The following is a 57,381-nucleotide window of genomic DNA, read 5'->3' as shown; positions in this document are numbered from 1 at the left end:
GACGAGGTATCGGTCGATAATGTTGAGAGAAAGCTCGGGTAAAATCGCCGAAACGATGACGATCTGGTTAATATTGGCGGCAATAGGTTTGACCCCGTCGTAGAAATCAGGACGGGTTAACACGGACGTGCGCTCATGGACCGCTTCAACGATACCTTTTACCGTAACGCCTTCTGCCGCCTCTTTACCCGGTCTCCAGACGACGCGATCGCCGGTTACCAGTGAACGGATAGTGCGACGGATATTGCAACGGTGAATATCACCGTCGGCGGATTCGACATCGGCATGCATACCGAAACGGCTGATGACTACGCCTTCTGTCGCTTCACCAAACAGGTTGTCGTCATAATCCGGCTTCTCCGAAGTGGTTTTAAGACGGCGCTGGTGGTTGGCGTTTACGCGGCGCTGCTGCCCTTTGGAGAGTTTATTTTTACTCAATCGCGCTGGCTCCTGGTCGCCCGTAAGGGGCAAAACCTCTATGATACACTCTAATTAATACTAGTTAACCTGCTACTGCCGGTTATGCGAGAAGGGTGGAAAATAACATGAGCGCGGATGAAAACAACCTGATTTGGATCGATCTCGAAATGACCGGGCTTGATCCCGAGCGCGATCGCATCATTGAAATTGCAACGCTGGTGACGGACGCTAACCTGAATATCCTGGCTGAAGGGCCAACGATTGCGGTGCATCAGTCCGACGACCAGCTGGCTTTGATGGATGAATGGAACGTGCGCACCCACACCGGCAGTGGCCTGGTGGAGCGCGTGAAGGCGAGCACATTCGGCGATCGCGAAGCGGAGCTGGCGACGCTTGAGTTCCTGAAACAGTGGGTTCCGGCAGGCAAATCGCCTATCTGTGGGAATAGTATCGGCCAGGATCGCCGTTTCCTGTTTAAGTACATGCCGGAGCTGGAGTCATATTTCCACTACCGCTATCTGGATGTCAGCACCCTGAAAGAGCTGGCGCGTCGCTGGAAGCCTGAAATCCTCGACGGCTTCAAAAAGCAGGGGACCCACCAGGCGATGGACGATATCCGTGAGTCCGTGGCGGAGCTTTCCTACTACCGCGAAAACTTTATCAAGCTGTGATTTTGCGATCCGGCGCCTTGCGTGGCCGGGTTTTTGTCGTTAAATTGTTCAGCTTGCCGATTTAATAAGCATTTGAACTTAATTTCGAAAAAATCGCTTTAGGGGGGGTTGCAGCTAAAAGGATTTCTCGTATAATGCGCCTCCCGTAACGACAGAGAATTACACGTTACGACAGCAACAAAAGCAGTGCAGATTTGCGGGAATAGCTCAGTTGGTAGAGCACGACCTTGCCAAGGTCGGGGTCGCGAGTTCGAGTCTCGTTTCCCGCTCCAAAATTTGAAAGTGCTTCTAAAGCACGGACCACCCAAGCGGGAATAGCTCAGTTGGTAGAGCACGACCTTGCCAAGGTCGGGGTCGCGAGTTCGAGTCTCGTTTCCCGCTCCAAAATTTGAAAGTGCTTCCAAAGCACGGACCACCCAAGCGGGAATAGCTCAGTTGGTAGAGCACGACCTTGCCAAGGTCGGGGTCGCGAGTTCGAGTCTCGTTTCCCGCTCCAAATTCTTCTTAATCTCTAAAGTATCCACAGCGAAAAGCATCGTTGGGGACGTTCTCTATTGTCTCTGAAATACTCTTGTGAACAGAGTTATCCACAGAAACTGCGCTTAAACGAAACAGGGTTAAAGCTTAGCAGGGTGAATAATATCTATGTAATTCACTGTATTTATTGAATAAATTTTCATTTCAAAATGTTATTGAGATCACTTGACCTCTTCTCCAGACCAGATGGCGCTTGAGTTTGTAATTTTATACACAGGCTGTGAATAGTTCAGGCATCCCGCGGAAGCCCTTTTTCAACCACCCTCACCAGACGCTGTTTCTTCGGTAGCTGCACCTCGATCGCGCAGGCATTGCGCTTCTCCATTTGCTGCGCAACAGCCCATTCTATGTGTTCATCAAGAAGTGGGTGCTCACCTCTACGGCTTTCAAGCGCCCGGATATTCGCTTCATCCCACGGGGCATTGCCCAGCGCGACGGCGACATTACGCAGCCAGCGCAGATGACCGATACGGCGAATGGCCGAACCTTCCGTCACTTTCAGGAACCAGGCTTCGGTCCAGGCGAACATCTCAATGAGCTGCGGGGCATGCAGCGCCTTACGCGGGCTGAAATCCTCTTCGTCCGTGAGCTGCGAATAGCGGTTCCACGGGCAGATCAGCTGGCAGTCGTCGCAGCCGTAGATGCGGTTGCCGATAAGCGGTCGAAATTCCTCTGGAATGGCGCCTTCCAGTTCGATAGTGAGGTAGGAGATGCAGCGGCGCGCATCCACGGTGTAAGGCTCGACGATGGCACCCGTCGGGCAGATGGTCATGCAGGCCACGCAGCGTCCGCAGCCTTCCTCTACCGGGCCGTCTACCGGCAGCGGTAAATCAATCAGCAGTTCACCCAGGAAGAAGAACGATCCGGCGTCGCGGCTAAGGATAAGTGAGTGCTTACCTGTCCAGCCAAGCCCGGCTTTTTCGGCGATCGGGCGCTCAAGAATAGGCGCAGAATCGACAAAGGGTCTAAAATTCAGCGAAACACAGTGCTGCTGAATAGTTTCCCCGAGTTTTTTTAAACGGTTACGCAAGAGCTTATGGTAATCACGTCCCAGGGCGTACCGGCTGACGTAACCCAAAGAGGGATTTTTTAGCGTGCGCGCAAAGGCCGCGTTGGCGGGCAGATAGTTCATGCGCACGCTGATGACGCGTAATGTGCCCGGCAAAAGCTCGTGAGGACGGGCGCGCATCATGCCATGACGCGCCATCCATTCCATTTCGCCGTGGTATTGTTTATCCAGCCAGGCCTGCAGTTTCGGCTCGCTGGCGGAAAGGTCGGTATCGGTAATGCCCACCTTCTGGAAGCCAAGCTCAGCACCCCACTGTTTTATTTTTTGCGCTAATTCATTGAGATCGAGGGGCTGTGACATGACGGACCATACGGTGAATAAAAACCCCGCAAGTATACCACACTCCATCTGGCATGCGGATGACCTCCGGCGCGCCGAAAAAGAGGCCGCAGACAGCCTCGGGATTACCCTTTATGAACTGATGCTGCGCGCAGGTGAGGCGGCGTTTAACGTTGCCCGCAGCGCGTACCCTCAGGCCGCCCACTGGCTGGTTCTGTGCGGTCACGGCAATAACGGCGGCGACGGCTACGTCGTCGCCCGTCTTGCGGTTGCGGCAGGTATCCGCGTGACGTTGCTGGCCCTGGAGAGTGATAAACCGCTGCCGGACGAGGCCAGCGCGGCGCGGGAGGCGTGGCTTAACGCAGGCGGTGTGATTCATGCGCCTGATATCGTCTGGCCGGAAGAGGTGGATCTGATTGTTGATGGTCTGCTGGGTACCGGGCTACGCAGTGCGCCTCGTGAGAACATTGCCGCGCTGATTGAACACGCTAACAGACATTCCGCGCCGGTAGTCGCCCTGGATATTCCCTCTGGCCTGATTGCACAAACCGGCGCGACGCCGGGGGCGGTCATTCAGGCTGCACATACGGTGACCTTCATCGCCCTCAAGCCGGGGCTACTGACCGGTAAAGCGCGGGATGTGGTCGGCATGTTGCACCACCATGCGCTGGGGCTGGAGAGCTGGCTGGCCGGGCAGGAAACGCACCTCGCGCGTTTTGATGCGTCGCAGCTTGCGGCGTGGCTCCCGCCGCGCCGGCCGACGTCCCATAAGGGCGATCACGGCAGGCTGGTGATTATTGGCGGCGATCATGGTACAGCAAGTGCGATTCGCATGACCGGCGAAGCGGCTCTGCGTAGCGGTGCCGGATTAGTGCGAGTACTCACTCGCATCGAGAATATTGCGCCGATCGTTACGGCCCGACCGGAGCTGATGGTGCACGAGCTAACGCCCCAGGCGCTTGAAGAGAGCCTTGAATGGGCGGATGTGGTGGTGATTGGCCCCGGGCTTGGGCAGCAGGCATGGGGTAAACAGGCCCTGCAAAAGGTCGAGAATTTTCGTAAACCGATGCTGTGGGATGCCGACGCGCTTAACCTTCTGGCAATAAACCCGGATAAGCGTCACAATCGCATTCTGACGCCACACCCCGGCGAAGCCGCGCGCCTGCTTAACTGCAGCGTGGCAGAAATTGAAAGCGATCGCTTACTTTCTGCTCAGCGTCTGGTAAAACGTTACGGAGGTGTTGCTGTTTTGAAAGGGGCAGGAACCGTTATCGCCAGTGACGAGACGCAGGGCATTATTGATGCCGGAAATGCGGGTATGGCGAGCGGCGGCATGGGCGATGTGCTTTCCGGCATCATTGGCGCATTGCTTGGACAGAAACTTCCCCTTTATGATGCAGCCTGCGCGGGCTGCGTGGCCCACGGTGTCGCGGCGGATAAACTGGCCGCGCGTTACGGTACACGCGGCATGCTGGCCACCGATCTTTTTTGCACGCTGCGGCGTGTTGTTAACCCGGATGTGATTGACGTAGAAAATGACTAATCGAGCGATTCCTTTACCTGATGAACAAGCCACTTTAGAACTCGGCAAGCGCGTGGCGCAGGCCTGTCAGGGGGCAACCGTCATTTATCTGTATGGTGATTTAGGTGCGGGTAAAACCACCTTCAGCCGGGGTTTTTTGCAGGCGTTAGGGCATAACGGGAATGTGAAAAGCCCAACCTACACGCTGGTTGAACCGTACACCCTTGAAAATCTCATGGTGTACCACTTCGATTTATACCGCCTTGCGGATCCTGAGGAGCTGGAATTTATGGGGATCCGTGATTATTTTGCCAACGACGCCATTTGCCTGGTGGAGTGGCCGCAACAAGGTGCGGGTGTGCTGCCTGACCCGGATGTCGAAATTCACTTAGATTACCAGGCACAAGGGCGTGAGGCACGCATCAGTGCTGTTTCCTCATCAGGCAGTTCCTTACTGGCGCGACTGGCCGGTTAAGCGTAGGGATGACGGGATGATAAATCGCGTTAAAGGTTGGTTGTTGGCTGCCACCGTGCTGCTGTGCGCGCAGGCCGGGGCGGCAAACCTCTCAGATATTCAGGTATCAAACGGCGAAAGCCAGGCCCGGATCACGTTCAGCTTTATGGGCGATCCTGAATATGCGTTTTCACAGCCAGACAGCCACAGCGTGGCGCTGGATATCAAACAGACAGGCGTGATCCAGGGGCTGCCGCTGCGGTTCAGCGGTAACAACCTGGTGAAAAGTATCCGTTCGGGAACGCCGCAGGATAGCCAGTCGTTACGTCTGGTGGTCGATTTGACCGAAAAGGGCAAAACGAAGGCGGTGAAGCAGCAAAACGGGGCGAACTATACGGTGGTTTTTACCATCAATGCCGACGCGCCGACACCGCCTCCACCGCCGCCGGTCGTAGCGAAGCGCGTGGAAGAACCGGTATATACGCCGCGTCCTTCTGAACCTGCGCGTAATCCGTTTAAATCGCAGAACGATCGCATTACTGCGGCAACCAGCAGCAATACGGTGACGCGTCCGGCAGCCAGCGCGCGACGCGCGACGGTCAGCGGTGACAAAGTGATTATCGCCATTGATGCGGGCCACGGCGGGGAAGATCCCGGGGCGATTGGTCCTGGCGGCACGCGAGAGAAAAACGTCACTATCGCTATCGCGCGGAAACTGCGTTCGCTACTCAATGACGACCCGATGTTTAAAGGCGTGTTGACCCGCGACGGGGATTACTTTATCTCCGTAATGGGGCGCTCGGACGTGGCGCGTAAGCAAAACGCGAACTTCCTGGTCTCCATTCATGCAGACGCCGCACCGAATCGTAGCGCGACCGGCGCCTCGGTTTGGGTGCTGTCGAACCGTCGTGCTAACAGCGAAATGGCCAACTGGCTTGAAGAGCATGAGAAGCAGTCTGAACTGCTAGGCGGTGCGGGCGACGTGCTGGCGAACAGCCAGTCAGATCCGTACCTCAGCCAGGCGGTGCTGGATTTACAGTTCGGTCATTCTCAGCGCGTCGGGTATGATGTTGCCACTAACGTATTGAACCAGCTGCAAAGCGTTGGCGTGCTGCATAAGCGTCGTCCGGAACATGCCAGCCTCGGCGTTCTGCGCTCGCCGGATATCCCGTCAATCCTTGTGGAGACGGGCTTCATCAGCAACAACGGTGAAGAGCGTCTGTTGGGAAGCGACAGCTATCAGCAGCAAATTGCCGAAGCGATTTATAAGGGTTTACGCAACTATTTTGAGGCGCATCCTCTGCAGTCTGCGCCGCAGAGCGGCTCAGCACAGACGGCCAGCGCAGCGCTGCCGGGTGAGATGACCGCGACCAACTAAGGAGCATTCATGCCGATTCAGGTTCTACCGCCGCAGCTCGCGAACCAAATCGCCGCCGGTGAGGTGGTGGAACGCCCTGCGTCGGTGGTGAAGGAGCTGGTGGAAAACAGCCTTGATGCGGGCGCCACCCGCATCGATATTGATATCGAACGCGGTGGCGCGAAGCTTATCCGCATTCGCGACAACGGCTGTGGCATTAAAAAAGAGGAGCTGGCGCTGGCGCTGGCTCGTCACGCCACCAGTAAAATTGCCTCTCTGGACGATCTGGAAGCGATTATTAGCCTCGGTTTTCGCGGCGAAGCGCTGGCCAGTATCAGCTCCGTTTCGCGCTTAACGCTGACCTCTCGTACCGCTGAACAGCAGGAAGCCTGGCAGGCTTACGCCGAAGGGCGCGATATGGATGTGACGGTCAAACCCGCGGCGCACCCTGTCGGCACGACGCTGGAAGTCCTGGATCTATTCTACAACACCCCCGCCCGACGCAAGTTTATGCGTACCGAGAAGACCGAGTTCGGCCATATCGACGAGATCATTCGCCGTATCGCGCTCGCCCGTTTCGATGTCGCCATCAACCTCAGCCATAACGGCAAGGTGATGCGCCAGTACCGTGCGGTGGCTGAAGGCGGACAGAAAGAGCGTCGTTTGGGGGCGATCTGCGGTACGCCGTTCCTGGAACAGGCTCTGGCCATTGAGTGGCAGCACGGCGATCTGGCTTTACGCGGCTGGGTTGCCGATCCAAACGCGAGCAGTGCTGCGTTCTCTGAAATTCAGTATTGCTACGTGAACGGCCGCATGATGCGCGACCGTCTCATCAATCACGCGATTCGCCAGGCATGCGAAGACAAACTCGGCGCCGATCAGCAACCTGCTTTCGTCCTTTATCTGGAGATCGACCCTCATCAGGTGGATGTGAACGTTCATCCTGCCAAGCATGAGGTGCGGTTCCACCAGTCGCGTCTGGTTCACGACTTCATTTATCAGGGCGTGGCCGCCGTGTTACAGCAGCAGGCAGCACCAACGCTGCCGCTGGAGAACGACGCCCCTGCACCGCGTCCGCTGCCGGAAAACCGTGTGGCGGCGGGCCGCAACCATTTTGCTGAGCCTGCCGTCGCGCGTGAACCGGAAGCTCCGCGTTTCTCCCTGGCCGGGAGCGCACCGCGTCCAACGGGCGCGAACTACCCGAACGCCCAGCCAGGCTATCAGAAGCAGCAGGGCGCGTTGTACCGCAAGCTGCTGGAAACGCCAGCCGTGGAGCGTAAAGAGCACATTCCGCCCGCTCAGCCTTCTCTGGACGGGCATAGCCAAAGTTTTGGCCGGGTGCTGACGATTATCGCGCCCGATATGGCGCTGCTTGAACGTGACGGCAAACTGATGCTTCTGGCCCTGCCGGTCGCCGAACGCTGGCTCAAGCAGGTGCAACTCACGCCAGGCGAAAATGCAGCCTGCGCGCAGCCGCTCTTAATTCCGGTTCGCCTGAAAATATCCCCTGATGAAACGAGGGTATTACAGCGCGCAGAGCCGCAGCTGGCGCAAATGGGTATTGAAACTGTGCTCGAACCACAACATGTGACAATTCGTGCAGTGCCTTTACCCTTACGCCAACAAAATTTACAAAACTTGATTCCTGAACTGATAGGCTACCTGGCGCAGCAAACATCGTTTGATGCCGCCAACACCGCGCAGTGGATCGCCCGCCATCTGGCAAGCGAACACGCGCCGTGGAGTATGGCGCAGGCCATTAGCGTGCTGGCGGAGGTGGAACGCCTCTGTCCGCATCTGGTGAAAACGCCGCCGGGTGGGTTATTACAACCTGTTGATTTACAAACGGCGATGAACGCCCTGAAACATGATTGACGCAAGTAAGGCGAGCCTGCCTAAGGCAATTTTTTTAATGGGCCCAACGGCCTCCGGCAAAACGGCGCTAGCCATTGAGTTGCGTAAAGTTTTGCCTGTAGAGTTGATTAGCGTCGACTCCGCCCTCATCTACCGGGGGATGGACATCGGCACGGCGAAGCCTGACGCAGAAGAGTTGCGTGCGGCACCGCACCGTTTGCTGGATATTCTCGACCCGGCTCACGCGTACTCGGCAGCGGATTTCCGCCGGGATGCCTTAGCCGAGATGGCCGAGATAACGGCGGCGGGACGTATACCGCTGTTGGTTGGCGGAACCATGCTCTATTTCAAGGCGTTATTGGAGGGGTTATCACCTCTGCCATCCGCGGATCCGGAAATAAGAGCGAAAATTGAGCAGCAGGCGGCAGAGCAGGGTTGGGACGTTTTGCATCAGCAACTGGCGGAGATTGACCCGGTTGCTGCAGCACGGATCCATCCAAATGATCCGCAAAGGCTTTCCCGGGCACTGGAAGTTTTTTTCATTTCGGGTAAAACTTTAACGGAACTGACGCAAACGTCAGGAGACGCTCTGCCGTATCAGGTGCATCAGTTCGCCATCGCCCCGGCGAGCCGTGAACTGCTCCATCAGCGAATTGAGCAGCGTTTTCATCAGATGTTAGCTTCAGATTTTGAAGCAGAAGTGCGGGCGCTATTTGCCCGTGGAGATTTGCATACGGACATGCCTTCCATTCGTTGTGTGGGATACCGCCAGATGTGGTCGTATCTTGAAGGTGAGATTTCATACGATGAAATGGTTTATAGAGGTGTTTGCGCCACGAGACAGTTAGCGAAGCGCCAGATCACCTGGTTGCGCGGTTGGGAGGGTGTTCACTGGTTAGACAGTGAAAAACCGCAACAGGCGTTAAACGAAGTGATTGAGGTTGTTGGTGATATCGCTCACTGAATGTGTACAATTGAGACGTATCGTGCGCAATTTTTCAGAATCGCAAGGTTCTAAGTACAAAACAAGCATATAAGGAAAAGATAGAATGGCTAAGGGGCAATCTTTACAAGATCCGTTCCTGAACGCATTGCGTCGGGAACGTGTTCCAGTTTCTATTTATTTGGTGAATGGTATTAAGCTGCAAGGTCAGATTGAGTCTTTCGATCAGTTTGTGATTCTGTTGAAAAACACGGTCAGTCAGATGGTCTACAAGCACGCTATTTCTACTGTTGTTCCGTCCCGTCCGGTATCTCATCACAGCAATAACGCTGGCGGCGGCACAGGTAGTAACTACCATCATGGCAGCAACGCGCAGGGTTCTTCAACGCCGGCGCAGGACAGCGACGAGACCGAATAAGGTTTCGCACTGTTATCCACACGGGGAGCCAGGGATCCTGCGTTCCCCGCTGATCTTTTTAGAGAGGTTTACGCTTGTTTGACCGTTATGATGCCGGTGAGCAGGCGGTGCTGGTACACATCTATTTTTCGCAAGACAAAGATATGGAAGACCTCCAGGAGTTTGAATCTCTGGTCTCTTCCGCCGGTGTCGAAGCAATGCAGGTGATTACCGGTAGCCGTAAAGCGCCGCACCCAAAGTATTTTGTTGGTGAAGGTAAAGCAGTCGAAATTGCGGATGCCGTAAAAGCAACTGGCGCGTCAGTCGTGTTGTTTGATCATGCGCTGTCTCCAGCCCAGGAGCGCAACCTGGAAGCCCTTTGCGAATGCCGTGTTATCGATCGCACGGGTTTGATTTTAGATATTTTTGCTCAGCGTGCACGTACCCACGAAGGGAAACTGCAGGTTGAGCTGGCGCAGCTGCGCCATCTGGCAACGCGTCTGGTGCGTGGCTGGACACACCTTGAAAGACAAAAAGGCGGGATTGGTTTGCGCGGCCCGGGTGAAACCCAGCTCGAAACCGACCGTCGTTTGCTGCGTGGCCGAATTACCCAGATCCTTTCACGTCTGGAACGTGTAGAGAAACAGCGCGAACAGGGGCGTCGGGCGCGAACCAAAGCCGATATCCCGACGGTGTCGCTGGTGGGCTATACCAACGCCGGTAAATCCACCCTGTTTAACCAGATAACCGAGGCCCAGGTGTATGCCGCAGACCAGCTGTTTGCGACCCTGGACCCTACGCTGCGCCGTATTGACGTTGCAGACGTCGGTGAAACGGTGCTGGCGGATACCGTAGGGTTTATCCGCCACCTGCCGCATGACCTGGTGGCGGCGTTTAAAGCCACCCTGCAGGAGACGCGACAGGCGACTCTGCTGCTGCACGTGATTGATGCGGCAGACGTGCGCGTGCAGGAGAACATCGACGCGGTGAACGTGGTGCTCGAAGAGATCGACGCCCACGAGATCCCCACGCTGTTGGTCATGAATAAGATCGATATGCTGGACGATTTCGAACCGCGTATCGACAGAGATGAAGAAAACAAACCGATTCGGGTCTGGCTTTCTGCCCAGACCGGTATTGGTGTGCCACTGCTTTTCCAGGCTTTGACAGAACGTCTTTCCGGTGAGGTAGCTCAGCACACGCTGCGACTGCCGCCACAGGAAGGCAGGCTGCGCAGCCGGTTTTATCAGCTTCAGGCGATAGAAAAAGAGTGGATGGAGGATGACGGCAGCGTGGGGATGCAGGTGCGTATGCCGATCGTTGACTGGCGTCGCCTCTGTAAACAAGAACCTGCGCTGGTCGACTATATCGTCTGATCAGAAAGGGGATGCCTGAATAATTCGCCCTTGCATAACAAATATGGAGCATATACATGGCGTGGAATCAGCCCGGTAATAACGGACAAGACCGCGACCCGTGGGGAAGCAGCAAACCTGGCGGCAACTCTGAGGGAAATGGCAATAAAGGTGGTCGCGAGCAGGGGCCGCCGGATCTGGATGATATCTTCCGCAAACTGAGCAAGAAGCTTGGTGGCCTTGGCGGAGGAAAAGGTTCTGGCTCGGGTGGCAATTCCACTCAGAGCTCGCGCCCGCCAATGGGTGGCCGCGTAGTGGGCATCGTGGCCGCTGCGGTAGTCATCATCTGGGCAGCCAGCGGGTTCTACACCATTAAAGAAGCAGAACGCGGCGTAGTCACCCGTTTCGGTAAGTTCAGCCATCTGGTTGAGCCGGGTCTGAACTGGAAGCCGACGTTCATTGATGACGTGACCGCGGTTAACGTGGAATCCGTCCGTGAACTGGCCGCCTCTGGCGTGATGCTGACCTCTGACGAAAACGTGGTGCGCGTTGAGATGAACGTGCAGTATCGCGTGACCGATCCTGAGCGTTATCTGTTTAGCGTGACCAGCGCCGATGACAGCCTGCGTCAGGCGACCGATAGCGCCCTGCGCGGTGTGATCGGTAAATACACCATGGACCGTATTCTGACCGAAGGTCGTACCGTTATTCGTAGCGATACCCAGCGCGAGCTGGAAGAGACCATTCGTCCGTACAACATGGGTATTACCCTGCTGGACGTCAACTTCCAGGCTGCGCGTCCGCCGGAAGAGGTGAAAGCCGCATTTGATGATGCGATTGCTGCCCGTGAAAACGAACAGCAGTACATCCGTGAAGCAGAAGCGTACACCAACGAAGTTCAGCCACGCGCTAACGGTCAGGCGCAGCGTATTCTGGAAGAAGCGCGCGCGTATAAGACCCAGACCATCCTGGAAGCTCAGGGTGAAGTGGCCCGCTTCGCGAAGATCCTGCCGGAATATAAAGCGGCACCGGAAATTACCCGTGAGCGTCTCTATATCGAGACCATGGAAAAAGTGCTGAGCCACACCCGCAAAGTGTTGGTTAACGACAGTAAAGGTGGAAACCTGATGGTTCTGCCGCTGGATCAGATGCTGAAAGGCGGTTCTGCACCAGCAGCGAAAGGCGACACCAGCGGAGCGAATAACCTGCTACGTCTGCCGCCAGCCTCAACGGGCAGCGCCAGCACGAACACAACGCCTTCTTCGAACGATGGTGACATTATGGACCAACGCCGTGCTAACGCGCAGCGTAACGACTACCAGCGTCAGGGGGAATAAGGATGCGTAAGTCAGTTATTGCGATCATCGTCATCGTACTGGTCGCGCTTTATACCTCGATCTTTGTGGTGAAAGAAGGCGAGCGTGGGATTAAGTTCCAGTTCAGCAGCGTCGTGCGTGATGGCGACAAACGCCCGGTGATTTACGAACCGGGTCTGCACTTCAAGGTGCCTTTCATTCAGTCCGTGAAAACGCTTGATGCGCGTATCCAGACCATGGATAACCAGGCCGACCGTTTCGTGACCAAAGAGAAGAAAGACCTGATCGTTGATTCCTACATCAAATGGCGCATCAGCGATTTCAGCCGTTACTTCCTGGCGACGGGCGGCGGTGACGTTTCTCAGGCAGAAGTGCTGCTGAAACGTAAGTTCTCTGACCGCCTGCGTTCCGAGATTGGTCGTCTTGATGTGAAAGACATCGTGACCGACTCCCGTGGTCGTCTGACCCTGGAAGTACGCGATGCGCTGAACTCCGGTACAGCGGGCACGGAAGATGAAGTTTCAACGCCGGCAGCAGATGATGCGATTGCCAAAGCGGCTGAACGCGTTCAGGCGGAGACCAACGGTAAAGTGCCGGTGATCAACCCGAACAGTATGGCTGCGCTGGGTATCGAAGTCGTTGACGTGCGTATTAAGCAGATCAACCTGCCGGTGGAAGTGTCCGAGGCGATTTACAACCGTATGCGCGCCGAGCGTGAAGCGGTAGCCCGTCGTCACCGTTCACAGGGCCAGGAAGAGGCTGAGAAGCTGCGTGCTGCAGCGGACTACGAAGTCACCAAGACGCTGGCGGAATCTGAGCGCCAGGGCCGTATCCTGCGCGGTGAAGGCGATGCCGAAGCGGCGAAGCTTTTCGCGGATGCCTTCAGCCAGGATCCTGACTTCTACGCCTTTATCCGTAGCCTGCGCGCTTACGAGAATAGCTTCCAGAGCAACCAGGATGTGATGGTGCTCAGCCCGGACAGCGATTTCTTCCGTTATATGAAGACGCCGACTAACGCAACGCGATAAACTCAGGCCCGTTTGAGTATTCAAACCACCGCTCTTAACGGAGCGGTGGTTTTCTTTTATAAGGAATAAAAATGAATTCAACGATCTGGCTCGCACTAGCCCTGGTCCTGGTGCTGGAAGGTCTTGGACCGATGCTTTATCCGCGCGCCTGGCGCCGGATGATCGCCACGATGAGCCAGCTGCCGGATAATATTTTACGTCGTTTTGGTGGCGGTCTTGTGGTTGCGGGCATTGTGATCTACTACATGTTGAGGAAAACGATTGGCTGATCAAAAAGTAGGCGCAATCGGCGTATTTTGAGGTCAAAAAGTGCTGTATATCTGAAAAAGCGATGGTAGAATCCATTTTTAAGCAAACGGTGATTTTGAAAAAAATGGGTAACAACGTCGTCGTACTGGGCACCCAATGGGGTGACGAAGGTAAAGGGAAGATTGTTGATCTTCTGACTGAACGGGCTAAATATGTTGTACGCTACCAGGGCGGTCACAACGCAGGCCATACTCTCGTAATCAACGGTGAAAAAACCGTCCTCCATCTTATTCCATCAGGCATTCTTCGTGATAACGTCACCAGCATCATCGGTAACGGCGTTGTGCTGTCTCCTGCTGCGCTGATGAAAGAGATGAAAGGTCTGGAAGACCGTGGTATCCCTGTTCGTGAGCGTCTGCTGCTCTCTGAAGCCTGCCCGCTGATCCTGGATTATCACGTGGCGCTGGACGTCGCGCGTGAGAAAGCGCGCGGCGCGAAAGCGATCGGTACCACCGGTCGTGGTATCGGCCCGGCTTACGAAGATAAAGTTGCACGTCGCGGTCTGCGCGTGGGCGACCTCTTCGACAAAGCAACCTTCGCTGAAAAACTGAAAGAAGTGATGGAATATCACAACTTCCAGCTGGTGAACTTCTACAAAGCTGACGCCGTTGACTACCAGAAAGTGCTGGATGACGTCATGGCGATCGCTGATATTCTGACCGGTATGGTTGTTGATGTGTCCGATCTGCTGGACCAGGCGCGCAAGCGTGGCGATTTCGTCATGTTCGAAGGTGCGCAGGGTACGCTGCTGGACATCGACCACGGTACCTATCCTTACGTAACGTCCTCTAACACCACTGCAGGTGGCGTGGCGACCGGCTCCGGCCTGGGTCCACGTTATGTGGATTACGTCCTGGGCATCATCAAAGCGTACTCCACTCGCGTGGGTGCGGGTCCATTCCCGACCGAACTGTTTGATGAAACCGGCGAGTTCCTGTGCAAGCAGGGTAACGAGTTTGGCGCGACCACCGGTCGTCGTCGTCGTACCGGCTGGCTGGATGCGGTTGCAGTGCGTCGTGCAGTGCAGATCAACTCCCTGTCTGGCTTCTGCCTGACCAAGCTGGACGTACTGGACGGCCTGAAAGAAGTGAAAATCTGCGTAGGCTACCGTATGCCAGATGGCCGCGAAGTGACCACCACTCCGCTGGCTGCTGACGACTGGGAAGGCATTGAGCCAATCTACGAAACCATGCCGGGCTGGTCTGAGACCACTTTCGGTGTGAAAGAGCGTAGCGGCCTGCCGCAGGCGGCGCTGGATTACATCAAGCGCATTGAAGAACTGACCGAAGTGCCGATCGATATTATTTCTACCGGCCCGGATCGTACTGAAACGATGATCCTGCGCGACCCGTTCGACGCATAATCTTCGTGACTGCTGGCCTGCGGGGAGACCCGCAGGCCGGATAAGCGTAGCGCCATCCGGCGACCGCTCCTGGATCTCCGCTTTTTCGCCCCGTCTGTCAAATAAATTAGCCGCTCACTATCTGGCTGGTTTATCATCATTAATGAATATCTCTGCGGTTTAACCGCGTTTTCCCTTTTTCCTGAGGTTGATGTGCAGTTAACAAGTTTCACCGATTACGGCTTACGTGCGCTGATTTACATGGCGTCGTTACCCGAGGGGAAGATGACCAGTATCTCTGAAGTGACAGAGGTCTACGGCGTATCCCGTAATCATATGGTCAAAATAATCAATCAACTTAGTCGTGCCGGATACGTTGCTGCCGTCCGAGGGAAGAATGGTGGGATCCGTCTCGGTAAACCGGCACAGAGTATTCGTGTTGGCGATGTGGTACGTGAACTGGAGCCGTTGTCTCTGGTGAACTGCAGCAGCGAGTTCTGCCACATCACGCCCGCTTGCCGCCTGAAAAAGGCGCTTTCAAAGGCCGTGCAAAGTTTTCTCATGGAACTGGATAACTACACGCTGGCCGATTTGGTTGAAGAGAATCAACCGCTTTATAAATTATTGCTGGTGGAATGAAGAAAATTTCCACCGGAGCTGACAACGGAGGAACCGACATGTCACATGATCCTTTCCAGGAACGCGAAGCCGAAAAATACGCGAATCCTATTCCCAGCCGCGAGTTCATCATTGAACACTTAACAAAACGCGAAAAACCCGCCAATCGTGAAGAACTTGCCGTTGAATTAAACATTGAAGGTGAAGAGCAAATTGAAGCCCTTCGCCGCCGCCTGCGCGCGATGGAGCGTGACGGGCAGTTGGTCTTTACCCGCCGCCAGTGCTACGCGCTGCCAGAACGCCTCGATCTGCTGAAAGGGACCGTCATTGGTCACCGCGATGGCTTCGGCTTCCTGCGCGTGGAAGGCCGTAAGGACGATCTGTACCTCTCATCTGAACAGATGAAAATGTGCATTCACGGCGACCAGATCCTGGCCCAGCCGCTGGGCGCGGACCGTAAAGGCCGCCGCGAAGCGCGCGTGGTACGCGTTCTGGTGCCAAAAACCAGCCAGATCGTCGGCCGCTACTTTACCGACGCGGGCGTGGGCTTCGTGGTGCCGGACGACAGCCGTCTGAGCTTCGACATTCTGATCCCACCTGAAGAGGTGATGGGCGCCCGCATGGGCTTTGTGGTGGTGGTGGAACTCACCCAGCGCCCAACCCGTCGCACTAAAGCGGTAGGTAAAATCGTCGAAGTACTTGGCGACAATATGGGCACTACCATGGCCGTTGATATGGCGCTGCGTACCCATGAAATTCCGTACATCTGGCCGAAAGCGGTTGAAGAGCAGATCGAAAGCCTGCGCGAAGAAGTGCCGGAAGAGTCCAAAGTGGGCCGCGTGGATCTGCGCTCCCTGCCGCTGGTTACGATCGACGGTGAAGACGCCCGCGACTTCGATGACGCCGTCTACTGCGAGAAAAAACGCGGCGGCGGCTGGCGCCTGTGGGTCGCTATTGCAGACGTAAGCTACTATGTTCGTCCGCACACCCCGCTGGATAATGAAGCCCGCAGCCGCGGTACCTCGGTCTACTTCCCGTCCCAGGTCGTGCCGATGCTGCCGGAAGTGCTGTCTAACGGCCTGTGCTCCCTGAACCCGCAGGTTGACCGCCTCTGTATGGTTTGCGAGATGACCATCTCCACCAAAGGGCGCTTAACCGGCTACAAGTTCTACGAAGCTGTGATGAGCTCGCACGCCCGTCTGACCTATACCAAGGTCTGGCATATGCTGCAGGGCGACCAGGATCTGCGCGAACAATACGCGCCGCTGGTCAAACACATCGAAGAGCTGCATAACCTCTACAAAACGCTGGATCAGGCGCGCGAAGAGCGCGGCGGGATCTCGTTTGAGAGCGAAGAAGCGAAATTCATTTTCAACGCAGAACGACGCATTGAGCGTATCGAGCAGACCCAGCGTAACGATGCGCACAAGCTGATCGAAGAGTGTATGATTCTGGCGAACATCTCGGCGGCACGATTCGTAGAGAAAGCCAAAGAGCCTGCGCTGTTCCGTATTCACGATAAGCCGACCACGGAAGCTATTACGTCGTTCCGCTCCGTGCTGGCTGAACTGGGTCTGGAACTGCCCGGAGGCAACAAGCCAGAGCCGCGCGATTACGCCGAGCTGCTTGAATCCATTAGCGACCGTCCTGACGCAGAAATGCTGCAGACGATGCTGCTGCGCTCTATGAAGCAGGCGATTTACGATCCGGAAAACCGCGGCCACTTCGGCCTGGCGCTGCAGTCTTACGCCCACTTTACGTCGCCGATCCGTCGTTATCCTGACCTCTCTCTGCACCGTGCGATCAAGTATCTGCTGGCGCAGGAGCAGGGCCATAAAGGGAACACCACCGAAACCGGCGGCTACCACTATTCGATGGAAGAGATGCTGCAGCTGGGTCAGCACTGCTCCATGGCCGAACGTCGTGCCGATGAAGCAACACGTGACGTGGCGGACTGGCTGAAGTGTGACTTTATGCTCGATCAGGTCGGTAACGTCTTCAAAGGCGTGATCGCCAGCGTGACCGGCTTTGGTTTCTTCGTTCGTCTGGACGAGCTGTTCATCGACGGTCTGGTGCACGTCTCCAGCCTGGATAACGACTACTACCGCTTCGACCAGGTCGGCCAGCGCCTGATTGGCGAATCTGGCGGCCAGACCTATCGTCTGGGCGACCGTGTGGAAGTGAAGGTCGAAGCAGTGAATATGGACGATCGTAAAATCGACTTCAGCCTGATCTCCAGCGAGCGCGCCCCGCGTAACGTCGGTAAAACCGAGCGTGAAAGGGCGAAAAAAACCGGTAAAGGTAAACCGGGCGGCGGTAAACGTCGTCAGGCGGGCAAGAAGGTAAACTTCGAGCCGGACAGCGCGTTCCGCGGCGAGAAGAAACAGAAGCCGAAGGCGGCGAAGAAAGAAGCCCGTTCAGCGAAAAAACCGTCCGCGAAAACGCAGAAAATCGCTGCCGCCACCAAAGCGAAGCGCGCGGCCAAGAAAAAGCAGGCGGAGTAAATTCTCCCCTCAACCTGACCCTCTCCCCAGCGGGGGGAGGGGAAATACTTATTACGAGAACCATCAATGAGTGAAATGATTTACGGCATCCACGCGGTGCAGGCCCTTCTCGAGCGCGCACCGGAGCGTTTTCAGGAAGTGTTTATTCTGAAAGGGCGTGAAGATAAGCGTCTGATGCCGCTGATCCACGCGCTGGAAGCGCAGGGCGTGGTGATCCAGCTGGCGAACCGCCAGTTCCTGGATGAGAAAAGCGAAGGCGCGGTTCACCAGGGGATCATTGCCCGCGTGAAGCCGGGTCGTCAGTATCAGGAAAACGATCTGCCGGATCTGATTGCCGGGCTGGATAACCCGTTCTTCCTGATCCTCGACGGCGTTACCGATCCGCACAACCTCGGCGCGTGCCTGCGCAGCGCCGATGCGGCGGGCGTGCACGCGGTGATCGTGCCGAAAGATCGCTCCGCGCAGCTGAACGCGACGGCGAAGAAGGTGGCCTGCGGCGCGGCGGAAAACGTTCCGCTGATCCGCGTGACTAACCTGGCGCGTACCATGCGTCTGCTGCAGGAAGAGAACGTCTGGATCGTCGGTACCGCCGGTGAAGCGGATCATACTCTGTACCAGAGCAAAATGACCGGCCGTCTGGCGCTGGTGATGGGTGCGGAAGGCGAAGGCATGCGTCGTCTCACCCGCGAGCACTGCGACGAGCTGATCAGCATCCCGATGGCGGGCAGCGTGTCGTCCCTGAACGTTTCCGTTGCGACGGGCATCTGCCTGTTTGAAGCGGTGCGTCAGCGCGGAGAATAAACAGCAAGGCCGTCCACAGGACGGCCTTTTGTGTTTTCTCCCTCTCCCGTTGGGAGAGGGGCGGAGTGAGGGCACCAGACGGTGACAACCTCACTCTTCTAACGACCGCAAATGGTCATCCTTCCTCAGCGTCATCAGCGCGAAAATACTCACTACCGCCGTCGCCATCACGTAATACGCCGGAATATCCAGGTTACCCGTCTGCTTAATCAGCCCGGTAATAATCAGCCCTGCGCATCCCGAGAAGATCGCGTTCGACAACGAGTAGGCCAGCCCCAGCCCCGTATAGCGCACGCGCGTCGGGAACATCTCAGAGAGCATCGCCGGGCCCGGCCCCGCCAGCATGCCCACCAGACCGCCCGCAATCAGTACCACACCAGCCTTCACCGCCAGCGTACTCGACTCCGCCTGCAGGATTTTCAGCAGCGGCAGGGCGAGGATCAGCAGCAGCGCGGCGGCGATAATCATCACCGTGCGGCGCCCGATCCGGTCGCTCAGGATCCCCGACGGAATGATGGTCAGCGCAAACCCAACGTTCGAAATCACCGCAATCAGCAGCGCCTGGTTAAACCCGGTGTGCAGCGCCGACTGCAGATAGGTCGGCATAATCACCAGGTAGGTGTACCCCGCCGCAGACCAGACCATCACGCGGCCAATCCCCATCACGATGGCCCGGAGCGTGGCGGCAGTATCCGCCTGAGCGACAGCCGGTTTGTCCTGCTGCTGCACAAAGCTGGGCGTCTCCTCCATGCTGACGCGAAGCCACAGCGCAACGACGCCCATGGGTAATGCCAGGAAGAAAGGAATACGCCAGCCCCACTCGTGCAGGGCTTCAGGCGTGAGGAGGGCGGAGAGTAGCGCCACGATGCCTGCACCCGCTAACAGCCCCAGCGCCACGGTAAAGGACTGCCACGCGCCATAAAGCCCACGCTTGCCGCGCGGGGCGAACTCGGTCATCAGCGAGACCGCACCGCCGTACTCGCCGCCCGCGAACAGCCCCTGCAGGATGCGCAGCAGCGTAATAATGAGCGGCGCGGCAATCCCGATGCTGGCATAGACCGGCACGACGCCGATGGCGGCGGTAGCGAGCGTCATCAATACCAGCACAATGATTAGCGTCGGCTTACGGCCAATCCGGTCGCCGATACGGCCAAACACCACTGCACCCAGCGGGCGGAAGAAGAAGGCGATGGCAAACGAGGCGTAGGTGAGGATCAGGCTGGTAAGCCCCGCTTCCCCTTCAAGCTGGAAGAAGTTCTTCGCAATGACGGTCGCCAGAAAACCGTAGACCGCAAACTCATACCACTCGATAAAGTTACCAATGGAGCCTGCAATTAATGCTCGCTTGTGCGCGTCCGGTTTCATAACGATCCTCACTGAAAAGGGTAAGAATAAATTATTCAACAAAAGCGAAGCCATGAAATAGTTTATTCTTATGTTCTGTGAGCTATTTCACGAATGATATCAGCGGGATCGTGAACGTGTGACTCCCCTCCCATGCAGCGCGAGCGCGGTCTGTCCATACTTATCGTCATTGCCACTGAAGGAGGGAGACAGCATGCACTGGCAGACCCATACTGTTTTCAATCAACCTGCACCACTCTCTAACAGCAACCTTTTTCTCTCGGACTGCGCGCTGCGTGACGCAGTCTCGCGTGAGGGTGCCGAATGGGATATCGAATTGCTCGCCAGCATCGGGCAGCAGTTAGGCACCGCAGAGTCGCTGGAGCTGGGCCGGTTGGCAAACGTCAACCCGCCCGAGCTGTTACGCTATGACGCCACCGGGGAGCGGCTGGATGACGTCCGCTTTCACCCGGCATGGCACCTGCTGATGCAGGGGCTTTGCGCCAACCGCGTGCATAACCTGGCGTGGGAAGAGGAGGCGCGTAAAGGGTCGTTTGTCGCTCGGGCCGCACGCTTTGTGCTTCATGCGCAGGTGGAGGCAGGCACGCTTTGCCCGGTCACCATGACGTTCGCCGCCACGCCGCTGCTGCAGCAGGCGCTCCCCAAAATATTTCACGACTGGCTGACGCCGCTACTCAGCGATCGCTACGATCCTCATCTTGCTCCCGGTGCGCAAAAGCGCGGCCTGCTGATCGGCATGGGCATGACGGAAAAGCAGGGCGGCTCGGACGTGCTTAGCAATACCACCAAAGCGGAAAAATGCAGCGACGGCAGCTACAGGCTGGTGGGGCATAAATGGTTTTTCTCCGTCCCGCAAAGCGATGCGCATCTGGTGCTGGCCCAGGCGAAAGGCGGGCTGTCCTGCTTTTTTGTGCCGCGCTTTTTGCCTGACGGACAGCGCAACGCCGTCCGGCTGGAGCGCCTCAAGGACAAGCTCGGAAACCGCTCCAACGCCAGCAGCGAGGTGGAGTTTCTTGACGCCTCCGGCTGGCTGCTGGGGGAAGAGGGCGAAGGGGTACGGCAGATCCTCAAAATGGGCGGTCTGACGCGATTTGACTGCGCGCTGGGCAGCCACGGACTGATGCGTCGGGCGCTCTCGGTGGCGCTGTACCATGCCCATCAGCGTCAGACCTTCGGCAAAAACCTCATCGATCAGCCTTTAATGCGCGAGGTATTAAGCCGGATGGCGCTGGTGCTGGAGGGGCAAACGGCGCTGCTGTTCCGCCTGGCCCGCGCGTGGGACAAGCGTGCCGATCCGCAAGAGGCCGCCTGGGCGCGGCTGTTTACCCCGGCGGCGAAATTTAGCGTCTGTAAAGCGGGCATCCCATTTGTCGCGGAGGCGATGGAGGTGCTGGGCGGGATCGGATATTGCGAAGAGAGCGAACTTCCCCGCCTGTACCGCGAGATGCCGGTGAACAGCATCTGGGAAGGGTCAGGTAATATCATGTGCCTGGACGTGCTGCGCGTGCTGGCGAAGCAGCCCGGCATTCACGATCTGCTTGCCGACGAGTTTGCGCAGGTGAAAGGGCAGGACAGACACTTCGACCGCAGCTGGCGACAGCTTCAGCAAAAACTGCGTAAACCGCAGGAGGCGCAGGGGCGGGAGATCGCGCAGCAGCTTTTCTTGCTCGGTACCGGGAGCCAGATGCTGCGGCACGCGTCGCCCCCGGTGGCACAGGCGTGGTGCCGCATGATGCTGGACACCCGTGGCGGTACGCTGATGAGCGAGCAGGTGCAAAGTGACCTGCTGCTGCGCGCCACGGGCAGAGTCGGCTAGCCTTTTAGCTGGAACAGGCTCACCAGCTGAGCCAGGTGTGAACCCTTCTCGCGCAGCGTTTGAGCGGTTTGCTCGCTGCGTGAGATGCGATCGGCATTGATATGCGACGCTTCGCCTATGTGGGTCATGGCGAGGTTCACCTGGCCGATACCGGCGGACTGCTCGCGTGAGGCATGGTTAATCTCGGTGACCAGCTGGCTGATGTTATCGATATGAATGATGATGTCATCCATCGCCAGGCGCGTCCTTTCAGACAGCGCATGACCCTCACTCACTTTTCTGAGCGTATCGCCAATCAGCTGTTCAATCTCCTTCACCGCGTTAGCGCTGCGTCCCGCCAGGGCGCGAACTTCCTGCGCGACTACCGCAAACCCTTTTCCGTGCTCGCCTGCGCGGGCCGCTTCCACTGCCGCATTCAGCGCCAGAATATTGGTCTGGAAAGCGATGGATTCGATCACTCGCGTGATGTCTTCGATGCGTTTTGACGCTTCGCGAATATCGTCCATGGTCGATACCGCGTGGGTGACCGTCTCACCGCCCTGATGGACCGCGAGCGAGGTTTCACCCACCAGCTGCTGCGTTTGCTCCATGTTGGCGGCATTTTGCTGCACGGTGGCGGCCAGCTGCTCCATGCTGGCAGATGTCTCTTCCACGCTGCTGGCCTGCTTGTTGATCTGCTCTGAAATCTCGCCAGTGTCGGCGGCCAGCGCGTTGGTGCCCAAATGGATCTCGCCTGCGGCCTCACGGACCTGCAGGACAATTTTTTGCAGGCCACCGCCGATGCCGTTGATAGCATCGATCAGCTGGCCAACTTCGTCCTGACGCGTAACCGGCAGGCTGGAACGGAGATCCCCTGCGGCATATTGACGGGCAAGATGGATCACATTGCGCAGCGGTCGGGTCAGCACGCGGCGAATAATGACCACGAACAGGCCAGCAAAAAGGATGGATAAGACCACGCCGGCCAGCAGGAAACGATCGCGCATGGCGTTGACGTTTGAGAGCAGCACCGATTTATCCACTTCGCCCACGATAGTCCAGTTCCAGCCTGGCAGCGGGGTATACGCCATTTTCAGCGTGCGGCCGTTGTCGCTTACGCGCTCCAGCGTGCCGGGTTTGTCACTCAGAAGCTGTTGTTGCGTCGCGCCGTCCCACTTCGGCAGCTGTCCCTCTTCGCTGGTATGGAACAGGTATTGCCCGCGCGTTTTGCCGTTGCTGCGATCCAGCACAAAGAAGTGACCGCTCTCGCCCAGGCGGCGGTTGAGGATTTTCTCGCGCATGACGTTCCAGGAGTGGGTGATGTCCACCCCGACAAAGACGATCGCAATGACCTGTCCTTCGGCGTTTTTAACCGGCTGGTACTGGGTGATGTAGCGTTTGCCAAACAGCAGCGCCAGGCCGCGGTAGACTTCACCTTTGTTGACGGCGGCAAAGGCCGGGCTGGCGTTATCCAGCACGGTTCCCATCGCCCGCTCGCCATTTTCTTTGCGCAGGGAGGTCGCTACGCGAACAAAGTCGTTTCCGCTGCGTACAAACAGCGTCGAAATGGCTCCCGTACGATTCAGGAACTCGTCCGAAAGCGTGTTATTTTCATGCAGCCCGGTGTCTCCGCCTTTCAGAAGCGGAACGCTAAGTCCGTTAATCGTCTGGAGTTGGGAAGTATCAATGTTCAGGGGCTGCGGTAAAAAGGTGGTAAACAGCCGGGTATAGCTCTCCACCTCTTCACTCAGGCTGGTGTTAAACATCTGCACCATGTCGACCATGCCGGTGGACTGATTATGCAGGTCTTCGACCGCAAGGGCTTCAAGCTGCTGGCTGGCTTTTTGGCTGAGCAGAAAAGTGAATAGCAGAAACAGCGTGGCGACACTGACGCCCGTCAGCAGCGAGAGTTTCGACCCCAGGCCCGCACGGTGGAAAAAATTGATCATAAATTGCTCATCATTGAAAAGTTATGGTTCTTCAACGGCAGAGCGGGGATTACGTTTACTGTTTTAATGTAACAAAATGTTATTTAATTGTTCTTTATTGGTTTTATATAAGATAAAAAATTTGCAAAAACGAAAAGCCACTAAAAATAAGTGGCTTTTATCAGAAGGGAGATTACACGTAGAGAATGGCCTGTACCCGCCAGCGATCGATATGGTTATCTTCCTGCATCTGGATGATGCGATACCATGAAGCACCCTGCTCATCGGCCTTTAATGCCACGACACGTTCAACGTCTTGCGGGCTCCCCGAGATATTATTCACGGAGATCTGGCCAATTTCATTCAGGCCAGTTACACAATCAGCACTGGCGAATTCTGCTGACTGCGCGGTGGTGCTCAGCAGGCCTGCTGAGAGCAACAGTGAGGTCAAAGCAAGAGTTCGTTTCATCGTCAGCTCCATTTCACATATATCCGGTATCCGCCGGGCAATCCTTCGCTAATAAACTCCCTTCCATTGACGCGGGCGTGGAGTTTATTGTGGACAGGAAAATGTCTATGGACGCAAAGCAGTGTAAATCTCGTTCAAAGGAAAACCATTATTTACGGTACAAAATGGCCTGTGAATACCACTGTCCCGTTATGATGGTTTCGTCGATCATAATGATGACGTAATAATCTGCTTTGGCGGCGACGGCCTGTGCTTTTATTGCCGATTCTGCGTCATCCGGAGAGCCGCGAACCAGCGCGGAGATGGTGCCCATTCGTTGTAATCCTTCCGTCTGGTTACGACGAATCTCCTGTGGATGATCGGCGACCGGTGGAGCGGGTTGCGGCGTTCCCTGCAGCGCGCTACAGCCACTAAGCAGAAACACCAGCAATAAAGCAGCAAACCTGCGCATAACCATATCTCGTTTCCTGATAGCCATAGTGTAGTTGTCTGTGAATTTAGTTTTGGGGGAATGTTCCCGAAGTGTTATCTGGGACGTATATTTCGAATGAAAATGACGCGAAAGCGTAACCCAGTTCTCAACATTATGAATCATAGATTCGCACAGGGTCGACAATGATTGAAATTGAAATACGCCACCTCGGCGACCATGAGATTTTACACGCGATGCCGGCGGGTAAACGTGATAAACCGCTGCCTGTTGTGGTTTTTTATCATGGGTTTACCTCATCGAAGCTGGTTTACAGTTATTTTGCGGTAGCGCTGGCGCAGGCGGGTTTTCGCGTGGTGATGCCAGATGCACCCGACCACGGCGCACGCTTTACGGGTAATGAGCAGGCGCGGCTGGGTCAGTTCTGGCAGATTCTGCACGGGAGTCTGACCGAATTTACCGGGCTGCGCGATGCGCTTTATGAGGCAGGGCTGGTGGCCGACCATCGTCTGGCGGTAGCCGGGGCATCAATGGGCGGTATGACGGCGCTGGGGATTATGACGCATCATCCTGAAGTGAAGTCGGTCGCCTGCCTGATGGGCTCGGGCTACTTTACATCGCTGGCGAAGACGCTTTTTCCCCCTCAGGATTTAACGGAAATGACCGCGACGCTGGCAGAGTGGGAAGTGACCCGGGCATTGCCGCGCGTGGCCGATCGCCCTCTGCTGCTGTGGCACGGTGACGCGGATGATGTGGTCCCGCCCGAGGGAACCTTCCGTCTGCAGCAGGCGTTAATCAATGAAGGGCTGGACGGTAATCTGACCTGCCTGTGGGAACCGGGCGTCCGCCACCGTATCACGCCAACGGCGCTGGACGCTACAGTGGCATTTTTCAGCCAGCATCTTTAAAGGCGCAGCACTTTGACGCCCTTATCTTCCAGCTTGTGGAGGATCTCAGGGGGCTCTTTTACCGGGTGTATTCCGGAGCCATTCACAAAAAAAAGCCCCCGGGCAGGGGGCAACGTCAACTATGGCTATGTTCTCGTTGTTGGCTTTCCTGGTGCTAGCGTTAAAGCGTTATCGGTAAATATCTGCACTGGCGTGCATATTGCCGTTGCTGCCGGGCTCACGGGTTAACATCACGTGGTAATAGGTTGCGCCCTGCGCATCGGTTTCTTCGTTTAATGCCTGATCTGCTTCACTTTCCGTGGCGAAATTATGATTGATGTAAATGACGCCCAAGCTTTGCACATCATCCATGTTTCTGGCCTGTCGGCTGTCTATCTTGATGGCTGCCATCGCGTTTGCACTGAGCAAAAGCGCCGCCATTATGGCTAATGCGATTTTTTTCATGATATGCGCTCCACGACTACGTGCTGCGAAAGGGGGGATGCTCCTTCTTTAATTCAGGTGACCTCTGAGTAAAGTGTAATCACTCATCCGGCGGGGATGCGTGACCATTTCTGATGCAGTTGTTCAAAAAAACAACGCTTCCGGGTGTGACCAATTTTAAATCACCCACTTAGACCCGCTTCGCGCTTTGTGCGAATTATTTGTGCAATCAGCTTGAGTTTCCAGGGGCGCGCAAGTATTATGACGCGTCAATTTTTCAGCCGACCTTTAACACGTTCCTTGCCTCCCCGGGCCTCGGCTGACCCAGACAGGAGGCTGAATAATCCGTAAGGAGCAATTCGATGCGTCATTACGAAATCGTTTTTATGGTCCATCCTGACCAGAGCGAACAGGTTCCGGGTATGATCGAGCGTTACTCTGCTGCCATCACTGGTGCAGAAGGTACGATCCACCGTCTGGAAGACTGGGGCCGCCGTCAGCTGGCTTACCCGATCAACAAACTGCACAAAGCACACTACGTTCTGATGAACGTTGAAGCGCCGCAGGAAGTGATCGATGAGCTGGAAACTACCTTCCGCTTCAACGATGCCGTTATCCGCAGCATGGTTATGCGTACCAAAAACGCAGTTACCGAAGCATCTCCGATGGTTAAAGCGAAAGACGAGCGCCGTGAGCGTCGCGATGATTTCGCAAACGAAACCGCAGATGATTCTGATGCTGGGGATTCTGAAGAGTAATTTCTGATGACCAACCGTCTGGCGTTGTCCGGCATCGTATGCAGGGCTCCCCTTCGAAAGGTCAGTCCATCAGGAATTCCGCATTGCCAGTTCGTGCTTGAGCATCGTTCTGTGCAAGAGGAAGCCGGGTTTCACCGGCAGGCGTGGTGCCAAATGCCCGTTATTATTAGCGGACACGAAAACCAAGCCATTACTCACAGTTTAACGGTCGGTAGCGCAGTAATCGTTCAGGGGTTCATTTCTTGCCACAAGGCAAAGAACGGCCTGAGCAAAATGGTTCTGCATGCCGAGCAGATTGATTTGATAGATTCTGGAGACTAGCCATATGGCACGTTATTTCCGTCGTCGCAAGTTCTGCCGTTTCACCGCGGAAGGCGTTCAAGAGATCGACTATAAAGATATCGCAACGCTGAAAAACTACATCACCGAAAGCGGTAAGATTGTCCCAAGCCGTATCACCGGTACTCGTGCAAAATACCAGCGTCAGCTGGCTCGCGCTATCAAACGCGCTCGCTACCTGTCCCTGCTGCCGTACACTGATCGTCATCAGTAATCGGGCACGGTCCATTAATACGACTTTAAGAGGATAAGGTAATGCAAGTTATTCTGCTTGATAAAGTAGCAAACCTGGGCAGCCTGGGTGATCAGGTTAACGTTAAAGCGGGTTACGCACGTAACTTCCTGGTTCCACAGGGTAAAGCTGTTCCAGCTACCAAGAAAAACGTAGAGTTTTTCGAAGCACGTCGCGCTGAACTGGAAGCCAAACTGGCTGACGTTCTGGCGGCTGCTAACGCTCGCGCTGAAGCAATCAACGCACTGGGCACCGTTACCATCGCGTCTAAATCAGGCGACGAAGGTAAACTGTTCGGTTCCATCGGTACCCGCGATATCGCTGATGCAGTAACTGCTGCAGGCGTTAAAGTGGCTAAGAGCGAAGTTCGTCTGCCGAACGGCGTTCTGCGTACCACTGGTGAGCACGAAGTTGACTTCCAGGTTCACAGCGAAGTGTTCGCTAAACTGGTTGTTAACGTTGTAGCTGAGTAATTTTTTACTCTGCTCACGTTGAAACGCCGGCCTTGTGCCGGCGTTTTGCTTTTTACAGAACCGGGCCTTAACGCGCCCTGATAAAACTGCCGTCTGGCTGGCGGGTAAACAGCACCTGTTGTCCATTTCCCGTATCAATCGTTAACCCTGTCACCACCCCGCTGGCATTCTGGCGAATCTGTACCATCTGACCATTCTGCAGGTTACTGAGCGGTTTACCCGCACCTTCCACCTTCGCCATGGCATAAACGTCGGTTGGCGGCAGATTGTGGTCGCGGAACAGCTGTGCCAGCGTTTTGCCCGGCTCTACGCGATAGGAACGCCACTGTTGCTCAATACCGGTAGGCTGTTGCGTCTGAGGCTGAGACGGGGCGGCGGTTTGATCCTGCGGCTGTTCATCCTGAATGGGTTCTGGCTCAACCGGCGCGACCTGACCCGGATCGTTAGACGGGGTCACAAGCTGCGTTTGCATCGGCTGTGCGTCAGGCTGCGGCCGCGTTTGCGACTGAATATCCAGCTGAGCATTGCGGGTGACGGGTGCGGTATCGACATCATCGCCCCCGGAAGGAAGCAGGAAGCCCACGATCACCATCAGCGCGCCAATGATGATCCCTCTGCGATGCAGAGGAGGCAGCGGGTCCATGATGCGAAAATTGTCCGGCGCCTGCCAGATTTTCGCCAGGGTAGGTTTCAGTTCAAATCGCCCGGGCATGGCACTCCTCCTGCTCCGCGTATTTTTTATCCTGTGCCCCGAAGTATAGTTTGCTAACTGCCTGAACGGCGTAGTAAACCCGACATCCGTGACATCAGTTCGGGATTAATCCTGGTTCTCTCTATTGTTTCTGTTTCGTCGCGGTTTGTCACCTTAACTTCAGACAAAGTTTTACCCATAAGGGCATGGCTGATATGCTGCCCGCTACTTTAAATGTGATGGAAGGAAAACCCATGACCACCCCGACTTTTGACACTATCGAAGCGCAGGCAAGTTACGGTATCGGCTTGCAGGTAGGACAGCAGCTGAGCGAATCCGGCCTGGAAGGTCTGTTACCAGAAGCGCTGGTGGCGGGTATCGCTGACGCGCTGGAAGGCAAACAGCCTGCCGTTCCGGTAGACGTTGTGCACCGTGCGCTGCGTGAAATCCACGAACGTGCTGACGCCGTGCGTCATGCGCGCTTCGAAGAGATGGCAGCCGAAGGTGTGAAATATCTGGAAGAGAACCGTGAGCGTGAAGGCGTGAACAGCACCGAGTCTGGTCTGCAGTTCCGCGTGATCAATCAGGGCGACGGCGCAATCCCGGCGCGTACCGACCACGTTCGCGTGCATTACACCGGTAAACTGATCGACGGTACCGTGTTCGACAGCTCCGTGGCGCGCGGCGAACCGGCTGAGTTCCCGGTCAACGGCGTGATCGCAGGCTGGATCGAAGCTCTGACCCTGATGCCGGTCGGTTCCAAATGGGAGCTGACCATCCCGCATAACCTGGCCTACGGCGAGCGCGGCGCTGGCGCGTCCATTCCGCCATTCAGCACCCTGGTCTTTGAAGTCGAGCTGCTGGAAATTCTGTAATCGACTTTTCTTATTTCCTCTCTCCGGTTGGGGAGAGGAAAATAGCGTAAAAACCTATAGTTACGGTGCTATCAATATTTTATCTTGCAAACGAAACTGTTGCGTGTATTTTTGTGAGCTGTTTCGCGCTGTATGAGTGATATGACACTCACTTTCAACATATTATTAACATAATATCTAAATCATAGTATTCATCCCGCCGATTCTTACCTAATATCGATAAACCCTTACAAAGGGACCGTCATTTTTTTGACGTTTTTAAAGGCCAGAAGAGCCTTAACAACACAGACAGGCATAAACAGGAAAATTACATGGTAGATCAGGTCAAAGTCGCCGCTACAGAAGAGGCGACGTCTGAACAGTCGCTACGGCGCAATCTCACAAACCGTCATATTCAGCTCATTGCGATTGGGGGTGCCATCGGTACCGGGCTGTTTATGGGGTCAGGCAAAACCATCAGTCTCGCCGGGCCGTCGATCATCTTCGTTTATATGATCATCGGTTTTATGCTCTTCTTCGTGATGCGTGCAATGGGTGAATTGCTGCTCTCGAACCTCGAATACAAATCCTTTAGCGACTTCGCTTCTGACCTGCTCGGGCCGTGGGCGGGCTATTTCACCGGCTGGACCTACTGGTTCTGCTGGGTCGTCACCGGTATGGCGGACGTCGTGGCGATTACCGCCTACGCGCAGTTCTGGTTCCCGGGGCTGTCGGACTGGGTCGCCTCGCTGGCGGTGATTGTTCTGCTGCTGAGCCTGAACCTCGCCACCGTTAAAATGTTCGGTGAGATGGAGTTCTGGTTCGCGATGATCAAAATCGTGGCGATTGTCGGGCTTATCGTCGTGGGTCTGGTGATGGTGCTCACCCACTTCCAGTCGCCAACGGGCGTTCAGGCGTCGTTTACCCATCTGTGGAATGACGGCGGGTGGTTCCCGAAAGGCATTAGCGGCTTCTTTGCCGGCTTCCAGATCGCGGTTTTTGCTTTCGTGGGCATTGAACTGGTGGGCACGACGGCAGCGGAGACCAAAGATCCCGAGAAGTCTCTCCCGCGCGCGATTAACTCTATTCCGCTGCGTATCATCATGTTCTACGTCTTCGCGCTGATCATCATTATGTCCGTGACGCCGTGGAGCTCCGTGGTGCCAACCAAGAGCCCGTTCGTTGAGCTGTTCGTGCTGGTAGGTCTGCCTGCCGCCGCGAGCCTGATTAACTTCGTGGTGCTGACCTCTGCTGCCTCGTCTGCCAACAGCGGCGTATTCTCCACCAGCCGTATGCTGTTTGGTCTGGCGCAGGAAGGCGTGGCGCCGAGCGCGTTCGCCAAGTTGTCGAAGCGCGCGGTACCGGCAAAAGGGTTGACCTTCTCCTGCATGTGCCTGCTGGGCGGCGTGGTGATGCTCTACGTGAACCCAAGCGTGATTGGCGCGTTCACCATGATCACCACGGTCTCTGCGATCCTGTTTATGTTCGTCTGGACCATCATCCTCTGTTCATACCTGGTGTACCGCAAGAAGCGCCCGCACCTGCATGAGAAATCGATCTACAAGATGCCGCTGGGCAAGCTGATGTGCTGGGTATGCATGGCGTTCTTCGTCTTCGTGCTGGTTCTGCTGACGCTGGAAGATGATACCCGTCAGGCACTCATCGTCACGCCGCTGTGGTTTATCGCGCTGGGGCTGGGCTGGGTGTTTATCGGTAAGAAACGTATGGCAGGCGTAAGGTAAAAGCAAAACGGCAACTTCGGTTGCCGTTTTTAGTTTTTCTATTCCCCAGCTAATGCCCGCGGGAACAGAACGTTGTTCTCAAGGCTGATGTGTTCCATCAGGTCGTCAATCATTTCATTAATGCCGTTGTACATCGCTTTCCACGTTGTGCACGCTTCTGGCGGCGGCGTGACGTTGTGGGTGGTGTGTTTGATCACTTCCAGCAGTTCACCCGCATCATCATGCTCGCTTTCCATCACGCTGATAGGCCCCATCGCCTGGCTTCCCATTCCCTGCTTAATCATCGGGAAGAGGATCTGCTCTTCTTTCATCATATGGCTGGAAAGCTCTTCGTGCAGAAGGGTCAGGTACTTCGCCAGACCGCGCGGTACGGAGGGTTTGTCGGCATGCACGCGCTCAACTTTGGTCGCCTGGAGGATCAGCTCCGGCAGCTGTTCACGGTGACGGTCATGGTAACGCACGATGATGTGGTCGATGATTTCCGCGAGCGGGGCGGTTCGCCAGTCTTTGTCGACGGGCTGCTCGGCCAGCTGCGCCAGCTCTGCTTCAATCACTTCAACGTCCAGCTCCTTGCGTGAGGCCGCACGCGCCAGGGTTTGCTTACCGCCGCAGCAGTAATCCATATCGTATTTACGAAACAGCGCAGAAGCGCGAGGGATGGAAAGCGCCAGCTCGCCAAGGGGTTGGTCGCGAAAGGCCATAGCAGTTACCTCGTCATCAATAATTTAAGATGCATATTAAATGCATCTTTAAGTCAGCGCTATAACCCTTTAGAGGGACGGGTAAAAATGAGATGCGGATCACAAAAAATTATCTGATTTAACTCTCTGAATGGGCTCAGGAAAGTGGTTTCGAAACTTTTTAAAGGTGGAGAAACAGTAAACAACCCGCCGCGCCTGCCGATATATCCACGTCAGACAAACCTGCATATAACAAAGGCAACGCATGTTTAAACGTATAAAAGTCATTACCCTTCTGATTTCGGTGCTGCTTGTGCTCGGCATCATGCAAGTGATTTCCGCGGGTATCTTTATCAACGCGCTGAATAACGATAAAGACAACTTCACCGTGTCGCAGCTCTCCAGCAAGAACGTGGCGGAGTTTACCGATGCGTGGATCAGCCTGAACCAGGCGCGCGTGACGCTGAACCGCGGGATGCTGCGTCTGCAAAGCAGCATGGCCTCTCAGATTAACGGTGGGCAGCTCAATGAGCTGGTGACCACGGCGAAAAATCTGCTGACTGAAGCGCAGGTTCATTACGATAAATACTATGCCATGCCAAATACGCCGGGCCTGGATGAGAACCTGACTAACCAACTCGAAGAGCAGTACCGCATTTACTCTGCAACGCTGACGCAAATGAACGTTCTGCTGAGCCAGGGCAACCTGGAAGATATGTTCAAGCAGAATGCTGAACAAAAGCAAAACGCGATGCAGACGGTTTATCGTGAATGGCGCGAAGCGCAGGCAACGCTTACCGATAAAGGCATCCAGGACAATGAAAGCGACTACAAGCGCATCCTGTGGATCCTTTCTGCGGTTATGCTGCTGGTGATTGTGGTGATTATTTCCAGCTGGGTAGCCATGCGCCGCGTGCTGCTGCTGCCTCTGGAAGAGGTGATTAACCATATTCGCGCCATTGCGGCGGGGGATTTAACCCAGCCGATTCAGGCTGAAGGTAAGAACGAGATGGCTATCCTGGCGCGCAACGTTCAGGAGATGCAGACCTCGCTGGCGAACACCGTGGGCGTGGTGCGTGAAGGTGCGGATACCATTTACACCGGTGCCGGTGAAATTTCTGCCGGCAGCAACGATCTCTCTTCCCGTACCGAGCAGCAGGCCGCGTCTCTGGAAGAGACGGCAGCCAGCATGGAACAGCTGACGGCAACCGTGAAGCAGAACGCCGATAACGCGCGTCAGGCTTCCCGTCTGGCGCTGGACGCCTCCTCGACGGCGAAGAAGGGCGGTAACGTGGTTGAAGGCGTGGTGCGTACAATGGACGAAATCGCCACCAGCTCCAGCAAAATTGCGCAAATCACTAATGTGATCGACGGTATTGCCTTCCAGACTAACATCCTGGCGCTGAACGCGGCGGTGGAAGCGGCGCGCGCGGGCGAGCAGGGCCGTGGTTTTGCGGTGGTGGCAGGGGAAGTACGTACCCTCGCTCAGCGCAGCGCCCAGGCGGCGAAAGAGATCAAAGCGCTGATCGATGATTCCGGTGAACGCGTGAACGCGGGTTCCCAGCTGGTTAACGAAGCCGGGGAGACGATGGCAGAGATCGTCAATGCGGTCACCCGCGTCACCGACATCATGGGTGAAATTGCCTCGGCCTCTGACGAGCAGAGCCGCGGTATTGACCAGGTGGGCCAGGCGGTAGCCGAGATGGACCGCGTGACCCAGCAGAACGCCTCGCTGGTAGAGGAGTCTGCGGCCGCAGCGGCGGCGCTGGAAGATCAGGCTGCACGCCTGAACGAAGCGGTGGCGGTGTTCAAAATCACCCGCAACCAGGCGGTCAAAGCGGCACCGGTGAAAACCTACGTGCCAAAAGCGCAGCCTGCAGCGGCGGCGTCTGAAGGGAACTGGGAAACGTTCTAACCTTCTGAAGCCGGAACGACCTTTGGTTTTTCCGGCTTCGCCCTTACCGCCATCACCACCCCCACCACCAGCAGCGCGATCCCGCAGGCCGTGAATAGCGGCGGCACGCTCTGGCGCATCAGGAAGGTATAAAGCAGTCCGGCCAGGGTTTCGAAGACAATCAGCGGTCCTAAGATAACCGTCGGCAACTTCTGGCTGGCAATGTTCCAGCACAGCGCGCCCACCCATGAGCACAGCACCGCAATCGCAACCATTAAGCCAATAAACAACCACGGTCTTGGCCCGAAGGGCTGGGCGAAGTCTGGCTGTTGATGGCCTAACCAGATGCACGCGCCGGCATAGCCCACCAGTGAGACGGGCAGCGTGACCAGCGCCTGCGCCGTCGCCCACATCATCGGATGCTTGTCCGGGTTCTCCCGCAACCAGCGCGCGTTGCGCAGGGCATACCATGCCCAGCACGCCACGGAAATGAACGCCAGCACAATGCCAGAACCGTAACGCCACAGGTCAACATCCGCCTGCCCGTGACGCAGCTCGGCAATATTGACGCATACCAGCCCCACGGCGGTGCATACCAGCGCCGGCGCCATTTTTGACCACGCCAGTTTGCCATCGCGGTGACTGTAGAGCAGGTTCGCAAAGACGGGGATGACGACCGGCAGCGTGCCGATAATCATGGTCGATACCGGCGCACCGGTACGCTGAATGGCACTCGCAAGGCAAACGTAGTAGATAAGATTGCCCATCATGGTCAGCGCCAGCGCGGTGCCCCAGTCCTGACGGCTGAGCTGACGCAAGCGCGCGCGACCCAGCCACGCCAGGGGCAGAGCAATCAGCCCGAGCGCCAGATAACGTCCGGTTGACTGCAGTATTGCCGGATACTCGGGCACGATCAGCGGGCCGACAAAAATCAGCCCCCACATCATCCCGGCCAGCAGGGCATACAACACTCCACTAATCATTTTTCCATCCACAGGTATTTACGCTGTATGCAGTGTAGGAGGGGGAAATGCGCGCGTATTGTATGAGATTGCGCATTAGCGCCGGGTGACCTGCTTCTGGTAACGCACGGGCGTAATGCCGTATCGGCGGGTAAACGCGCGGGTTAAATGGGACTGGTCGGTCAGCCCGGTCGCGGCTGCCACTTCGGCGGCGGGCATGCCGTGGGTGAGGAACGCTTTGGCGCGCCAGAGGCGAATGGCCATCAGCATCTGGTGCGGCGTAACGTGAAAATGGGCTTTGAACTGGCGCTGGAAATGGTACGGGCTGAGCGAAACGACGCTGGCCAGCTCGTCCAGCGTCAGGGCGCGCATGTAGTTGTCGTGCAGGTACTCGCGCACGCGTTCGAAGCGGTGCGCGCCTTCCTGAATCACCGGCGCGTGATGGGCAAGCGGCTGGAAGGTCTCAATCAGATCCAGCAGTAATCCTTTTTGCGCAAGCGGATCGTCCGTGTGCCACAAGCCGTAGATGAGCCTGCCGATTTGCTGCGAGCGCAGCGGGTCATGTCGCGTGACATCGCTAAACCACCAGTGCCGGAGGCCGGTCACCTCTTCCAGCAGATCGGGTTCGATATAGACCATCCGGTAGCGCCAGCCGCCTTCGGTGGCGGATTCACCGGTATGGATCTCGTCCGGGTTCATGGTGACGACGGATTTTTCCGCCGCGAGATGCTGGGTACCGCGATAGCGAAAGCGTTCGGCGCCGGTTTCAATCGTGCCGATCCCGAAGGCTTCATGGGTGTGAGGCTCAAAGGCGTAGTCGGAAATATGCGCGTGATAAAGCTCCAGGCCCGGCAGCTGCGCCAGATGGCGAAAGCGCGCGCTGTCTCTTTCATCATTAAACTGTTCCGGTACGCCTTGCACGTTGAGCCTCCTCGTGGTCATCTTTTCATTATCAGAGATGACCGGGGTTTATGCACTAAACATCTTTGCCCGGACGGTCTTTCGGTAATCCCCCGGTGAAACCGTTGTTTTATGCTTAAACTGGCGATTAAAGTGCGCAATATCCTGATATCCCACCGCATTCGCAATCTCCTGAATGCTCAGATTGGTGGATTGCAGCATTGTCATGGCGGATTCAATTCTGGCGGTTAATAAATACTGCAGGGGGGATATATCGGTGGCATTTTTAAAGCGGCGATTAAAGTTGCGCAAACTCATGCCAGCCATATCGGCAAGATTTTGCATGGATATATCCGAGGCGCAGTTGGCTTTTATCCAGATTTGAATTTGAACAATATCTTCATCCGGATGGGGTTTGTTTTCTTCACTGTAACACTGGCGATCAAACTGACTCCGAATTTCATGGAAAAAGGTCCGTTGGGTATGTGTGGCTACACGTTTCCCGTATATCGTTTCGATGAAATGGATGGTCAGATCTGAGAGGGCTTTGACGCTGGCGGCACAGTAAATATTATCGGCCTGCGTGAGAAAATGTTTGGTTTGTAATTTTACGTTGGGGTAGTCACGCGAGAACTGTTTGAAGTAATGCCAGTGGGTGGTGGCGGGTTTCCCGTTGAGCAATCCCGATTCCGCCAGGAAACAGCAGCCCGTTCCGACGGCCGCGATGCGGGTCCCTCGCGCCGCCTGTTCGCTAAGCCATGCCAGGAGTTCAGGCTGTTGTCTGACCACTGCACGAGGATTGCGCCACAGGGCAGGAAGATAGATAACGTCATAGTGCCTGTCTGCGGTCAGCGTGGTATCGGCGGTAATGCTGAAGCCACTGTGCGTCAGGATGGGCTCGCTGTTTATGCCAATGGTATTCACCTTCAGAATATTCTCCGGGCGACAGAGCCTGAATGAAGACGTCTCCGGTTTGTGCGTGTCTGCGTGGGATGTTGTTTTTTGCTCGGCTAAATAGCTACTGGCTGCCGCTTTCCACATTTCAATCGGAAGACTGAGACCGGAACTTAGCATGCGTTCACATAACACAAATCCTATTTGTGTATTTGTCATTTTTGATTAATACCTGTTTTGACTATTATTTTTGGTAGCTCATTGTTGTCCTGGCCAAAAAAGTCAGCATTTTGGCTGGATTTTCATATTAGCTTTTGTTGGTAATTTGTAAACTAATATCTGAAATTATCGCACTTACTTAACAAAATAAATCCACGACCACGAGAGGATCAATTATGGTGAAATTACCCGTAATAACGGCTTTTGGCGGCTATGGTCCAGCTGGTCGTAGTTCTTCACATCATGCATTTCGTCGAATGATTATTGAGTCATTATCGGAAGAGGAAAGGCAGGAGACGTTATTATCGTTAGCCATTCTGATGGGTGTGCTTAAATATGATGAAGGTGGGTATTGCGACATTTCCGGTAAAAGATTTACACCTGCTCAGGCCGCCGCGAGGATAAAAGACGACGCGCTTGAGGGAACCCTTATCAGAAAAATTACGCGCGACTATTTTGATGTCGATGCTATCGCCAGCCATGCAAAATTGAATATGGTTTCAGGCGAAGAGGGATTCAGTTTTAATATATCTGCCAGACAATTACCTCAACCCTTACCGGCGGGATGGCAGGTTGAGGAAATAGCGGATCAGCGTGTCCGTATCACCGTTCAGGGAGAGATGGACTGTAAAATTGAGGCGTTGCTGCGCACGGAGGTTCAGGCTGCCGGGCTGTTGCCGCAGGGATTCCGCCCGGGCGACCATTACAATTCGCAGTTTCATCCGCGGGCGTTACAAATGGCGATTGTCGGGGCGTCAGACGCCATCAACGCCCTGGGGATCCCGTGGCGAGAGGTGCAGGCCAAAATCACGCCGGATCAGCTCGGCGTCTATTCGGGCAATATCATGGGGCAGCTCGACGATTATGGCTTTGGCGGGATGCTGCAGTCGCGCCTGAAAGGCCATCGCGTCAGCGCCAAGCAATGCCCGCTGGGCCTGAACAGCATGTGCGCCGATTTCCTCAATGCCTATGTGTTGGGTAGCGTCGGTCATACCAGCGCCACGCTGGGGGCATGCGCCACGTTTCTGTATAACCTGAATGCGGCAGTTGAAGATATCAAAGCGGGGCGCATTCGCGTGGCCGTTGTTGGCAGCGCCGAAGCGCCGGTCACCTCAGAAGTGATTGAAGGATTCGATGCCATGGGCGCCCTGGCAACGGAGAGCAAGCTTAAGCATATTGATGAAACGGAAACGGCTGACTGGCGCAACAGCAGCCGCCCGTTTGGCAACAGCTGCGGTTTTGTTATCGCGGAATCCAGCCAGTATGTCGTGTTAATGGACGACGAGCTGGCGCTGCAGCTTGGCGCAGAGATCCACGGTTCAGTGGGGAATGTCTTCATCAACGCTGACGGCTTTAAACGTTCTATCGCGTCGCCGGGGCCGGGGAATTACATCACCATGGCGAAAGCCGTAGCCTCTGCGGTATCGATGGCTGGGATGGAGACGGTGCAAAAGGGATCGTTTATTCAGGCGCACGGCTCAAGCACGCCGAAGAATTGCGTCTCCGAGGCGGATATTTTTGACCGCGTTGCGCAAGCCTTTTCGATTCGCGACTGGCCGGTGACGGCGGTGAAATCGTATCTCGGTCACTCTCTGGGCCCCGCCAGCGGCGACCAGCTCATCAGCTGCCTCGGCGTCTTCCGCTATGGTATTTTGCCGGGAATTAAAAGCGTGCCCCACATCGCGCCGCAGGTGAATAACGCGCGCTTAACCATTCCTCTTGAGGACTGCAAATTAAAGGAAGATCAGGGACAAATCGCCTTTATTAATTCAAAAGGCTTTGGCGGTAATAATGCCACGGGGGTGGTTTACTCGCCAAAGCTGACCCATCAATGGTTGCGCAAACGCTATGGGGACGCGGTGTATGCGGATTATCAGCAGCGTAACCGCCAGGTGCGGCGTCAGGCGAACGCGTACGACGAGGCGGCGTCGCAGGGTGAACTCAATGTCATTTATCTTTTCGGCCAGCAGGGGATAAATGAGGAAGATATTAAGATTGATATGAATGGCATCACCATTCCCGGATTTGAAAAACCGATAACGTACGCGACGGATAAAGAATACCCGGACTTTTAATCGTTATATCTGTTTTTATTATTAATAAATAAAGGTGCCTGTATTTCCTCAGGTGCCTTACCTTTGTGCAGCGCTAAACAGGAGAAAGAAAGTGGCTAATCTCAGTGCAATACTGATTGCCTTTGGCTGGAGCGGTATTGTCGTCGGCATAATGATGGGTGGATTAATGGGTATGTACGCCTTTAAGGGACCCTTTCGCGCCCCTAAAGGGCATGAAAATTATACTGATTTAAATCGCAGAATGTTAAGGCTGGCACATATTGCCTTTATTATGCTGCCGTTAATATCCATGCTCTATGGCATGTGTATTGATGACCTCGCCGTGTCTTATATCTATAAATATTATGCCGTTATTTGCATGATGATACTTTCGGTGGGTATTCCGGTTCTCCTGATTGCGTCGTGTTTTTATCTGCCATTTAAATATGTGCAGGTAATACCGTTTAGCTGTGGAATGTATGCGTTAGTCGTAATGGCAATTGGCAGGGTTTCAGCCCTGTAAACTATCACCTACCTGAGAGATAAAATGAAAACGTTAATGAATACCCGCCAGCTAGGTCGGGACGCTATTGTCGCGACCGTAGATAAGCACGTTTATACAGAAAACCGCGCATTTGCCAACAGGCTTATTGACCGGATTGAATCTCATCCGCTGATGCGCAGCCCTATTTTGGCAAAAATGAACAGCGGTGAAGTTGATATTCAACAGATGCGTGTATTCCACCTGGAGTTTTATCACGCGTTTGCGCAAGTCTTTACCGATGCGGTTATTGAAGCGTTAAGCGCGGCGAAACAGCTGGAAGCGCCGCTGGGCGCTCAGGCGAAAATGGCGGCCCGTTTTCTGCTGCAAATCAACCTGCTGGATGAGCTTGGCTTCCACCCTGGCGAAGACGCCGAAGGCAATTACAACGGTCAGCCCGCGCTGGCGCACTACGTCCAGTTCTTCACGACCATCCAGCAGCTGGGGATGACGGAGCACGAGGTGAAATCCTGGCTGCCGATGTCCAGCTCCCTGGCCTGCCGGGCGACCTTTGAAAACGCCTATGGCGACTATACCCAGCTGGTGGGGTTGCTGGCCGTGGCCGAGACCGTCTTCCACGACTTCGCCACGCCGTGGGCCAAAGGTGTTGATAAAGCAACGGATATTGACGTCACGCAGGGCTATCACAGCATCCATGTAGAAAGCGAAACGGGAGAGTCCATTGAAGATGGTCACTCCGAAGATGCCTGGATCCTGTTCTGCCAGGCGCTGACGGAAGACCGCTATGCCGAGATGGAACAGCGCGTCGATCTCTGGCTGAAGGTATGGAACGACTTCTGTAACGATCTGCTGGCTGGCCGCGCCGGAAAATAATCTTTTCACCCTCACTACATTTGAAAATATAGAGCGAATTATGATGCCGTCTCATCAGTTGTTTAACAGGGGATATCATTCCTTCAACCAGCTTTTGCCCGTACTTGCTGTTCAACAAACTACTCAGACGGCATTTGAATTCGTCCGCAGCGCCAGTGATATTCAGAGCCAAAGCTATGACCAGTTACACCAGCGCGCCGCGTCGCTTGCACACGCATTACTGCAATACGGGCAACGGGGCGACCGGGTAATATTGCTTTATCCGGATGGCGAAGATTTTATTGGCGCTTTTTTTGGATGCCTTTATGCCGGCAGGGTGGCGGTTCCCGTCCCGATGCCCGCAAAATCATCAGGAAGCGCGTGGGAGCGTTTTGCCGGAGTATTACGTAATGCGCAAACGGAATGTATTGTTACGACAGCAAAGGGAGCAGAAACGCTAGGCCAGCTATCACTTCCGTTATCCCCGCTTATTTTTACCTTCGACAAACCAGACACAGCTGCGCTACCGGCGGGCTATCGTCTGCATCCTCTTGATCGCACGTTCTCCGGGGCATTTCACCCCGTTCCGGTAGCGGAAAACGATCTGGCTTTTTTACAGTACACTTCGGGTTCGACGGGCTCTCCGAAGGGCGTGATGGTGACCCATGGCAACCTGTGGGCTAACTCGCATGCCATTCACCGCTTTTTCGGCCATCACAGCGAAAGCCGGGGCACGATCTGGCTGCCGCATTTTCATGATATGGGGCTTATTGGCGGGCTGCTGCAGCCCGTGTTTGGCGCCTTCCCCTGTCGGGTGATGTCGCCCATGATGCTCATGAAAAACCCCCTTAACTGGCTCAAACATATTTCTGACTATCAGGCGACGACCTCCGGCGGCCCTAATTTCGCCTACGATCTGTGCGTGCGCAAGATTGGCAGAGAGCAGGTTGAGGCACTGGATCTTTCGCGCTGGGATGTGGCCTTTTGCGGCGCAGAGCCGATTCGGCCCGCCACGCTACAGCAGTTTAGCGAACACTTTGCGCCCGCCGGGTTTCGGCCCGGCGCGTTCCTGCCCTGCTACGGCATGGCGGAAACCACGCTCATCGTCACCGGGATGGAGAAAGGACAAGGGCTCCGCGTTTCCGACGAGGCCGGTGCGGTGAGCTGCGGGCAGGCTCTGCCGGATACCGAGGTGCGTATCGTCGATCCCGATCGCCATCAGCCGCTTACTGATGGTGAGAGCGGGGAAATATGGCTGCGTGGTCCGAGCGTTGCCGCAGGATACTGGGATAATGACGCCGCCACGCGCGAAACCTTCCAGGCGTCTCTGACAGGTCATCCGCACCCGTGGCTGCGCAGCGGCGATATGGGGTTTCTCCAGTCCGGCCATTTGTACGTCACCGGACGGCTCAAAGAGCTGCTGATTATCAACGGCCAGAACCACTACCCGACGGATATTGAAGAGACGATCCGCCAGGCCGATCCCGCGCTGGCGGAAGCGACGGTTTGCGTGTTTGCCAGTGAAGACGAGCGCCCGGTTGCGCTGCTTGAGCTGATGACGCGTCATAAACACGATCTCGATATGGCGACGCTGGCACCGTCCGTGACCGCGGCGGTGGCGGAGCGGCACGGCATCACGCTGGATGAACTGCTCCTTGTCGGGCGAAGGTCAATTCCCCGCACCACCAGCGGGAAACTACAGCGCACCCGCGCGAAAGCGATGCACCAGCAGGGAACCCTGGAAGTAGCCTGGCGCAGCTGCCAGGACACGTCGAAACCTGTTGAACTCGCGGGGGAAACCCCACCCGCGCTGGCGGCGCTGATAGCCGGGATAATCAGCAGCGCGATGAACACGACGATCGGCGAATCCCAGTGGGACGAGGCGTTTACCGGCTTTGGCATGAGCTCTCTGCAGGCGGTGGGCGTGATTGGCGAGCTTGAACAGCGGCTGGGCCGCGAGCTCTCTCCCGCGCTGATTTATGACTACCCCACCATCAATCGGCTGGCGGCCGCGCTGGGGCAACCCGCTGCGGCCCGGCCGGTCAGCTCAGCCGTCGCAGAGAGTGCCATTGCGGTGATTGGCATCGGTGTGGAGCTGCCGGGACATAGCGGCGTGGAGGCGCTGTGGTCGCTGCTGCAGCAGGGCCACAGCACGACCGGCGAGATCCCGGCGCACCGCTGGCGTACCTCGTCCCTTGACGGTTTTAACCGTAAAGGCAGTTTCTTCGACGAGGTCGACGCGTTCGACGCAGGCTACTTCGGCATCTCTCCCCGTGAGGCCGTCTATATCGATCCGCAGCATCGTCTGCTGTTAGAAACCGTTCAACAGGCGCTAACCGATGCCGGCCTTAAGGCGTCCTCCCTGCGCGGTAGCGATACGGCGGTCTTTGTTGGGATCAGCGCCAGCGACTACGCTCTGGCCTGCGGCGATAACGTCTCGGCCTACAGCGGCTTAGGCAACGCGCACAGTATCGCGGCCAACCGAATTTCTTATCTTTATGATTTAAAAGGTCCAAGCGTCGCCGTCGACACGGCCTGTTCTTCCTCGCTGGTGGCGATAGAGGGGGCAATGCAGAGCCTGCGGGCCGGACGTTGCGCTCTGGCCATTGCCGGAGGCGTTAATCTGGCGCTGACGCCGCATTTGCAAAAAGTCTTCACCGAAGCCCAGATGCTGGCCCCCGACGGCCGGTGTAAAACCTTCGACGCCCGCGCGGATGGCTACGTTCGTGGCGAAGGGTGTGGCGTCGTGGTGCTTAAGCCGCTTTCACAGGCGCTGGCGGATGGCGATCGGGTTTATGCCACGCTGGTGGCGAGCGCCGTGAATCAGGACGGCCGCAGCAACGGCATAACCGCGCCCAATGGCCCATCGCAGCAGGCGGTCATCCTGCAGGCGATGGCGGACGCCGGGTTGGACAGCGACAGCATTGACTATATCGAAGCGCACGGTACGGGAACCGCGCTTGGCGATCTGATTGAATATCAGGCGCTGGAAGCGGTGTTTGCGGACCGGAAAAAGACCGCACCTGTCCAGGTGGGTTCGATCAAAACCAACATTGGCCACCTTGAGGCGGCGGCGGGCGTGCTGGGCGTGGTGAAAACGTCTCTGATGCTGCACTTCCGGCAATACGTACCTCACCTCAATTTTCAGCAGAAAAACCCGCATATTGCGGCGATTAGCCGTCATGTTGAGGTGAGCGGCGCGCAGCCTGCCTCATGGCATGCCGATGGCGAAGCACGCTACGCGGGCGTAAGCAGCTTTGGCTTCGGCGGTACCAACGGTCATGTGATTTTGCGCAGCGCGCCAGCGGTGGAAAAACGCCAGGAGCCCGCTGCGCCGCACGGCCTGCTTCTGGTCGGTTCACATGATGAAGGGGCGTTTACCCTTCAGCGGGAGGCGGTCAAAAAAGGGTTATCGACGTGCCAGGAGAGCGATATCGCTACCTGGTGTCGGCTGGTGAACACCCGCTACGACGCGGCCCGCTATCGCGGCGTGGCGTATGGCGCGGATCGCGCCCAGCTGAAGGAAAGCCTTGCGCAGCTCACCGTCTGCAAGGCGGGTAAAGCCCAGCCCCAGGTCTGGCTCTTCCCCGGGCAGGGCACCCAGCAAATCGGCATGGGGGCCGAGCTGTATCACCATCTGCCGCACTATCGCACCCAGTTTGACGCGCTGGCGACGACTATTCAGCAGCGCTATCAGATTGATATTACGCAGGCATTGTTTGCCCGTGACGACAGCTGGCAGCGCTGCGCCAGAACCTGTCAGCTCTCATTATTTGCCTGTAGCTACGCGCTTGCTCAGAGCGTGATGCAGTTCGGCCCGCGTCCGGCTGCCGTATTGGGGCACAGCCTGGGAGAGTACTGCGCGGCGGTTATCGCCGGCTATCTCTCGCTGGACGACGGGCTGGCAATGGTTCATCAGCGCGCGCTGTTGATGTCAGCCCTGACGCAGGAAGGGGCGATGGCTGTCGTCTTCAGCGGCGAAGCCGACGTCCGTCAGATGATTTCCCCCTGGACGGGCGACATTGATATTGCCGCATTCAACACGCCGACGCTGACCACCATCGCAGGCAGCCGGGCGGCGATTGACGCCTGCCTTCACGCCATATCTTCAAAAGGCGGTCACGCCAGAAAAATTAAAACTGCCAGCGCATTTCACTCCTCGATGATGGATCCGATCCTCGGCGCCTGGCGCGAGTGGCTGGTCAACAACGTCACCTTCACCTGCGGGACGATCCCGTTTTACAGCAACCTGAACGGTGAGGCGTGCGACCGCACCGACGCCGACTACTGGACCCGGCAAATTCGCCAGCCCGTGAGTTTCCTTCAGGGCGTGCAAAACGTGCTTGCGCAGGGTGAGTTCACCTTTATCGATCTGAGTGCGGACGGTTCGCTGGGCAAATTTGTGACCGCAACCGACCGCCGTCACCGGGTGCTGGCCGCAGGCGACCGGCGACATGAGTACAAATCACTGCTGACGCTGCTGGGTACGCTGTGGCAGCAAGGGCACGACATCAACTGGAGCGGGCTGTACCACGCGACCACGCGGGAGGCGCTAGCCCTGCCCGCAATCCAGTTCTGCCGCAAACGATACTGGCTGGCAGATGAGACGCCAGCGCAGACCCCATCTGCAAAAGAGGACGCTATGTCAAATCAACACCATTTAGCCGCTGAAATAAAAGCGATTATTGCCGGTTTTCTTGAGGCGGATCCCGCCGCGCTTGACGACTCTCTGCCGTTCCTGGAAATGGGGGCGGACTCGCTGGTGCTGCTGGATGCCATCAATACCATTAAAGACCGCTATGGCGTAGCCATCCCGGTGCGGGCGCTGTTTGAAGAGCTCAATACGCTGGACGCGGTGATCGGTTATGTGGTGGAGCACGCGCAGCCGGCGGCGGCTTCGCTCACCACCCCGGAAACCGCCGGCCTGGCGGCACAGCCTGTCGCGACACCGCAGGGGGCCAGCAGGCCGGTGCCTGATACGGTTCAGGATCTGATTGCCCGCCAGCTGGAGCTCATGTCCCAGCAGCTAAATTTGCTTAACGGCACGGCGCAGGCTCTCCCGATGCCAGCCGCACCCGCGACGCCGGACGTGATCGCGCCTGCGCCCGTCGTGGCCCCGGCCGTACCGGTGAAGGCCAGCGCGCACAACAGCTGGTTTAAAAAAGAGACCAAAAAGGTCTCCCTCGGCGCTGAGCGCGACCAGCATCTGGCGCAACTCACCCAACGGTTTGTCGATAAAACGGGCGGGTCAAAACGCAATGCCCAGCAATACCGCGCCGTGCTCGCGGATAACCGGGCCTCTGCGGGCTTTCGTTTATCCACCAAAGAGATGCTTTACCCCTTAGTGGGAGAGCGCTCTCAGGGTTCGCGCATCTGGGATGTCGATGGCAACGAGTATATTGATTTTACGATGGGGTTTGGCGCTAACCTGCTGGGACATGCGCCGGACTGCGTGCAGCAGGCCGTTGCCGACCAGCTGGCGCGGGGCATGCAGATTGGGCCGCAAAGCGCCCTGGCGGGCGAGGTGGCAACGCTTATCAGCGAGCTGACCGGCCAGCAGCGGGTGGCATTTTGTAACTCCGGCTCTGAAGCGGTAATGAGCGCCGTGCGCCTGGCGCGCGCCGTGACGGGGAAAAATAAAGTCGCGCTGTTTAGCGGCTCGTATCATGGCGTGTTTGATGGCATTCTGGGGCGACAGCAGGGGGGAGAAACCCCCGAGCGCGCGACGCCGATTGCCGCAGGCACGCCGCCATCGCTGGTGGACGACCTGCTGGTGCTCGATTACGGCAGCGAAGAGAGCCTGGCGCTTATCGCCCGCTATGCCGCCGAGCTGGCGGTGGTGATCGTCGAACCGGTGCAGAGCCGTTATCCCGATCATCAGCCACGCGAATACCTGCATACCCTGCGTGAACTGACGACAACCCACAACATTGCGCTGATGTTTGACGAGGTGATCACCGGTTTCCGTCTGGCTGCCGGCGGCGCGCAGGCGTATTACGGCGTTCAGGCGGATATCGCCTCCTACGGAAAGATTGTCGGCGGCGGTATGCCGATCGGCGTGATAGCAGGCTCTGCCCGCTTTATGGACAGTATCGACGGCGGATTCTGGCAGTATGGCGATGACTCCTGGCCTCAGGCTGAACTGATCTTCTTTGCCGGTACGTTCTCCAAGCATCCGCTGACCATGGCGGCAAGCAAAGCCGTGCTGGAGTACATCAAAACGCATCCGGCGCTGTATGACGACATCAACCAAAAAACCGCGCGTCTGGCGATGTCGCTAAATACCTGGTTCTCAGCGACCGGCACGCCGATTGAGATCGTCTCAGCCGGCAGCCTGTTCCGTTTCAAATTCAACGGTAACTACGACATCCTCTTCCACCACCTGATGCTGCGCGGCATTTTCATCTGGGAAGGACGTAACTGTTTTGTCTCGGTCGCGCACGCGGATGAGGATATCGATCGGTTTATTGCGGCGGTGAAAGAGAGCGTTAACGCCATGCGCGTGGACGGCTTCTTTGGCGAGGCGGGATTGCGCCCCGACACGCGTTATGCCGTTGCAGACAGCCAGCAGCGTTTTCTGCAGCTGGCCGCGCAGGATGAAAGCGGGCGGTTGGCCGGGACGATCGGCGGCGTCATTAACACGCCGCGCAATGTAGATGGCGACATCATGCGCGCCGCCTGGCAACTGCTGTGCGAGCGCCATGACGCGCTGCGTATGCAGTACACCGACGCGGGTGAACTTCAGGTGGCCCTGGCGCCCGTCGTCGATGTCTGCGAGGAAAACGCTGCGCCTGCCGCCTGTCTCGCTGAATTTGCTGCGCGTCCTTTTGATCTTACCGCCGCGCCGCTGGCTCGCCTGCTGCTTGTCCGCCACGAGGGGAAAACCACGCTCGCCATCTCGGCCCATCATACGGTGGCGGACGGCTGGTCGTTTATGGTGATGCTGCGCGAGCTGCTGCATCTTTACGATGCCCTGGCGTCGGGTAAACGTCCTGACCTGGCGGCTGCGGCAAGCTATCTGCAGGCTATCCGCGCGCAGAACATCGTCAGCGAGGCTGAGCTACCTACGCGTCTTGCGGCGCTTCCAGCGCGCCGGGTAACGCCGGAAGTTCTGAGGGTGCAAGATCCCTCCCTGACGTATCAGGGGCAGCGGCTGGTACAGCGCCTGTCGTATCCGGGCCTGACCGGGCAGCTTCGCAAAGCCTCCGCCGAGCTGCGGGTGACCCGCTTCGCGATGCTGAATGCGCTCTTTACCCTGACGCTTGAGAAGGCGGTCGGTCATTCCCCGGTGCCGGTCGGCGTGCCGGATGCCGGGCGGGATTTCGGGCAGGGGGACGCGCTTGTCGGGCAGTGCGTCAGGCTGTTGCCGCTATGTATCGACAGCGCTGCCTGCGCGTCGGTGTCCGGGGTTGCCAGGGCAATCCATGACGGTATCCTCGCGCAGCGCGGCGAGCCCGCCCTGCCGTCACGCTGCTTCCACGGTCAGGATGCGCCGCTTCCGCTGCTGGCGACCTTTAACGTCGAGCCGCATGCTCCGCTGGCAGAAATGCGGCAGTGGGAGGCCAGTCTGTCGCTGCTCCCGATCGGCGCCGTCGAATTCCCGTTGATGGTTAACATTCTCGAGACGAAAGAGGGGCTGTCCGTCGAGCTGGATTACCAGATGCGCTATTTCACCGAGGAACGAGCCCGCGCGTTGCTGGAGCACTTCCTGAAGGCGATAACCGTGCTGGCCGAGCAGGGAGAAGAGGCTGTTGAAGCGCTGTTCTCGTCGTCAGAGGCGCTGGCCGCATCATGAAAAAGCTGACGATTTTCGTTCTCGCGGGCGCCGTGCTGGCGTTCGCCGTTAATCTGCTGATCGATGCCGGACTGTTTTACCGGGTGCAGGAGAGCGGCGGGGAACAGTGCCAAAAAATAACGGGCATTGAGGGCGCGGAGGATATCGCTCCCTTATCGGATGGCGGGGCGATAGCCAGTAGCCTCAACCGACACGGCAGCGCGCCCGGGGCGCTGTATTACCTCAACGGCAGCGACCGGCCGCGGCGATTGGCCGGCGACTATCCGGATGTCTTCTTCCCGCACGGCATCGATGTCTGGCAGCAGGAGGGCGTGACGTGGATCTACGTGGTGAACCACCGCCCTCAGGAGGACAGCATTGATGTGTTTCGCTTCAATCGCGCGCAGATGCGTCTTGAGTATCAGCCCGCCCTGTCGCGCGCTGTCGGCAACAACATCAATGATATCAGCGTGATTGATAAAACCCGCTGGCTGCTGACGCGGGACCACCGCTGGAAGGGCTTCGCGGGACGCCTGGAGGACTATCTGCGGCTGCCGCTCTCCAGCGTCCTGCTGGCAGACGGGGCGGGGCTGCATACCCTGATCGATGGCCTGCATTTTGCGAACGGCATTTACTACAACCGACCGCAGGGGCGTCTGTACGTGGCGGAAACCACCCGCGGCGCGGTGAGCAGCTGGGCGTGGCAACCGAACGAGGCTGCGCCCGTCCTGCTGGGGCGCGTCAGCGGTCTGCATGGCGTCGACAATATTCTGCCGGACGGACAGGGAATGCTGGTGGCGGCGCACCCGCAGCTTCTGAAGCTGGCCGCCTATCAGAAAGATGCCCAGGCGCGTTCACCGTCCATGGTATGGCGGCTGACAACCGGCCCACAGGGAGAGATCGCTCAGGCCAGTATGCTCTATCAGAGCCACGGCGAGGCGCTGGCGGCAATCAGCGTCGCCGCGCCGGTGGGCGGAAAGGTGATGATGGGCAGCGTCTTTGACGACGGGCTGCTGCTGTGCGGGGGGCAATAAGATGCTGAAGAGATGGTTTTCCCGACGCGGTCATTTTCAGGGGACGCTTGAGGGACGGGAATTCCCCCTGACGTCCGGCCATACGCTCCTCGAAAGCGCGCTCAACGCCGGCGTTTCCCTGCCGTATAACTGCCAGGTCGGCTCGTGTAAATCCTGTCTTTGCCGGGTGACGAGCGGGAAGGTGCGTTCGCTCGTCGACCTGAGCTATTTGCTCAGCCAGGAGGAGATTGCCGCCGGCCACGTGCTGGCATGCCAGTGCCTGCCGGAATCGGATTTAACGCTGGCCGCGGTCTCGACGTCCTGGACGCCTGCGCGAATTACGCAGGCTGTCGCGCTCTCATCAACGGTATGGCGCGTGACGCTGCTGGCGGAACAGGCGTTGCCCTTTCAGCCAGGACAATACGTTCAGGTCGGTCTCGAAAAGGATAAGGATATCCGGAGCTTCTCCGTCAGCTGGCCGAGCCGGGGGCGAGAGATTGTTCTGGATATCACGCGCCGGGAAGAGGGGCGGCTATCCCCGCTGCTGTGTGATGAACAGGGCGCTGGTCGGAAGGTGTGGCTCTCAGACTGCCGGGGGCAGTTCGGCCAGAAGGATGACGGTAACGGTCCGCTGCTGGCCATCGCCAGCGGATCGGGGCTGGGAGCGACGCTGGGTCTGGTCCGCGCCGCGCTGGCGCGTCATCCCCACCGCGAGGTCATGCTGATCCACGCGGTTCGCAGACGGCAGGACAAATTCGACCTGCAAGAACTGCAGCGTCTGCGTCAGCACCATCCCGGTTTCCACTTTCTGCATGCGTTATCCCGGGAGCGTGAGGTTCAGGAGCGAGAGCTGGCTGGCCGTGTGACCTGCTGGCTTGACGACTGGCGCGCCCTCTATCCCCGCCGGACGGCGGTAGCCGAATGGCGCGTCGTGATTTGCGGCAATCCAGCGCTGGCGCAGGCGTGTCGGCAAAGGCTACTTGCCGGAGGGGTGATGAGCCACTTGCTTGAAATGGACTGCTTCTCGCCGCCGGTCGGTGCAAAAAACAGTCATAACAATAAGGAGCCCGTATGTTGAGTTACCTGAGATTTGCCCTTGTCCCCTGCGTTTTTTTACCGCTCACCGCGCTAACCACTCTGCTCGGCGGCGTGTGGATCGTCGTTTCCATGCTCTGCGTGACGCTGAGCTATGTCCTCTTCGATAACGCAACCACGCACGACACCGCCGATCGCCACTACCGACTTCCTGCGCTGCTGGAGATCATCCCGTATTTACAGCTCCCGGCCGCGCTGCTGGCGTTGTTCACTCTTGTCTGGCAGGCCGCTCCCGGCGATCTGCTCGGGTTTGGCGCATGGCTTTCCGCCCTCACGGGTCACAACATTATGGCGCTGCATAACCTTACCCTACCTGAGCTGCTGCTTGCGGCGGCCTCCACCGGCTATACCATGAGCACCAATACCGTGGTGGCTCATGAGCTTATCCACAAAACCCACAGTCTGATGGCGATGATGGTCGGGCGCTGGCTTCTGGCGCTGGTCGGCGATGCGCAGTTTTCGATTTCGCACGTCTATTCGCATCATCCTAACGTGGCGACCCCGGCGGACGGGGCGACGGCGCGTCGTGGGGAAAATGTGTATCGCTTCTTTATCCGTTCCTCTCTGTCGCAGTATGTTGAATCCTGGCAGGTTGAAGCACAGCGGCTGTCGCTTCAGAACCGGCGCGGCGCCATGCTGGTGAACCGGGTGATAAGCGGGGTGCTGATGAGCCTGCTGATCGTGGTGGCCTGCTTTACGGCGGCGGGCATCAGGGGCGCGCTGGCGTGCCTGGTGACCATGCTGGTGTCTAAATTCCTGTTTGAAACGGTGAATTACATCCAGCACTACGGTCTGGTCCGCCTTCCCGGCACGCGCGTGGAGCCGCGACACAGCTGGGATTGCAATAACCGGGCCTCGTCGGCCGGTCTGTTGAACCTGACGCGCCACTCCGATCATCACACCCATCCCCGCCGTGAGTACTGGAATTTGCAGGCGCACAGCTATGCGGTGGGAATAGAGAAAGGGTATGTCGCCCATATTTTCTACGCGCTGATACCGCCACTGTGGTTTAAACGAATGGAAGCAAAACTCGCGTACTGGGACGAACACGTTGCCAGCGACGCAGAGCGTGCCCTGATCCGTCAGTCTGAATCATCCGCGGTTAATTCCACTGTTCCCTGTGTTTCTGGAGAATCCCATGAGTGAGCAATTTGATCGACTGATCGAGCAAGCCTACCAGCAGTATCGTGGACCCGCCTACCTGCGCTCGCCGATGGTTTCATGCGTGAAGGCCGGGATTCGCCTTATGGATTGGGTTGTGCCGGGGGCGACCGCCGACTGGCTGGGCAATCGGTTTTTTACGCCGCGCCGGGTGCCGACGCGTGCAAGCGATAAAGAGATGACGGCGCTGGCGAGCCGCATTGAATCCCTCCCTCTGAGCAATGGTAAACATGCGGTGGTGTACCGCTGGGGCAGCACGGGACCTACCGTGCTATTAGCCCACGGCTGGGAGTCCAGGGCTTCCCACTTTGGCAGGCTGATCAAAGCGCTGGTCGAAAAAGGCTTTCAGGTCATCGGGTTTGACGCCCCTGCACATGGTAACGCGGCAGGTTGTCAGAGCAGCATCGTCGAGTTCATTGAAATCATTGAACAACTCGCGCAGCAGGATGGCGGTTTTGACGCGATTGTGGCGCACTCGTTTGGCGGGTTATCCGTCATCAATGCGGTAAAAGCGGGATTGCGGACCCGCGCGCTGGTTATCGTAGGCGCGCCGACGCACTTTAGCGGGCTGGTCACGAAATATGCCGCGATCCTGAACCTCCCGGGACGTCAGCAGCAGAGGCTGCGCCGGTATATTGAAGGGTATTTTGGTATTGGCGAGGCGGTCTGGCAGCGCTTTAACGCTTACGAGGGGCTGCAGCAGGTCGATCAGCCCGCCCTTGTTATTCACGACAGCAGTGATGACATCGTATTGCGGGTCGAAGCAGAATGCCTGGTCAACGCCTGGCCTGGCGCGAGGCTGGCAGAGACCCACGGCCAGGGGCATAATCCGCTGCGCCGTCCGGGGGAGGGCATCGACATGGTGATGACGTATCTTGCTCCCTTGCTGACGTCAGGCAATGAGCGTGATAACCCGGTTGCCTGATAGCTGATAATAGCCCTGGATCCGGCTGCCCTTTACGCGTTGGGGGGAAAGCGTCCGGGTCAGCTCCAGGGCGATCCCCTGCTGTTCAGGCGCAATGTGGCACACGCTGGCCGCGTCAAAATCGAGGACGCGGCCAACGTCAGGATAGAGCGCTTTATAGAGACTCTCTTTCGCGGAAAAGGTCATTAATAGCGCGCTAGCCTCGTCGATCCGGCTGGCGGCAAGGCACTCCCGCTCCTGCGGTGTGGTAAACAGGTGCGCTGTCCGCTGCATCGTCTCGGGTGCAAGAAATTCAATGTCGACGCCCGGCGTCAGGCCCGACGCCTCTGGCGCAACAACCGCCAGCGCCCATTCATGAGAATGTGACAGGCTGCCCCGCCAGCCGGAAGGCCACACCGGAGAACGGTCTGGCGCGCTGCCCGGCGTAGCGTCACAGCCGAAGGATTTCAGCACCCGTTGCGCGGCATAGCGTGCCGCAAGATATTCCGCCCTGCGTTTAACCACGGCGCTGTTGAGCGGGCCGGGAAAGGGGATGCCCCATTTATCAAAGAGCCCGTCATGGTAATCACGCGCGGTGAATGAGACCAGGCAGTAGCGCAGGGCGGGGAAAGGGTCGACGCTGCCCATCTCAACGGAGTGAATAAAAGGGGGCGCTGAATCCGTGTTTATCGCAGTAAACATTGCAGGGTATCGGTATCTGTCGGGGGAACAGAATGCCATATAAGTGCGGGCCGGGTAAGGGAAATGACCCGGCCGCAGGAAAAAACGTTCAGGCCGTTACAGAATGGCTTTAATGCTCTGCGCCAGCGGCGTCGTTGCGCGCCCGATCAGTTTGCTCAGCGTGTGGCTATCGTCAAAGAGTCCCCCTTTGGACGCGCCCACATCGGAGTCCGCCAGCATATCTGCCAGCCCGGCAGGCAGGCCGACGCTTTTCAGCGCGGCGGCAAAATCCGCTTCACTGAGATTCTGATAGGTTACCGGCTTCCCGCTCTGTTTGCTGAGTTCAGCCGCCAGTTCGCTCAGCGTCCAGCCGTGGTCGCCCGCCAGTTCATAGACTTTGCCCGCGTGGCCCTCTTCAGCGATCACTTTCGCTGCCGCCGCGGCATAGTCTGCACGGGTGGCAGAGGCAATTTTGCCTTCGCCTGCCGCACCAATAAACACGCCGTGTTCCAGCGCAGGTGGCGCGCTCGCCAGGTAGTTTTCGGTATACCAGCCATTGCGCAGCAAGGCATAAGGAATGCCGGACGCCGCCAGCGCTTTTTCAGTGGCAACGTGTTCAACGTGCAGACCCAGCGGGGAGTTGTCCGCATGCAGCAGGCTGGTGTAGGCGATAAATTTCACGCCTGCCGTTTTGGCGGCGTTAATCACGTTCTGGTGCTGGGTCGCGCGCTGGCCGACTTCGCTGGAAGAGATCAGCAGCAGCTTATCCACGCCGCTCAGCGCGGTGGTGAATGCGGCTTCATCCGTGTAGTCCGCCTGGCGAACCACAATTCCCTGCTGGCTTAAGGCCTGCGCTTTCGCCGGGTTACGTACGATGGCCACAATCTGGCTGGCCGGTACGGTTTTCAGCAATTGTTCGATAACGAGATGGCCAAGCTGGCCGGTAGCGCCGGTAATCGCGATCATGATGAATCTCCTTCGTGTTTGTCTGGTGTTGTGGCACACTAGCACCATAGCTAACTTTTAGTAAGTACGTACAAAAAGGTAAGTATGAAAACAACGATACCGACGCTCAGCGAACTCATGCGCGATGGCAATCTTTTCGCGGAACAGTGCCCTTCTCGCGAGGTGCTCAAACACGTCACCAGCCGCTGGGGTGTCCTGATTCTGCTGGCCCTGCGCCAGGGAACGCATCGCTTTAGCGATCTGCGCCGTAAAATGGGCGGGGTGAGCGAAAAGATGCTGTCCCAGTCGCTCCAGGCGCTGGAGCAGGACGGGTTTGTCGATCGCGTGTCGTATCCGGTGGTGCCGCCGCACGTAGAGTATAGCCTGACGCCGATGGGGATTGAGGTCAGCGAGAAAGTCGCTGCGCTGGCGGACTGGATTGAGGTGAATACGCCGAAGGTGATGGCGAATCGGGACGATCGCGCGGCGTAAACGCCGGATATGTGCGGCCTGATGCCCTCTCCCACAGGGAGAGGGAACAAACACGGAAAACGGCAACGCATGTTGCCGTTTTGTTTTTACTTACTCAAATCCACCTGATAAATCGCAAATCCGATATCATCCGTCGCGACCTGCTTCATCGGATACTGGGCTTTATCCTTGATAAACGCGGCAGCCTTATCGGACGGCGACGTTTCAATGCGGATATCCAGTTTCGTATCGCTGTGGATCGGCGCGAGACGCCAGTTGTTGTCCACCGCCGGATGAATTTTGCCCGCCTTCTTCGACTCCGCGCTGATCCACGCCGCCAGCACCGAACGGTTCTCGTCCGGCGAGGCAAAGGCGATGTGGCTATCCCCCGTACCGGCAAACTTACCGCCGTAGGCGCGGTAGTTATTGGTCACCACCAGGAAGGTGGCATTCGGGTCGATCGCCTTGCCGTTGAAGGTCAGGTTTTTGATGCGCTCCGCCTGCGGGTTGATCGCCTGACATTCGCCGTCATATTTCGCCGGCTGGGTGACGTCAATCTGGTAGTTCACGCCGTCGATCACGTCGAAGTTATAGGTACGGAAGCCGTCCCAGTTAATCAGCGACTGCGGCTTACTGCTGTGCGGGTCAATCTGGTTAAACTGTCCGGCAGAGCACTCCAGCCACTCTTTCACCTCCTGGCCCGTCGCTTTTACCACCACCAGCGTGTTCGGGTAGAGGTAGAGATCGGCGGCGTTACGGAAGGTTAGCTGGCCCTTTTCGACTTCAACATAGCTTGCCGGGTCATTCTTACGCCCGCCTACCTTGAATGGCGCAGCCGCTGACAGGACCGGCAGTTTTGCCAGATCCGGATCGCCCTGCACAAAGTGTTCGGCATAGGCTTTCTGCGCCATGTTGACGACCTGAACGGTCGGGTCATCCTGCACCAGCGCCAGGAAGCTGTACATGTTGTCGGCGGATTTGCCGATCGGCTTGCTGACGAATTCGCGCGTGGCGTCGTGATCGTGCTTCAGCACGTCGACCAGTTTTTTATCTTCCGCCGCCAGAGATTTTTTAGCCGCAGCGTCGTAAATCGGGCGCGCTTCGGCTTTTGACTGCGTCACCTTCCAGCTGCCGCCGTCGTTATTCAGCACCAGATCCACCACGCCAAGATGGTCGCCCCACATGCCCGGCATCACCGACGGCACGCCGTTGAGCGTCCCTTTCTCAATGTCCGCGCCTTTTATGCTGGCGAAATCTTTGCCCGGGAAGACCGCGTGGGCGTGGCCGAACAGGATCGCGTCGACGCCCGGAACTTCACTCAGATAGTAAACGGAGTTTTCTGCCATGGCCTGATACGGATCGGCGGAGAGGCCCGAGTGGGCGACAACGACCACCAGATCGGCACCTTTTTCGCGCATTTCCGGCACGTATTTCCGCGCGGTTTCGGTGATGTCGTTAACGGTCACTTTACCATCGAGGTTGGCCTTATCCCACGTCATGATCTGCGGCGGCACAAAACCGATATAGCCGATTTTCAGCGTCTGTTTTTTACCGTCCTGGTCGACAACGTTTGTCTCTTTAATCAGGTAAGGGGTAAAGAGCGGCTTTTGCGTCTTAACGTCGATGATATTGGCGTTAACGTACGGGAATTTTGCACCGGCGAGCGCATCGTGCAGGTATGTCAGACCGTAGTTGAATTCGTGGTTGCCGAGGTTGCCGACGGTGTAATCCAGGGTGTTCATCGCTTTATAAACAGGATGGATCTCGCCTTTTTTCAGCCCCCTGGTCGCCATGTAGTCCCCAAGAGGGCTGCCCTGAATGAGATCGCCATTGTCGACCAGCACGCTGTTTTTCACTTCGCCACGCGCCGCATCGATCAGGCTTGCCGTGCGTACCAGACCGAATTTTTCCGTCGGGGTATCTTTGTAGTAATCGAAGTCCATCATGTTGCTGTGCAGATCGGTCGTTTCCAGAATACGCAGATCTACCGTCGCCGCCTGCACGCTCGCTGCAATCAGCGTCGCCAGAAGCGTTGCACTAAACTTAATCATCAGAGGAGTCCTTTTTTCGATGCAGAGCACAAAAGAGTATGTATCTATAGCTTGTTGCTTACAGAAATGTGAATCCTGACAGAAAAAAGTCACCTGAAACCGGAATTGCTTCACAGATAGCGGAATTGTTCACATTACGATATAACTAAAACAAAGAGTTAACCTCACTGCGTTAACAAAGAGGTGGAAAATGCTAGATAAAATTTGTCAGCTCGCACGGGATGCGGGAGATGCCATCATGCAGGTATATGACGGCAGTAAACCTATGGAGGTGGTCAGCAAGGCCGACGACTCTCCGGTCACGGCGGCGGATATCGCGGCGCATAAGGTGATCCTGACAGGGTTAAAGGCCTTAACGCCGGATATCCCCGTTCTGTCAGAAGAAGCGCCGCAAAGCTGGGACGAGCGTCAGCACTGGCAGCGCTACTGGCTGGTCGATCCGCTGGACGGGACAAAAGAATTCATCAAGCGCAACGGTGAATTCACCGTCAATATCGCCCTGATTGAGAAGGGCAAAGCGGTGCTGGGCGTGGTCTACGCGCCGGTAATGAAGGTGATGTACAGCGCTGCAGAAGGGAAGGCGTGGAAGGAAGAGTGCGGCGTGCGCAAGCAGATCCAGGTGCGCGATGCGCGTCCACCGCTGGTGGTGATTAGCCGCTCGCACAGCGACAGCGAACTTCAGGAGTACCTGCAGCAGCTGGGTGAACACCAGACCACCTCGATTGGCTCATCGCTGAAATTCTGCCTGGTGGCGGAAGGCCATGCGCAGCTCTACCCTCGCTTTGGGCCAACCAACGTCTGGGATACCGCGGCAGGTCATGCCGTTGCCGCGGCCGCCGGGGCGCATGTTCATGACTGGCAGGGCAAGCCGCTGGACTATACCCCGCGCGAATCCTTCCTCAACCCCGGCTTCCGCGTCTCTATTTACTGAGCCAGCAGCTTATGCAGCAGGTCGACAACCTGCTGCACCTCTTCCTGGGTTAACGCGCCGTCTTTCGCCCACTGAACGCGACCCTCTTTATCCAGCACGATAATCGCGGAGCTCTCTTCCTCCAGCTGCCAGGCCTTACGGGTTACGCCGTTGCTGTCGACGATAAACTGCGACCACGGATAGAGCTTTTTATTGCTCTCAAGACTGGAGCGCAC

The 57,381-nt window shown here is 56.9% G+C and carries 50 protein-coding genes and 3 tRNA genes (2 of these 53 only partly in view); 37 read left to right on the top strand and 16 right to left on the bottom strand.

Annotated elements, in window-relative coordinates; all coding sequences use genetic code 11:
* Positions 1 to 438, bottom strand: the start of a protein-coding gene (gene rsgA / locus ACOTZB_RS11005) for a small ribosomal subunit biogenesis GTPase RsgA (RefSeq protein WP_023334242.1). The gene continues 615 nt to the left of window position 1, outside the view; the window shows 438 of its 1,053 coding nt (coding positions 1-438); it begins with the start codon at positions 436 to 438; its stop codon lies off the left edge, out of view.
* Positions 439 to 545: 107 nt separating this feature from the next.
* Between rsgA and orn the strand changes: the two genes are divergently transcribed.
* From orn to ACOTZB_RS10985, 4 genes are all read left to right on the top strand, one after another.
* Entirely contained in the window at positions 546 to 1,091 is a 546-nt protein-coding gene (orn, locus tag ACOTZB_RS11000) for an oligoribonuclease (RefSeq protein ID WP_023310130.1), read from the top strand.
* Positions 1,092 to 1,287: 196 nt separating this feature from the next.
* A tRNA-Gly gene (locus ACOTZB_RS10995) sits at positions 1,288 to 1,363 on the top strand.
* 36 nt (positions 1,364 to 1,399) lie between these two features.
* Positions 1,400 to 1,475: transfer RNA gene (locus ACOTZB_RS10990), tRNA-Gly, on the top strand.
* A 36-nt stretch (positions 1,476 to 1,511) separates the two neighbouring features.
* Positions 1,512 to 1,587 (top strand) — tRNA-Gly (locus ACOTZB_RS10985).
* A 270-nt stretch (positions 1,588 to 1,857) separates the two neighbouring features.
* Here the strand turns inward: ACOTZB_RS10985 and queG are convergent.
* Positions 1,858 to 2,997: a tRNA epoxyqueuosine(34) reductase QueG gene (gene queG, locus ACOTZB_RS10980; RefSeq protein WP_193805195.1), complete on the bottom strand. Its 1,140-nt coding sequence runs from the start codon at positions 2,995 to 2,997 to the stop codon at positions 1,858 to 1,860.
* On the opposite strand from queG, the gene nnr reads away from it, so the two are divergent.
* The 14 genes from nnr (at position 2,996) to rlmB (ending at position 18,776) form a co-directional block, all read left to right on the top strand.
* Entirely contained in the window at positions 2,996 to 4,519 is a 1,524-nt protein-coding gene (nnr, locus tag ACOTZB_RS10975; protein WP_421627129.1) for a bifunctional ADP-dependent NAD(P)H-hydrate dehydratase/NAD(P)H-hydrate epimerase, read from the top strand. The two genes, queG and nnr, sit on opposite strands and share 2 nt — an antisense overlap.
* Entirely contained in the window at positions 4,512 to 4,973 is a 462-nt protein-coding gene (tsaE, locus tag ACOTZB_RS10970) for a tRNA (adenosine(37)-N6)-threonylcarbamoyltransferase complex ATPase subunit type 1 TsaE (RefSeq protein WP_013095283.1), read from the top strand. The genes nnr and tsaE overlap by 8 nt, the downstream gene beginning before the upstream one ends.
* A 16-nt stretch (positions 4,974 to 4,989) precedes the next feature.
* A complete protein-coding gene (amiB, locus tag ACOTZB_RS10965; protein WP_421627128.1) occupies positions 4,990 to 6,330 on the top strand; it encodes an N-acetylmuramoyl-L-alanine amidase AmiB in 1,341 nt (446 codons plus the stop codon).
* Between the two features lie 9 nt (positions 6,331 to 6,339).
* Positions 6,340 to 8,184 (top strand): DNA mismatch repair endonuclease MutL, encoded by a 1,845-nt coding sequence (mutL, locus tag ACOTZB_RS10960; protein WP_421627127.1) that lies wholly within the window; start codon positions 6,340 to 6,342, stop codon positions 8,182 to 8,184.
* The gene (gene miaA, locus ACOTZB_RS10955) at positions 8,177 to 9,127 is read left to right on the top strand and encodes a tRNA (adenosine(37)-N6)-dimethylallyltransferase MiaA (protein ID WP_193805192.1); all 951 of its coding nucleotides are present in this window, start codon (positions 8,177 to 8,179) and stop codon (positions 9,125 to 9,127) included. The genes mutL and miaA overlap by 8 nt, the downstream gene beginning before the upstream one ends.
* 85 nt (positions 9,128 to 9,212) lie before the next feature.
* Complete coding sequence (hfq, locus tag ACOTZB_RS10950) at positions 9,213 to 9,524, top strand: RNA chaperone Hfq (RefSeq protein ID WP_008502919.1); 312 nt, start codon at positions 9,213 to 9,215, stop codon at positions 9,522 to 9,524.
* A gap of 74 nt (positions 9,525 to 9,598) precedes the next feature.
* On the top strand, positions 9,599 to 10,879 hold the full coding sequence (hflX, locus tag ACOTZB_RS10945; RefSeq protein WP_023310136.1) for a ribosome rescue GTPase HflX: 1,281 nt from the start codon (positions 9,599 to 9,601) through the stop codon (positions 10,877 to 10,879).
* A gap of 56 nt (positions 10,880 to 10,935) precedes the next feature.
* Positions 10,936 to 12,195, top strand: coding sequence for an FtsH protease activity modulator HflK (hflK, locus tag ACOTZB_RS10940; RefSeq protein WP_023310137.1), 1,260 nt, complete (start codon positions 10,936 to 10,938; stop codon positions 12,193 to 12,195).
* A 2-nt stretch (positions 12,196 to 12,197) separates the two neighbouring features.
* A complete protein-coding gene (hflC, locus tag ACOTZB_RS10935; protein WP_023334250.1) occupies positions 12,198 to 13,202 on the top strand; it encodes a protease modulator HflC in 1,005 nt (334 codons plus the stop codon).
* A gap of 71 nt (positions 13,203 to 13,273) precedes the next feature.
* A complete protein-coding gene (locus tag ACOTZB_RS10930; protein WP_003855996.1) occupies positions 13,274 to 13,471 on the top strand; it encodes a DUF2065 domain-containing protein in 198 nt (65 codons plus the stop codon).
* A 104-nt stretch (positions 13,472 to 13,575) separates the two neighbouring features.
* Positions 13,576 to 14,874, top strand: a complete 1,299-nt coding sequence (locus tag ACOTZB_RS10925; protein WP_024907332.1) for an adenylosuccinate synthase — start codon at positions 13,576 to 13,578, stop codon at positions 14,872 to 14,874.
* 192 nt (positions 14,875 to 15,066) lie between these two features.
* A complete protein-coding gene (nsrR, locus tag ACOTZB_RS10920; protein ID WP_023334253.1) occupies positions 15,067 to 15,492 on the top strand; it encodes a nitric oxide-sensing transcriptional repressor NsrR in 426 nt (141 codons plus the stop codon).
* 38 nt (positions 15,493 to 15,530) lie between these two features.
* Entirely contained in the window at positions 15,531 to 17,975 is a 2,445-nt protein-coding gene (gene rnr, locus ACOTZB_RS10915; RefSeq protein WP_421627126.1) for a ribonuclease R, read from the top strand.
* A gap of 66 nt (positions 17,976 to 18,041) precedes the next feature.
* Positions 18,042 to 18,776, top strand: coding sequence for a 23S rRNA (guanosine(2251)-2'-O)-methyltransferase RlmB (rlmB, locus tag ACOTZB_RS10910; protein WP_047652020.1), 735 nt, complete (start codon positions 18,042 to 18,044; stop codon positions 18,774 to 18,776).
* 90 nt (positions 18,777 to 18,866) lie between these two features.
* On the opposite strand, the gene ACOTZB_RS10905 is transcribed toward rlmB, so the two are convergent.
* Positions 18,867 to 20,141, bottom strand: coding sequence for an MFS transporter (locus ACOTZB_RS10905; RefSeq protein WP_421627125.1), 1,275 nt, complete (start codon positions 20,139 to 20,141; stop codon positions 18,867 to 18,869).
* Positions 20,142 to 20,334: 193 nt separating this feature from the next.
* On the opposite strand from ACOTZB_RS10905, the gene ACOTZB_RS10900 reads away from it, so the two are divergent.
* A complete protein-coding gene (locus tag ACOTZB_RS10900) occupies positions 20,335 to 21,957 on the top strand; it encodes an isovaleryl-CoA dehydrogenase (protein ID WP_421627124.1) in 1,623 nt (540 codons plus the stop codon).
* Here ACOTZB_RS10900 and ACOTZB_RS10895 read toward each other — a convergent pair.
* The 3 genes from ACOTZB_RS10895 to bsmA form a co-directional block, all read right to left on the bottom strand.
* Positions 21,954 to 23,885 (bottom strand): methyl-accepting chemotaxis protein, encoded by a 1,932-nt coding sequence (locus ACOTZB_RS10895; protein ID WP_421627123.1) that lies wholly within the window; start codon positions 23,883 to 23,885, stop codon positions 21,954 to 21,956. The two genes, ACOTZB_RS10900 and ACOTZB_RS10895, sit on opposite strands and share 4 nt — an antisense overlap.
* 172 nt (positions 23,886 to 24,057) lie before the next feature.
* Entirely contained in the window at positions 24,058 to 24,345 is a 288-nt protein-coding gene (yjfN, locus tag ACOTZB_RS10890; protein WP_032665074.1) for a DUF1471 family protease activator YjfN, read from the bottom strand.
* A 136-nt stretch (positions 24,346 to 24,481) separates the two neighbouring features.
* Positions 24,482 to 24,811, bottom strand: coding sequence for a biofilm peroxide resistance protein BsmA (gene bsmA / locus ACOTZB_RS10885; protein WP_029740376.1), 330 nt, complete (start codon positions 24,809 to 24,811; stop codon positions 24,482 to 24,484).
* A gap of 137 nt (positions 24,812 to 24,948) precedes the next feature.
* On the opposite strand from bsmA, the gene yjfP reads away from it, so the two are divergent.
* Positions 24,949 to 25,671, top strand: coding sequence for an esterase (gene yjfP / locus ACOTZB_RS10880; RefSeq protein WP_421627122.1), 723 nt, complete (start codon positions 24,949 to 24,951; stop codon positions 25,669 to 25,671).
* 168 nt (positions 25,672 to 25,839) lie between these two features.
* Here the strand turns inward: yjfP and yjfY are convergent, their stop codons facing one another.
* Positions 25,840 to 26,115: a DUF1471 family protein YjfY gene (gene yjfY / locus ACOTZB_RS10875; protein ID WP_010427445.1), complete on the bottom strand. Its 276-nt coding sequence runs from the start codon at positions 26,113 to 26,115 to the stop codon at positions 25,840 to 25,842.
* A gap of 341 nt (positions 26,116 to 26,456) precedes the next feature.
* Between yjfY and rpsF the strand changes: the two genes are divergently transcribed.
* From rpsF to rplI, 4 genes are read left to right on the top strand one after another with little or no spacing between them, the layout of a single operon-like run.
* Positions 26,457 to 26,852, top strand: coding sequence for a 30S ribosomal protein S6 (gene rpsF / locus ACOTZB_RS10870; protein WP_014068637.1), 396 nt, complete (start codon positions 26,457 to 26,459; stop codon positions 26,850 to 26,852).
* A gap of 6 nt (positions 26,853 to 26,858) precedes the next feature.
* Complete coding sequence (priB, locus tag ACOTZB_RS10865) at positions 26,859 to 27,173, top strand: primosomal replication protein N (RefSeq protein ID WP_008502895.1); 315 nt, start codon at positions 26,859 to 26,861, stop codon at positions 27,171 to 27,173.
* A gap of 4 nt (positions 27,174 to 27,177) precedes the next feature.
* Positions 27,178 to 27,405 (top strand): 30S ribosomal protein S18, encoded by a 228-nt coding sequence (rpsR, locus tag ACOTZB_RS10860; RefSeq protein ID WP_000135199.1) that lies wholly within the window; start codon positions 27,178 to 27,180, stop codon positions 27,403 to 27,405.
* Between the two features lie 41 nt (positions 27,406 to 27,446).
* Positions 27,447 to 27,896, top strand: a complete 450-nt coding sequence (gene rplI / locus ACOTZB_RS10855) for a 50S ribosomal protein L9 (RefSeq protein WP_024907318.1) — start codon at positions 27,447 to 27,449, stop codon at positions 27,894 to 27,896.
* 67 nt (positions 27,897 to 27,963) lie between these two features.
* Here rplI and ACOTZB_RS10850 read toward each other — a convergent pair whose 3' ends face one another.
* Positions 27,964 to 28,608: a LysM-like peptidoglycan-binding domain-containing protein gene (locus tag ACOTZB_RS10850; RefSeq protein ID WP_421627121.1), complete on the bottom strand. Its 645-nt coding sequence runs from the start codon at positions 28,606 to 28,608 to the stop codon at positions 27,964 to 27,966.
* Between the two features lie 233 nt (positions 28,609 to 28,841).
* On the opposite strand from ACOTZB_RS10850, the gene fklB reads away from it, so the two are divergent.
* The gene (gene fklB, locus ACOTZB_RS10845; protein ID WP_421627120.1) at positions 28,842 to 29,462 is read left to right on the top strand and encodes an FKBP-type peptidyl-prolyl cis-trans isomerase; all 621 of its coding nucleotides are present in this window, start codon (positions 28,842 to 28,844) and stop codon (positions 29,460 to 29,462) included.
* Positions 29,463 to 29,773: 311 nt separating this feature from the next.
* Positions 29,774 to 31,183, top strand: coding sequence for a D-serine/D-alanine/glycine transporter (gene cycA, locus ACOTZB_RS10840; RefSeq protein ID WP_421627119.1), 1,410 nt, complete (start codon positions 29,774 to 29,776; stop codon positions 31,181 to 31,183).
* 38 nt (positions 31,184 to 31,221) lie between these two features.
* On the opposite strand, the gene ytfE is transcribed toward cycA, so the two are convergent.
* Positions 31,222 to 31,884, bottom strand: coding sequence for an iron-sulfur cluster repair protein YtfE (ytfE, locus tag ACOTZB_RS10835; protein ID WP_246946924.1), 663 nt, complete (start codon positions 31,882 to 31,884; stop codon positions 31,222 to 31,224).
* Between the two features lie 244 nt (positions 31,885 to 32,128).
* On the opposite strand from ytfE, the gene ACOTZB_RS10830 reads away from it, so the two are divergent.
* The gene (locus ACOTZB_RS10830; protein WP_126328970.1) at positions 32,129 to 33,778 is read left to right on the top strand and encodes a methyl-accepting chemotaxis protein; all 1,650 of its coding nucleotides are present in this window, start codon (positions 32,129 to 32,131) and stop codon (positions 33,776 to 33,778) included.
* On the opposite strand, the gene ACOTZB_RS10825 is transcribed toward ACOTZB_RS10830, so the two are convergent.
* The 3 genes from ACOTZB_RS10825 to ACOTZB_RS10815 form a co-directional block, all read right to left on the bottom strand.
* Positions 33,775 to 34,740: a DMT family transporter gene (locus ACOTZB_RS10825; RefSeq protein ID WP_214577369.1), complete on the bottom strand. Its 966-nt coding sequence runs from the start codon at positions 34,738 to 34,740 to the stop codon at positions 33,775 to 33,777. The two genes, ACOTZB_RS10830 and ACOTZB_RS10825, sit on opposite strands and share 4 nt — an antisense overlap.
* A 75-nt stretch (positions 34,741 to 34,815) precedes the next feature.
* Entirely contained in the window at positions 34,816 to 35,640 is an 825-nt protein-coding gene (locus ACOTZB_RS10820) for an AraC family transcriptional regulator (protein ID WP_182072217.1), read from the bottom strand.
* 48 nt (positions 35,641 to 35,688) lie between these two features.
* Positions 35,689 to 36,732 carry a GlxA family transcriptional regulator gene (locus ACOTZB_RS10815; RefSeq protein WP_257831084.1) on the bottom strand — a complete coding sequence of 348 codons (1,044 nt, stop codon included), beginning with the start codon at positions 36,730 to 36,732 and terminating at the stop codon, positions 35,689 to 35,691.
* Between the two features lie 176 nt (positions 36,733 to 36,908).
* Here ACOTZB_RS10815 and ACOTZB_RS10810 point away from each other — a divergent pair, with 176 nt between their 5' ends.
* The 8 genes from ACOTZB_RS10810 (at position 36,909) to ACOTZB_RS10775 (ending at position 52,108) form a co-directional block, all read left to right on the top strand.
* Positions 36,909 to 38,807 (top strand): beta-ketoacyl synthase, encoded by a 1,899-nt coding sequence (locus tag ACOTZB_RS10810; RefSeq protein ID WP_421627118.1) that lies wholly within the window; start codon positions 36,909 to 36,911, stop codon positions 38,805 to 38,807.
* A 91-nt stretch (positions 38,808 to 38,898) separates the two neighbouring features.
* Positions 38,899 to 39,309 (top strand): membrane protein, encoded by a 411-nt coding sequence (locus tag ACOTZB_RS10805; RefSeq protein ID WP_047652052.1) that lies wholly within the window; start codon positions 38,899 to 38,901, stop codon positions 39,307 to 39,309.
* A 24-nt stretch (positions 39,310 to 39,333) separates the two neighbouring features.
* Positions 39,334 to 40,161 (top strand): hypothetical protein, encoded by an 828-nt coding sequence (locus ACOTZB_RS10800; RefSeq protein ID WP_421627117.1) that lies wholly within the window; start codon positions 39,334 to 39,336, stop codon positions 40,159 to 40,161.
* Positions 40,162 to 40,204: 43 nt separating this feature from the next.
* Positions 40,205 to 47,935: an aminotransferase class III-fold pyridoxal phosphate-dependent enzyme gene (locus tag ACOTZB_RS10795; RefSeq protein ID WP_421627203.1), complete on the top strand. Its 7,731-nt coding sequence runs from the start codon at positions 40,205 to 40,207 to the stop codon at positions 47,933 to 47,935.
* A complete protein-coding gene (locus ACOTZB_RS10790; protein WP_421627116.1) occupies positions 47,932 to 48,948 on the top strand; it encodes an arylesterase in 1,017 nt (338 codons plus the stop codon). Before ACOTZB_RS10795 ends, ACOTZB_RS10790 begins: the two co-directional genes overlap by 4 nt.
* 1 nt (position 48,949) lies before the next feature.
* Positions 48,950 to 50,005 (top strand): 2Fe-2S iron-sulfur cluster binding domain-containing protein, encoded by a 1,056-nt coding sequence (locus tag ACOTZB_RS10785; protein ID WP_421627115.1) that lies wholly within the window; start codon positions 48,950 to 48,952, stop codon positions 50,003 to 50,005.
* Complete coding sequence (locus tag ACOTZB_RS10780) at positions 49,999 to 51,168, top strand: alkane 1-monooxygenase (RefSeq protein ID WP_193805179.1); 1,170 nt, start codon at positions 49,999 to 50,001, stop codon at positions 51,166 to 51,168. Before ACOTZB_RS10785 ends, ACOTZB_RS10780 begins: the two co-directional genes overlap by 7 nt.
* Entirely contained in the window at positions 51,161 to 52,108 is a 948-nt protein-coding gene (locus tag ACOTZB_RS10775; protein ID WP_047652059.1) for an alpha/beta fold hydrolase, read from the top strand. The genes ACOTZB_RS10780 and ACOTZB_RS10775 overlap by 8 nt, the downstream gene beginning before the upstream one ends.
* On the opposite strand, the gene ACOTZB_RS10770 is transcribed toward ACOTZB_RS10775, so the two are convergent.
* Positions 52,076 to 52,789, bottom strand: coding sequence for a 4'-phosphopantetheinyl transferase family protein (locus ACOTZB_RS10770; protein WP_193805178.1), 714 nt, complete (start codon positions 52,787 to 52,789; stop codon positions 52,076 to 52,078). The genes ACOTZB_RS10775 and ACOTZB_RS10770 overlap by 33 nt on opposite strands.
* Before the next feature lie 96 nt (positions 52,790 to 52,885).
* The gene (locus ACOTZB_RS10765) at positions 52,886 to 53,734 is read right to left on the bottom strand and encodes an SDR family oxidoreductase (protein WP_257831079.1); all 849 of its coding nucleotides are present in this window, start codon (positions 53,732 to 53,734) and stop codon (positions 52,886 to 52,888) included.
* Between the two features lie 84 nt (positions 53,735 to 53,818).
* Between ACOTZB_RS10765 and ACOTZB_RS10760 the strand changes: the two genes are divergently transcribed.
* Positions 53,819 to 54,205, top strand: coding sequence for a winged helix-turn-helix transcriptional regulator (locus ACOTZB_RS10760; protein ID WP_193805176.1), 387 nt, complete (start codon positions 53,819 to 53,821; stop codon positions 54,203 to 54,205).
* An 86-nt stretch (positions 54,206 to 54,291) separates the two neighbouring features.
* On the opposite strand, the gene ACOTZB_RS10755 is transcribed toward ACOTZB_RS10760, so the two are convergent.
* Complete coding sequence (locus ACOTZB_RS10755; RefSeq protein WP_421627114.1) at positions 54,292 to 56,235, bottom strand: bifunctional 2',3'-cyclic-nucleotide 2'-phosphodiesterase/3'-nucleotidase; 1,944 nt, start codon at positions 56,233 to 56,235, stop codon at positions 54,292 to 54,294.
* A gap of 190 nt (positions 56,236 to 56,425) precedes the next feature.
* On the opposite strand from ACOTZB_RS10755, the gene cysQ reads away from it, so the two are divergent.
* Positions 56,426 to 57,166 (top strand): 3'(2'),5'-bisphosphate nucleotidase CysQ, encoded by a 741-nt coding sequence (cysQ, locus tag ACOTZB_RS10750; protein ID WP_421627113.1) that lies wholly within the window; start codon positions 56,426 to 56,428, stop codon positions 57,164 to 57,166.
* Here cysQ and ACOTZB_RS10745 read toward each other — a convergent pair.
* Positions 57,160 to 57,381, bottom strand: partial view of a YtfJ family protein gene (locus ACOTZB_RS10745; RefSeq protein WP_127729375.1) — the end only. The gene runs 336 nt beyond the window's last position; the window shows 222 of its 558 coding nt (coding positions 337-558); its start codon lies off the right edge, out of view; it ends in the stop codon at positions 57,160 to 57,162. The genes cysQ and ACOTZB_RS10745 overlap by 7 nt on opposite strands.

Source organism: Enterobacter cloacae complex sp. SHL020 (genome assembly GCF_049236945.1).
In the GTDB taxonomy this organism is placed as follows: Bacteria; Pseudomonadota; Gammaproteobacteria; order Enterobacterales; family Enterobacteriaceae; genus Enterobacter; species Enterobacter dykesii.
Note: the sequence above shows the minus strand (reverse complement) of the source record. Positions and strands in the feature narration are given on the sequence as shown.

Coding starts and splice junctions, on each gene's coding strand:
- ACOTZB_RS10755 (WP_421627114.1), bottom strand. CDS start 56,235: ATGATTAAGTTTAGTGCAACGCTTCTGGCGACGCTGATTGCAGCGAGC.
- yjfY (WP_010427445.1), bottom strand. CDS start 26,115: ATGAAAAAAATCGCATTAGCCATAATGGCGGCGCTTTTGCTCAGTGCA.
- rpsF (WP_014068637.1), top strand. CDS start 26,457: ATGCGTCATTACGAAATCGTTTTTATGGTCCATCCTGACCAGAGCGAA.
- ACOTZB_RS10825 (WP_214577369.1), bottom strand. CDS start 34,740: ATGATTAGTGGAGTGTTGTATGCCCTGCTGGCCGGGATGATGTGGGGG.
- nnr (WP_421627129.1), top strand. CDS start 2,996: ATGACGGACCATACGGTGAATAAAAACCCCGCAAGTATACCACACTCC.
- rpsR (WP_000135199.1), top strand. CDS start 27,178: ATGGCACGTTATTTCCGTCGTCGCAAGTTCTGCCGTTTCACCGCGGAA.
- ACOTZB_RS10770 (WP_193805178.1), bottom strand. CDS start 52,789: ATGTTTACTGCGATAAACACGGATTCAGCGCCCCCTTTTATTCACTCC.
- hflK (WP_023310137.1), top strand. CDS start 10,936: ATGGCGTGGAATCAGCCCGGTAATAACGGACAAGACCGCGACCCGTGG.
- yjfP (WP_421627122.1), top strand. CDS start 24,949: ATGATTGAAATTGAAATACGCCACCTCGGCGACCATGAGATTTTACAC.
- ACOTZB_RS10780 (WP_193805179.1), top strand. CDS start 49,999: ATGTTGAGTTACCTGAGATTTGCCCTTGTCCCCTGCGTTTTTTTACCG.
- ACOTZB_RS10790 (WP_421627116.1), top strand. CDS start 47,932: ATGAAAAAGCTGACGATTTTCGTTCTCGCGGGCGCCGTGCTGGCGTTC.
- rplI (WP_024907318.1), top strand. CDS start 27,447: ATGCAAGTTATTCTGCTTGATAAAGTAGCAAACCTGGGCAGCCTGGGT.
- ACOTZB_RS10765 (WP_257831079.1), bottom strand. CDS start 53,734: ATGATCGCGATTACCGGCGCTACCGGCCAGCTTGGCCATCTCGTTATC.
- tsaE (WP_013095283.1), top strand. CDS start 4,512: ATGACTAATCGAGCGATTCCTTTACCTGATGAACAAGCCACTTTAGAA.
- ytfE (WP_246946924.1), bottom strand. CDS start 31,884: ATGGCCTTTCGCGACCAACCCCTTGGCGAGCTGGCGCTTTCCATCCCT.
- ACOTZB_RS10795 (WP_421627203.1), top strand. CDS start 40,205: ATGCCGTCTCATCAGTTGTTTAACAGGGGATATCATTCCTTCAACCAG.
- ACOTZB_RS10760 (WP_193805176.1), top strand. CDS start 53,819: ATGAAAACAACGATACCGACGCTCAGCGAACTCATGCGCGATGGCAAT.
- ACOTZB_RS10775 (WP_047652059.1), top strand. CDS start 51,161: ATGAGTGAGCAATTTGATCGACTGATCGAGCAAGCCTACCAGCAGTAT.
- cysQ (WP_421627113.1), top strand. CDS start 56,426: ATGCTAGATAAAATTTGTCAGCTCGCACGGGATGCGGGAGATGCCATC.
- fklB (WP_421627120.1), top strand. CDS start 28,842: ATGACCACCCCGACTTTTGACACTATCGAAGCGCAGGCAAGTTACGGT.
- priB (WP_008502895.1), top strand. CDS start 26,859: ATGACCAACCGTCTGGCGTTGTCCGGCATCGTATGCAGGGCTCCCCTT.
- orn (WP_023310130.1), top strand. CDS start 546: ATGAGCGCGGATGAAAACAACCTGATTTGGATCGATCTCGAAATGACC.
- ACOTZB_RS10930 (WP_003855996.1), top strand. CDS start 13,274: ATGAATTCAACGATCTGGCTCGCACTAGCCCTGGTCCTGGTGCTGGAA.
- ACOTZB_RS10785 (WP_421627115.1), top strand. CDS start 48,950: ATGCTGAAGAGATGGTTTTCCCGACGCGGTCATTTTCAGGGGACGCTT.
- ACOTZB_RS10895 (WP_421627123.1), bottom strand. CDS start 23,885: ATGATCAATTTTTTCCACCGTGCGGGCCTGGGGTCGAAACTCTCGCTG.
- mutL (WP_421627127.1), top strand. CDS start 6,340: ATGCCGATTCAGGTTCTACCGCCGCAGCTCGCGAACCAAATCGCCGCC.
- rnr (WP_421627126.1), top strand. CDS start 15,531: ATGTCACATGATCCTTTCCAGGAACGCGAAGCCGAAAAATACGCGAAT.
- miaA (WP_193805192.1), top strand. CDS start 8,177: ATGATTGACGCAAGTAAGGCGAGCCTGCCTAAGGCAATTTTTTTAATG.
- ACOTZB_RS10900 (WP_421627124.1), top strand. CDS start 20,335: ATGCACTGGCAGACCCATACTGTTTTCAATCAACCTGCACCACTCTCT.
- ACOTZB_RS10905 (WP_421627125.1), bottom strand. CDS start 20,141: ATGAAACCGGACGCGCACAAGCGAGCATTAATTGCAGGCTCCATTGGT.
- ACOTZB_RS10830 (WP_126328970.1), top strand. CDS start 32,129: ATGTTTAAACGTATAAAAGTCATTACCCTTCTGATTTCGGTGCTGCTT.
- ACOTZB_RS10810 (WP_421627118.1), top strand. CDS start 36,909: ATGGTGAAATTACCCGTAATAACGGCTTTTGGCGGCTATGGTCCAGCT.
- ACOTZB_RS10800 (WP_421627117.1), top strand. CDS start 39,334: ATGAAAACGTTAATGAATACCCGCCAGCTAGGTCGGGACGCTATTGTC.
- ACOTZB_RS10815 (WP_257831084.1), bottom strand. CDS start 36,732: ATGACAAATACACAAATAGGATTTGTGTTATGTGAACGCATGCTAAGT.
- queG (WP_193805195.1), bottom strand. CDS start 2,997: ATGTCACAGCCCCTCGATCTCAATGAATTAGCGCAAAAAATAAAACAG.
- ACOTZB_RS10850 (WP_421627121.1), bottom strand. CDS start 28,608: ATGCCCGGGCGATTTGAACTGAAACCTACCCTGGCGAAAATCTGGCAG.
- yjfN (WP_032665074.1), bottom strand. CDS start 24,345: ATGGAGCTGACGATGAAACGAACTCTTGCTTTGACCTCACTGTTGCTC.
- amiB (WP_421627128.1), top strand. CDS start 4,990: ATGATAAATCGCGTTAAAGGTTGGTTGTTGGCTGCCACCGTGCTGCTG.
- hflC (WP_023334250.1), top strand. CDS start 12,198: ATGCGTAAGTCAGTTATTGCGATCATCGTCATCGTACTGGTCGCGCTT.
- rlmB (WP_047652020.1), top strand. CDS start 18,042: ATGAGTGAAATGATTTACGGCATCCACGCGGTGCAGGCCCTTCTCGAG.
- cycA (WP_421627119.1), top strand. CDS start 29,774: ATGGTAGATCAGGTCAAAGTCGCCGCTACAGAAGAGGCGACGTCTGAA.
- bsmA (WP_029740376.1), bottom strand. CDS start 24,811: ATGGCTATCAGGAAACGAGATATGGTTATGCGCAGGTTTGCTGCTTTA.
- ACOTZB_RS10925 (WP_024907332.1), top strand. CDS start 13,576: ATGGGTAACAACGTCGTCGTACTGGGCACCCAATGGGGTGACGAAGGT.
- hfq (WP_008502919.1), top strand. CDS start 9,213: ATGGCTAAGGGGCAATCTTTACAAGATCCGTTCCTGAACGCATTGCGT.